Genomic DNA, 57,671 nt, shown 5'->3' with positions numbered 1-57,671 from the left:
GGATTGCGCAAACACTTTGGTTTATCTACGAAAAATATAGATGCGTTAGGTTTTCAAAAAGAGGCGAGAAATGAATGGGATTAATTTTTTGGTAGATACCAATTTTTTAATTCATGTCAATCAAGGAGAGCCTTTTGTAGAATCCTTTTTGGACTATAGTTTTGCGGTATCTTTTATTACTGAAATAGAGTTGTTAGGTGCATTTAGTATTTCTAAAACACAAAGAAATCAGTTTAAAAATTTGTTAGATGATTGTCTTATTTTAGATATGAATCATCAGATTAAAAAAGAATGTATTGCAATTCGCAATAATTACAAAATAAAAATTCCAGATGCTATTATTGCTTCTACAGCGATTATTTATAACATTCCACTTATTACTTCCGATAAAGGTTTTGAAAAAATTAAAGAAATTGATTTGTTGTTTATTCAAAAGTAGATGTCTATTACTTCGTTATTCTCTCCAAATTTCAATCATTTTTTTAACATCATCTTGACTATGAATACGGCCTGCTTTTATATCATCTTCTTATACCGTAATCATTTTGCTGTGTTCTGATTTTGACAAGTGATTTGTAATTAAATTATAAAACGCCTCAGTGAGATTAGTGTCGCTATTGTCAATAATTTGATGTAGTTCTTTTTTTAGTTCTAAAGTACTCATTGAAAGTTATGTTTGTAGGACTAAAATACAAAATAGTAAACTTGAAATTTTAAATCTTCAAAATTAAAAACTCTACTCTTTTGTCTATTAATTTAAAATTACAATCATTGGTTCCTCTGTCATCACAATAGTCATAAATAGGAACATATTATCATTTTAGAAGTGTTTGTTTTTTGAATAAACGCCTCTGTTTTTTTGTTCTAATGGTAAAAGAATGAGTTTTTAAATTCAAAATAAACGTTTTGAATGTGAATTTCTTGTATATAATGTCCAAAAAAAGACAGAAAGGCTATTATTTTGAATATGATTTTCATCAAATTTTCAAAATAGAATTATACTCTTCTGAAGTGTTTAAAATGCTAACTGCTTTCTTGATTTCGGGATTGTTCTTGATATAATATTCGTAAAGTCCTTCTTGGTATTGGTATCGTTTAATGATTTCATCCAATAGTAAACCTTTGATTTCTTTTTGATTTTTGTCCAGCAAAGCATTTTCCGTTTTTTGGAGTGCAGTAAGTAATAGTTGGTATTCAGCTGCTATGCCGTCATCCAGTTTTTCTTTTTTGGCTGCTGCCAAAGTGTTTTTCAAAGCTAACTCAGTTTCTGTGTCAAATGAAAATTTTTGTGTTTTCAAAAACTGTTTGAAGTCCGCATAATCCGCATCGGTTAGGACAGGTATTTTGGTTCCAATATTTGGATTTTTATAATAATATTGAGTGGCATAATTAAAAATACCGTCGTTTTTCAATAAAGCATTAGCTATTGGACTGGTCTTGGTTTCTTCCATTTCAATATCTGGCAATACGCCACCTCCATCATAAACGGTGCGTCCTTTTCTGGTTTTGAAAGTGTTGTAGTTTTTGGCATCGGTTCTGGTGGCAATACCATTTTTGTCTTTACGCGTATAATCAAGTGCTTGTATACACCTTCCAGAAGGGGTGTAATAACGCGAAATCGTTACTTTGAGTTGCGTACCGTAAACCAAATCTTGAGGTCTTTGCACCAAACCCTTACCAAAACTGCGGCTGCCCAAAACCACTGCACGATCCAAATCTTGTAATGCACCAGAAACAATTTCCGAGGCCGATGCACTTCGTCCGTTAACCAAAATCACTAACTGAATTGCTGTGTCTATTGGCTCTTTTGAGGTTTTGTAGGTGTTATTGTGTTTTTCTATTTTGGATTTAGTCGTTACAATAATTTCGTTTTTTGGCACAAAAAGGTTGCAGATATTTACCGCTTCGTTAAGTAATCCGCCGGGGTTTCCTCTTAGGTCCAACACGATTCTTTCGGCACCTTCTTTTTTTAATTGTTCCAATGCCTCTCTGGTTTCGTTTGAGGCTTTTTTGTTGAAATGCGCCAAGACGATGTAACCTGTTTTGTCATCTATCTTTCCAAAATAGGGAACCGATTTGATTTCGACTTCATCCAATACAATTGCTGTCGAATAAGGTTTTCCTTGACGAATGTATTTTACATCAATTTTTGTGTTTTTGGAGCCTTTGAATAATTGTGAAGCATCATCTTTAAAATCGGCCAGTGGAGTGTCTCCGATCTGAGTAATTTCATCGCCTGCTTTGAGTCCTGCCTTGTCTGCAGGAAAATTTTTGTAGGGTTCTTTTAGAATTAATTTATCGTCTTTTCGAGTGATTAATGCTCCAATTCCGGTATATTCTCCCGTATTGTTGATTTTGTATTTGAGTACTTCCTGTTCGTTAAAATAAACCGTATACGGATCCAGTGAGCTCAACATACCTTTTATAGCATTGTTCATTAACTCAGCTGGAGTAGTTTCGTCTACATAGTTTTTGTTCAATTCTTTGAAAAGCGTCGTGAAAATTTCCAATTGTTTGGCAATCTCAAAATAGTCGTCTTTGAAACTAACCCCCACAAACAAAAAGGCGGAAGCAACAACAGGAATAATGATTTTTTTTTGGAAAAAGGAGGTTTTCATTTTCGTTTGGCTTAAATTGAGTTTACTAAAATAAGAATTAATCTAGGAATATAATCATTGATTTGCAAGAAATGCCACCCCGCCTTTCAGTCGCCCCTCCAGAGGAGGGAAAGTAGTGCGTATTCCCCTTCTTTGGACTATCGTGTGGACAGATCAAAAAATAGAACACAGACCCGATAGCTCAATGTCATTAAGTTAAGCTTTCTTTTTTCTCGCCAAGACGTAAAGGCGCAAAGTTAAGAGTCGATTTCTTGGCGTCTTGGCGTCTTCGCGAGAGTTATATTTTGAAAAAGCGTAGTGAGAAATCCTTAATTTAATGACATTGCCCGATAGATTCTGTGTTGATTTCCAATTAAAAAATAATTTTTATTTCAAAAAAGGACCTCGGGTAATCTTTAAGATTATTGTTTTTATTGTTTCATTTATTCTTATAACCCTATGTCTTTTATTTTGGGTTTATTTCACTTGAATCACTTTTATTGTTTAATTTTGTCCTACAAAGGCGGTCAAGAACCAGCCTGTATAGCGTGTTTATGCCGTTTGTGCATGCACGCTATTTTTTTGTTCCATTCTCTTGGTTTCATGTTCTTTGTCATAAGGACACTTATTTTTGAATATAGTATAAGCCATTTCCAAAAGTTTTCTTTGAACTGCTATCAATGCTTTCATTTTGATTCCTTGCTTCGACACTATCCTCGCATAAAAATCTCGAAAATTATCATCCCATCTCACAGCAGTTAGACCTGGTAAATGCATTGCTTTTCGCAAGTGTCTATTTCCGCTTTTTGATATTCGAGGCTTTCCTTTTACCGATGTCCCAGATTGTTTTTCTTTAACATCAAGTCCTGCATAACTGGTCAATTGTCTCTTACTTCGTATGAGTTCAAAACCATTAGTTTCTGCTAAAATAATCACGGCAGTCAGCTTGCCAATACCCGGTATTGTACAGATGTTTTCTATCTCATTTTTTAAAACTATGTCTTTATTTACCCAGCTTTCAATCTCTTTTTTTATCTCTTTCTCTTGTCCACTTAAGAATTTAATTCGGGTACTAATCCGCAATATACTACTCTCATTAGGCTCAGCTTCTGCTTGTTCTGCATGAAGGTGGTTTTTAACCATTGCCCTCTCAAAAACTATCTGATCTCTTTCACGAGTAAGCTGTTGCAGATTCTTATAAATTCTTTTTGGACGATGCCATAAATCTAATTTTCTTTCTAACCCAAATTGTGCAATTGCTTCTGAACAAGTTTTATCTGTAATTGTTTTATTGTCTAAAGTCCGCATGTAGTTGGATATTTTATTAGGTAAAACAACGCAAACTTCATACTCTTTTTCATCTAAAAAATAAGCGAATTTTTGATGATAAACACCCGTAGCCTCCATGACAAATCGAACTTTCGTACTGTCATCAGTTCTCTTTTCGACCCATTCCAAGAGTGATAAAAAACCTTTTTCATTATTTCTAAAAACTTTATAGCCATACAATTCTATTGATAAATCCACAACCATTCTACCTAGGGTAACTACCAATTCTTTCTGAGCTACATCAATTCCCAATACTTGTTTTAATATTTCCATTCTTAATCTTTCAAGGTTAATTTATAAAGTAAAGAATCTCCCTTCGTCTTTTCTCCTGGTTGGATATTCTGGATATTACGACTAGCATAATTCCTTACATTCTGTTCAGACTCTAAAAGATAAAAAAGAATGAGGTGGTTTCTATCGAACAATATACTTCTTGAGTTATTTAGCCATCGGTGTACTCTCATTCTTCTTACTTTATTTCTACAAATTTAATCATTCCATTTCTGAAATTTTTAACTTTGCAAACATAGGAGCTATCGGGCAATATTATTAAGGTTAAGGGTTTCTCACTACGCTTTTTCAAAATATAACTCTCGCAAAGACGCAAAGACGCCAAGAAATCGAATCTTAACTTTGCGCCTTTGCGTCTTGGCTAGAAAAAACAAAGCTTAACTTAATGACATTGAGCTATTGGGGTTGGTCGCTCTTTCTAGGCAAGTGTTATAATGTCTCCAGAACTCCGGGTTTTTCGCTATAATCGGGGGCAGGGAATGAACGGAGAGATTTGGGATTGAAAATTGTAAAGAGGCTTAATCCCGAAAATGAAATAGTTTCATACCAATCTTCAATTTTCCAGATCAGAGTATACCAATGAAGGTTTTCCATTAACGCAATCTACTCTTTTAGGAGGCAATAGTATGTCACAGGTAGAAATGGCGCCCCATTTTTTATTATAAGCATCTTCTGCTTTGGTGTAATTTTCTACTTTTTTAAGGAATTCAGTAACATTAATTTTTAAAGAATAAGCAATAAAGCCTGTAGAACCTCCGCATGCTTTTGATCCAATAGCCGTAAATGACCACTCTGCCGGATTTGTGCATGGTGTAGTACTGATCATAGAAGATGAAATAATTTCTTCATACATTTTGGCTAGATTTTGAGTTTCCTTTTCCTTAGAAGAAGAATCATCAGTATTGCAACTGAATAATAGTATGCTAAATGCGATAAATAAAAATTTAAGGTTTTTCATAAGTGTTTGTTTAATAACTAGATGGTTGTCTAAATGAAAGGTTGCGTTTGTTTAAAAAAAAGCAACAAGGATTTGTACTTGATATTTATTCGAAAAATAAATATTTAGCAAAGTAAATCAATTAGTTTGAGTCTGATGCTTATTAAATTTTCGTTAATTAAATCAATTCTAAAAATCATTTTTTCATTAAATAACTAAATTTGAGTAAACTAATAAATAGCTATTATGAAAAGAAATGCAACTGCAGTTTGGAATGGTTCTCTAAAAGAAGGAGCTGGCAAATTGACAACACAAAGTAAAACTTTAGACAATACGCAATATTCATTCAAATCCCGATTTGAGGAAGGAGTAGGTACCAATCCCGAAGAGCTTATTGCTGCTGCGCATGCGGGATGTTTTACCATGCAACTTTCTGCTTTTATCGGAGAAACGAGTGCCGTAATTGAAAATATAGAAACGAAATGCGATATCAATTTGGTAGAAGGAACAATAATCGGTTCTCATTTAACGGTCAATGCCAAAATAAGTGGCATATCCAATGAAACATTTCAGGAATTAGCTACAAAAGCAGAAAAGAATTGTCCAATTTCAAAACTATTTACTGCCGAAATTACAACAACAGCTACTTTGGTATAAAACAATCTGAATTTCTTGCTTAAAACACCTTAAGGCTATGTGTTAGCGGAGCGTTTTCCCTCTCGAGAGGGGTTAGGGGTGTGTTTTTGTCATATTTTAAAATGCAACAAGTAAATTTTATTAAACTTGATGCTGGCATTTATCTAAGTTATTCAAAAAAAAACAACAAAATGTTCGGTTTGTCAATAAACCGAACATTTTGTTGTTTTGATAATTCCTTTATTAGATTAGAAGGCTATTCTTTCTTTTTTATCAATTCGTAGTTCACAATGGATAAAGTATAAAAAAAGGAATCAGCAGTAATTTTACCTAAAATAATTCCAAAGAAATAATTTCCTGTCAGGATTGGCATCCAGTACATACAAAAAGGACGAATAAAAAAGAAATCCAATGCCGCAGGATAACCAAATTCCAGAAATAAATTCCGGATTAAGTATAAGATACCCTTTAGAGTCGTTTTTCCATGCTGAAATTGCTGCTTTTTGTATGATCGGTAAATCATAACACCATAAAATGCAAAATATTCGGCAAATGTTATTAGATAAGCTGTCACCAATGCACTAAAAATGCTACTGAATTGTGATGCGATTAAAGCGGCGCTTGTAGCAGCTAATTCTGAATATTTATAGCGGTCGAACCACTCTTTGAAATTGGCTTTATTGAACATAATTTGTTTTTTTTACCAAAGTTGATGTACTTCTGGTTTGATATAGTGCTCATAAATGGCATTCATTGCAGTGATTTTCTCTGGAGTTAGTTCAGGTAAATCATACAACGAGAGATTCGATACAACATGACTTTGTTTTGATGCTCCAGGAATGATACAGCTAATTTCATTAAAATTTAGAATCCATTGCAGTGCGATAGGAGCCAAGTTTGTTGTATCTGGAAATAATGCCTTTAATTCCTCAACGGCTTTTAAACCCAACTCATAATTAATACCAGAGAACGTTTCTCCTTTGTCAAAACCGGCTCCATCTCGATTGAAGTTTCGGTGATCTTGTGCGTCAAAAATAGTATAAGCATCAAATTTACCGGTTAATAATCCGCTGGCCAATGGTACTCTTGCAATAATTCCAATATCTTTTTTTTGCGCTTCTTTGAATAATAATTCGGATGGACGTTGACGAAAAAGATTGAATATGATTTGAATGGTAGTTACATTGGAGTATTCAATAGCTTTTAAAGCTTCTTCTACTTTTTCTACACTAACACCCAAATTCAAAATCTTGCCTTGATCTTTCAATCGGTCAAACATTTCAAAAATTTCGGGACGGTAAAATACTTGGTTGGGCGGACAATGCAACTGAATAAGATCGATGGTTTCCAATCCCATTCTTTTCAAACTGTCTTCGATAAATTTTTGAAGTACTTTGGGCTGATATCCTTCACTTACATGCGGATTGATGTGTCGACCACATTTTGTAGCCACATATATACGTTCAGAACGGGAACGAACCACTCTTCCTACTGCAGTTTCGCTTAGTCCATTTTCGTAAACATCGGCAGTGTCAATAAAATTCACCCCGTTATCAATGGCGGTATTGATCAATTCGTCTGCGTTTTTATCATTAAAGGGTGAACCCCATTTCCCGCCTACTTGCCATGTTCCAAGCGCTATTTCTGAAATGTTGAAATTGGTTTTTCCAAGTTTGCGATAGTTCATTTTTTTGTTTTTTTAAGTTTCTAAGAGGCTAAGTTTCTATGATACTAAGATTTTTTTTCTAAAATATTGGATGGTAATTTCTAATTTTTTCAGACTAATAATCAAAAAAAACTTAGCAACTTGTTCTTAATCAAATAAATCTGAAGACAGATAACGATCGCCACGGTCACATATAATGGCTACTACGACACCAGATTCCAATTGATTGGCAATTTTAACTGCAACCGCAACAGATCCTCCGCTGCTCATGCCAGCAAATACTCCTTCTTCCTTTGCTAATCTTTTGGTCATTTCGCGTGCTTCTTTTTCGCTAACATCGACAGTCATATCTACTTTTGAGGCATCAAAAATTTTAGGCAAATACTCTTGTGGCCATTTTCGAATACCAGGAATTTGTGATCCCTCACTCGGTTGTGCACCAATAATTTGAATATTTGGATTTTTTTCTTTCAAGTATGTTGAGGTTCCTATAATAGTTCCCGTTGTTCCCATAGCAGCCACAAAATGGGTTACCGTTCCATCTGTGTCATTCCAAATTTCGGGACCTGTGGTTTTGTAATGCGCTTTCCAGTTGTCATCATTGGCAAACTGATTCAGCATTATATAGCCACCTTCGGCAACTTTTTTATCGGCATAATCTCTGGATCCTATTATTCCCAAACTAGCTGGAGTTTGAATAACCGTTGCGCCATAGGCTTGCATCGTTTGAGTACGCTCAATGGTTGAATCTTCAGGTAAAACCAATTCGATTTCTATGTTAAATAATTGCGCTATCATGGCCAATGCAATTCCGGTATTGCCACTTGTAGCTTCAATTAATTTATCTCCTTTTTTGATGTCTCCTCTTTCAACAGCAGAGGCAATCATATTGTAAGCGGCACGGTCTTTTACACTTCCGCCAGGATTATTTCCTTCGAGTTTTAATAAAAGTGTTACATTCTTATTTTTAATCAATCGAGTTGTTTCCACCAAAGGTGTATTTCCAATTAATTCTACTAATTTATAGGTTTTCATTTTAGTGCTTCTCTTTAATTTTGACTTCTGTTGTAGTAGTGTTTAGTACTATTGAATCTGCAGGAATAGACTTGGTTACCCAAGAGTTACCACCTACTATACTGTTTTCACCAATAATAGTACTACCTCCTAAAATGGTTGCATTGGCATAAAGACAAACATTTTTCTCCACTGTAGGATGCCTTTTTGAGTTTTTCATTTCTTTGCTCACGCTTAACGCTCCCAAAGTTACTCCTTGATACACTTTTACATTTTTTTCAATAACAGCGGTTTCCCCAATTACAATTCCAGTAGCGTGATCAATAAAAAATGGTGAAGCAATAGTAGCTCCAGCATGGATGTCTGTTCCTGTTATGCGATGTGCGTATTCGCTCATCAACCTAGAAAAAAGCATTAGATCCAACAAGTACAATTCGTGGCTTAATCTATAAATGGCAATAGCATAAAATCCCGGATATGCAAGGTAGATTTCTTCGATACTATTGGATGCGGGGTCATTTTCTAAGATATAAGAAGCATCTTTATTTAGCCTTTCAAGAACAGATGGGAGTTTTTCTAGAAATTTATCCCAAGCAGAATCACAGGAATCGTGTGCTTTTTTGCATGCAATAGCTGCTATTTCTTTAAATTGTTTTTCTAATGAATCAATACTTTCGTCGAGTTGAGCATTAGAATCAAATAAAGTGTAAAATAGTTTTTCGGTAAAGGCTTCTGTTTTGGTCTTTATGCTATAATTGATAGTAAAATGACTTTTTGAAGCGCTAATATTTTGAACAATCAGATCTTTGGTCATGATTATGAATTTGAATGATTATTTTGAAGGTATAAAAGTAAGTTGTTTTTTAGAAAAACAGACAAAGATTGGTCAAAGAATTAGAGGAATTTCATCTGTATAAAGAGATGTAACAATTTGATTTTATTTCGTAAAAAAATACAAGAAAGTTATAAAGTCAGGAGAGCTTTCTCTACTATGGGTGCCATTACAAGATAACCTACTTTATTTGGATGAACTCCATCTGCTGAATAATCTGTTTTTAATCTTTTTCGCGCATCAACCATAGCCGAGTAATAGTCTACATAAGCAATACCATTTGCTTTTGCATAGTTCTGAATTCTATTATTGAGATCTAAAATTTTATCTGCGGGTTCAAGGCCTGGTTTCCATGGGTAATCAAAAGCTGGAAGTACAGAACAAAGAACTACTTTTATTTGGTTGGCTTTGGCCAATTCACACATTGAGCTTATATTTCCTAGAATTGTTTCGAGAGTTGTTGGTCCAGTATTTCCTGCTATATCATTTGTTCCTGCCAAAATCACTACAAGTTTGGGTTTTAATTCAATCACATCGGGTCTAAAACGCAAAAGCATTTGTGAAGTAGTTTGACCACTAATTCCTCTATTAATATATGATTTTGTATTAAAAAATTCTGGATGAGTAGTGCCCCAACCTTCAGTAATAGAATCACCAAAATAGACAATTCTTTTTTCTCCAGGTGCAGGAGAAACTATCAATGAATTTTCATTTTTGTATTTGTTTAAATTAGCCCAATCTTGAGCTTTTACTTTTCCTGCCATAATCAGTATAAAAAGAAGAATTAAGTATTTTGAATTTAAATTTTGCATTTTGGGTTGGATTTTATAAATAGAATTGCCTGAACAGTGCAGTTGTTATTTAACTTTTATTCTTTTGTATCTTTCAGTTATTATTCGATCTACGCCAAGTTTTTCTACTTTTTCAACTCCTTGCTGGGTTAAGGTGTCGTTTTTTATTGAAATTTTAAATTCAAATGTATTGTTTTCCCATTCTCTGTATATAAAATATTGCAAATTCTCGGTATAAGTATCCTTGACCAAAGTATATGTTCCTGCTCCTGCGCTAAATTTCGAATCAGCTTCTTTTCCCATAGATAAGTCATGTTGGAAAAAAGCGAAATGATCGGGATTAATAATCTTTATCATTTTATATTTCGGATTAAAAGTGGAGAAAGTAGAATCTTTCTGTGTAGTTGTAGCTGAAATTAATTCCCATGTTCCAATAATTGGAAGATTGCTGTTTTTTGTATTGTATTGTTTTGTTTTACAAGAAAATAGAAGTAGGATTGCTAAAAGCGAAATGTATTTTGATTTCATTTTTTATTGATTATTTTTTTAAAATAAACGAAATGCTAATATACTATTAATTTTAGTCATTTCCTTTTTTAGTGAAAGTGGTAAAAAAAAATAATCACGTTAATTAGTACCTATTAATGCTATGGTTAATGGATCGACAGTTCCAGTTTTGATAGTCGTCGTTTTAGATGTTTCTAATAATAGAATAATTATGGGAGAATTTGTAAATGGGTTGTTGACTAATATTTTGGGATGTATTTCTTTGTTTATTATGATTTTGGCAGCAGGATTGTTGGTTTGTATTCAATGCGTAAGCTGAAAAAATACTCCAAGTAGTGCCACGAATTCAGATTTATTAAAAACATGAATCCGTGGCATTAATTTTAGAAACTAAATTCGAATGCTTCTTCGGGCTTTTCAACACAATTCTCTATATCGTTGATAAAAAGATCAATTTGTTCTTTGGTCACATTAGGCATACAAATAATATGAGAGATGTCGCCTTCTGTGGCTAATTGCCATTTGGACTTTACCTCTTCAGTCGCTTTAGGGAAAACAACTGTAATGGCATTTGGGTTTCTCCAAGCTGCTATGCCTATGCTTTTTAGTCTTTGTTCACAATATTCGGCCACTTCTAAGCTGTGTAAATAGCGTTTTTTTAAGCCGTCAACGCCAAGTTTTTTTAATGCATACCATAGAAATAATGGACAATGACCATTTCTAGATCCAGTAATCGTAGTGTCTAAAGATCCGATGTATGAAATTCCTTTTGAGATACGATCTCTGTTGGAACGTTTTGTGATTATAACTCCAGTAGGAATAGGTGAACCTATAAATTTATGGCCACTGATTGAAATACTATCTGCTCCATCTTTAAAATCAAAAGGGAACTTTGGTTCCATAAATGCTCCGTAACTACCTGATAAAGCTGCGTCACAATGGATATAGCTGTCTTGTATGGCTAATCCTTTTAGAATATCTCTTATTTTTGAAACATCATCTTTGGCCTCTTTCATTGTCGTACCAAAGGTGGTAAGAACAATTGCTGGTTTATGGCGATTCATTTTTAATGTGTTTTCAAAATCGACATAATCGATTTCCCCATTTTCTTGGGAGCGAATAACAATACTTGGAATATTGAGCAAATGAATGTTTTTACGTACGCTATAGTGAGTCGATTCTGAGTAATACACCATTGCTTTTGGATATAATTCACGTGCTAGATATAATCCGTATAAATTACTTTCCGATCCACCATTGGTTACATAGCCCCAATAATCTTTTGGATTGGCACGGAATAATTTGGCGAAAAAGCCAACGACTTCTCTTTCGAGTTCATGGGTTTGAACTTTGTAGGTGCAGTCCTCAAAAGGGTCTCCCAGATTATTGATAGGGTATTTTAAAAAATGATTGATTTCTGAATAATCAAAATCTTTGGAAACTGGATATCCCAAGAAATTGTCTCTGGCATTTTCTATATATTGATTCAAATCGAATAAACGTTGATTGTCTTTTTCAGATAAAGATTTTGAAATGGGTATCATGGTGTTTTGTTTTTCTGTAAAAGTAATTTTTAAGATTTAATATACTGCATAGTAATAAAAATTCAAATAATAATTCTAGTTTTGATTAGTAAAGCAGTATTTTAGTATTGAAATAGTAAGTAGTCTTTTTTTAAACCATATAATTGTTCTGAACATGGATGTCATCGATAATAAAATTTTGATGCTTTTGCAGCAAGATGCAAAGCTAAATACGAAAGAAATCGCCGAAAAGGTTGGATTATCTGTCTCTCCGACGTTTGAGAGGATAAAAAAATTAGAGCAAAAACAATATATCAAGAAATATGTTGCTTTGTTGGAACCAACAAAAGTAGGCAAATCAATTAGTGTGTATTGTCAGGTGACTTTGGCGGTTCATTCCAGAGAATTGATTGATGATTTCAAACAACACATACTTGTTTTACCAGAAATTATGGGATGTTTCCATGTTTCTGGGAATTATGATTTTTTATTGAAAGTAGCGGTCAATGATATGAATGAATACCAAAAGTTTATTATTGATAAATTATCGGTTATCAAAGGGATTTCAAATGTGCAGAGTTCTTTTGTAATGGAAGAAATTAAAAATGATTTTGCTTATAATTTGTAAAATTGCGAGACTTATAAATAGATGTTGATCAAATTTTTTTAGACTCCTGAATAGTGAAAACTTTATAGATTGGTACGATGTCCTTTGTGTGAAGGATAGTAACGGCATCCTTTTTCGTCTTTCGGAATTGTTTTTTTTGAATATTAAGGTTCTGACGAAAAAGATACAGTGGATAGCCTGACCTTGTTGCTGAACGGTTTGTTTTATTTTTTTACATATAATCTTTAGCAACAAGGACACACCCAAAAAAAAACCGACTTGTTTTCACAAATCGGTTGGTTTTAGTGGACTGTATTTTTATTCAAATAATCCTTCGATGCTTAAATAGCGTTCACCGGTGTCGTAGCAAAAAGTAAGCACTTTGGCATCAGATGGGATTTCTTTTAACTTTTTGGCAACAGCTGCCAAAGAGGCTCCTGAAGAAATGCCCAGAAGAATTCCTTCTTCTTTTGCAGATCTTTGGGTATATTCAAAGGCCTCTTCTTTGCTTACTTGAATTGTTCCATCTAAAATTTCTGTATGTAAATTGGTAGGAATAAATCCAGCTCCAATACCCTGAAGTGGGTGAGGTGACGGTGCTCCTCCACTGATTACTGGTGAGGCCTCTGGTTCTACAGCAAAAACTTTTAGATTAGGAAAATGTTGTTTTAATATTTCAGCGCAACCTGTGATATGACCGCCAGTTCCAACTCCAGTAATCAAGTAATCCAATCCGTTTGGAAAAGCTTTTATGATTTCTTGCGCAGTTGTTGTTTTGTGGATTTCTATATTTGCTGGGTTGTCAAATTGTAATGGGGACCATGCTTGTGGAATTTCTTTGGTTAATTCCTGTGCTTTTTCTATAGCTCCTTTCATTCCTTTCTCGCGTGGTGTGAGTACAAATTCTGCACCATAAATACTCATTAATCGGCGTCTTTCTATAGACATGGATTCTGGCATAACCAATAGTAATCGATATCCTTTTACCGCAGCCACCATAGCTAGTCCAATTCCTGTGTTTCCGGAGGTAGCTTCGATTATGGTACTGCCTTTTGATAATAAGCCTTTTTGTTCTGCATCCTCAATCATTGCAAGAGCAATTCTGTCTTTAATACTGGCTCCAGGGTTTGTTTTTTCTAGTTTTACCCAAACATTTGCTTCTTGACCAAATAATTTATTGATTTTTACGTGTGGCGTATTACCAATTGTCTCTAATATGTTGTTGTGTAGCATTTTTCTATTTTTATTTGATAGTAAATATACTCCACATTTGGGGATTGACAATGTTGAATTGGATTATTGTCTATGGAATTTTGATCTTTTGGATAAAAAAAATCCGTTTTGCAAAAGCAAAACGGATTTTTTAATAAAATCTAAAATCTATAGGTGAATCACTTCTCCATACGCATCAGCAACGGCTTCCATAACTGCTTCACTCATAGTTGGGTGAGGATGAATCGATTTTAAGATTTCATGTCCTGTAGTTTCTAGTTTACGAGCTACAACTGCTTCTGCAATCATATCTGTAACACCAGCACCAATCATGTGACATCCTAACCATTCGCCATATTTGGCATCAAAAATTACTTTTACAAAACCATCTGGAGTTCCAGCAGCTTTTGCTTTTCCTGAAGCAGAGAATGGAAATTTACCAATTTTCAATTCGTATCCTTTTTCTTTCGCTTGTTTTTCGGTCAATCCTACAGAAGCGATTTCTGGAGTTGCGTAGGTACAACCAGGAACGTTTCCATAATCGATAGGGTCTACATGTAATCCTGCAATTTTCTCCACACAATTGATTCCTTCAGCAGAAGCTACGTGAGCCAAAGCTTGACCTGGAGTAACATCTCCAATTGCATAATATCCTGGGATATTGGTTTGGTTGTATGCGTCTACCAAAATTTTATCTCTATCGGTAGCGATACCTACTTCTTCTAATCCTATGTTTTCGATGTTGGTTTTGATACCAACTGCAGACAATAAAATATCAGCTTCAAGAACTTCTTCTCCTTTAGCCGTTTTAACAAATGCTTTTACTCCTGCACCAGTGGTGTCAATACGTTCCACCGAAGAGTTAGTCATAATTTTGATACCTGCTTTTTTCAATGAACGTTCCATTTGTTTTGAAATGTCTTCATCTTCTACAGGAACTACGTTTGGCATAAATTCTACGATGGTAACATCAGTTCCCATTGAATTATAAAAATAGGCGAACTCCACTCCAATAGCTCCAGATCCTACAATAATCATAGATTTTGGTTGTGTTGGCAATGTCATTGCTTGACGATACCCAATTACTTTTACACCATCTTGAGGTAGGTTAGGTAATTCACGAGAACGAGCCCCAGTTGCGATAATTATATGGTCGGCACTGTATTCAGTAACTTTTCCGTCTTTATCGGTAACGTCAAGTTTTTTACCCGCTTTTAGCTTTCCAAAACCATCAATAACATCAATTTTGTTTTTTTTCATCAAGAATTGAACTCCTTTGCTCATTCCGTCAGCAACACTTCTACTTCTGTTTACTACAGCAGGGAAGTCTTTGTCGAATTCTTTTACAGTTAGTCCGTAATCTGAAGCGTGTTTTAAATAATCAAAAACTTGAGCTGATTTCAATAATGCTTTAGTTGGAATACATCCCCAATTCAAACATACTCCACCTAGGTTTTCTTTTTCTACTACGGCAACTTTAAATCCTAATTGAGAAGCTCTAATTGCTGTAACATACCCTCCAGGACCACTTCCTAAAACTATAATATCGTATTTCATTTTGTGCTTGTTTATTTGTTTTTTAATGGTAAAATGCAGTCGCTTACGCTTGTGTCATTTTGTGCTTGTTTATTTGTTATTTGTACAAAATGCAGTCGGCAAGGCCTCGTGTCATTTCAAAGTTTTTTATTTGTTTTTAATTATTAAAATGGGATATAAAAAATACATTTCATTTAATAGTTATTGTAATAATTAATTGAAAGTGCGAAATTAAGGATTTATTTGATTATTGAAAAATTTAGCAGGTACAAAGTTTTTGGCTATTTTGTGATAATCTCATAATCTAAGGTATTAATTTAATAAGCACTAGGGAGTGTTATTTTTAAGAAGTATAGAGTCTTTTTATTCGTTACAAATGAAATTCAATGTTGGTGAAATGATTTTTATTGCGAAGAAAAAAAATTATCAGGTTTAGGGGAGAAAATAGAATATTTAGTTATTAATGCGAATCAAGGGTTCAAATGTGGCGTTAGGTACTAAATATTGGTAGATAAAAAGTAATTCCATCCCTTTTTTGTCCCGTTAGGGACTAAACGAACCATTTTAAATGTCTAATTATACAAGGAAGTTTAGTCCCTACGGGACATAGGACTTGTGGTAAACTTATTTTACTACCAATATTTAGAGCCTAACGGCACAAAGAAAGAGATTTTTAAATCTTGATTAGCATTATTAATAATTAAATCTTCACATGTCCCCAGTTTTCACCGTTGGCAATACGTCTGATTTGCATTTCGCTCACTCCAAATTGTTTGGCAATCATTTTTAGACGTGTTTTTTGATTAGGCCGAGATAAAATGGTTTTGATTAACATGACCTTGGTGGTTGTTAATTTTCTTCCATCAGCTTTTAAGTTTTGTTCGATTAAATTTTTTCTAGCCTGAATTACTTTTGGACTTTTGTTCCAATGTTCAAGCATTTCCGCTTTGGTAGCCCAACGTAAATTATTGACATCATCGTTATTTCGAATGTAATCTAAGTGTAATACATACGTTTGTTCCTCAGACTGTTTCGGAATAAAATAGTGAGCTACTAATTTATAAAGAAATAAACATTTGCTAACGGTTTTGCCGTCTTTTTTAATTCTAAATGCAAAAGTAGGGTAGCCATCACTTATAGATCCTTTTAAAAGACGACAATCTTCTATGTTTTCTGAAAAACTAATTAAGCGTCCTTTGTTTGAAATAGCATAACGAAGTTTCAAAGAATATTCGAGTTCTATTTCTTTAAATTGTTCATTTGGATAAATTCTAATTTGTGGCATTTGAATTTGAATTTAGATTTTTCAAAGATATTCATTTTAATGCTATTAATATGCTAAACGTGTGTCTATTAGGTTTTTTTTTCGGTATTGGTTGCTCTAATTTCTGCTATTGTAATATTTAGCTTAAAAAAAAATTAATTTGTAACCGAAAACTGCGAATCATATAAATTCTTATAATACCCATGTTCTTGGTTGATTAATTCTTGATGTGTTCCTTGTTCTACAATTAGTCCTTTGTCCATAACCACAATTTTATCGGCATTGACTATGGTGGCCAATCGGTGGGCAATGACTATTGATGTTCTTCCTTTGGTAATGGTTTCTGTTGCACGCTGAATTAATTCTTCTGAATAGGTGTCGATAGAAGAGGTTGCTTCATCCAAAATTAAAATGCTCGGATTGCTAACATATGCACGCAAAAACGCAATTAGTTGACGTTGACCCGAAGATAACATAACACCTCTCTCTTTTACATCAAAATCATAATTGTCAGGCAAACTCATTATAAAATCATGAACGCCTATTTTTTGAGCAGCATTCAAAACATGATCTCTCGTAATTTCGGGGTTGTTAAGCGTTATGTTGTTGTAAATGGTGTCTGCAAAAAGAAAAACATCCTGTAGAACCACAGCAATTTGTTTGCGTAATGTGTTCAAGGTGTAGTCTTCAATGTTTTGGTTGTCTATAAATATTGATCCGCTATTGATTTCATAAAAGCGATTCAATAAATTAATTATAGTTGATTTTCCTGCTCCTGTAGAACCAACAATTGCAATAGTTTGTCCTGCTTTTACTTCTAGATTAATACCTTTTATAACTTCTTCATCCGGAATATAGCCAAAACGAACGTTTTCAAAGCGAATTTCGCCATTAAATAATGGAGCTTCAATTGTTCCAGTGTCTTGTATTTGGTCTTTCGTGTCTAGTATGTCAAAAACACGATTGGCAGCAATCATACCCAATTGCATTTCATTGAATTTATCGGCAATTTGGCGCAATGGATTGAATAACATTCCGATGAACATAGTGTAGGAGAATAAATCTCCAAAAGTGGTCGAAGTGTCTCCATTCAAAATGTTAAATCCTCCGTACAAAACTATGAAACCAAGCGTTAATGACGAAATAATATCCGCAATTGGGAAGAAAATAGAGTTGTACAAAATCGTTTTTATCCACGCCCTATTGTGTTTGTCATTGATAGCTCTAAATTTTTCGGCTTCAATGTCTTCGCGATGAAACAGCTGTACAATTTTCATGCCTGTAACTCTTTCTTGAACAAAAGAGTTCATATTGGCAATTTGAGTTCGTACTTCCTCAAAGGCAACTTGCATCTTTTTTTGAAAAATTCTGGTAATAAAAACTAAAATTGGCATCGCAACAATAACAATCCAAGTGAGTTTCCAGTTCATGTAAAACATAAAAATAAGAACCACTAGCATTTTCATTAAGTCACTTATAATCATAAATAATCCTTGACTAAAAATACGGGCAATTGCTTCTATGTCCGATACAGATCGCGTTACGAGTTGGCCTACAGGAACCAGGTCGAAATATTTCATTCTAAAACTTAGAATGTGTTTGAACATTTTTACTCTAATGTCTTTTACAATGTCTTGCCCCAACCAATTGGCCCAATAAACAAAGAAAAATTGGGAAAAAACTTCTAGTAAAAGTACAAATCCCATTAAGGTAATGTACAGTAACAATCCGTTTTGATCTTTGGGTTGAATGTAACTATCTACGGTTTGTTTTAGTAAATAGGGGCGTAGTGCTGCAAAAATAGAAAGTGAGATTGCAAAAACAATCACACCATTAAATCGCCATTGATAGGGTTTTGTGTATTTTAATATTCTTTTGAATAATCGGGTATCAAATGCTTTTGCTTTCAAAATTGAAGTTGTGCGTTAATTGTTTTGCGAAATTAAACTCTATTGTCTTTTCGTCTATTATCTATCATCTATTTTCTCTTCTCTATTTTCTTTAAATCGTATACTATCTTAGTTAAATATAACCCATGTGCTGGAACCGAAAACCCAGCTTTGTCTCTGTTTTTGCTTTCTATAATTTTTTCAAAATCTTCTAAAGTGATTTTGTGCAAACCAATATTAATTAAGGTTCCTACTATGGACCGAACCATATTTCTCAAAAAACGATTGGCCGAAATGGTAAAAATTAATTTTCCGTTTTCTTGTTTAGCCCCGCTCTGTTCTGCTTCGCCTCGAGTCCAATGCGCTTCAAATATACTACAATCAAAAGTGTTTACATCGGTATTAACTTTAGAAAAACACTGAAAATCGGTATAGTTCAGTAATATTCTTGCGGCCTTATTCATTAATTCCAAATCTAGTTTTTGATGAAAGTACCAACTTTGCTCTTGCAAAAAGGCATCTTTAAAAGTGTTTATGTGGTATTCATAAGTTCTTTTAGTTGCATCAAATCGAGTGTGTGCTTCATCATCAACAGGAAAAATGGAGTATACAACAATGTCTTTTGGTAAAAAAGAATTGAGTTTGTGCAGTATCGTTGGAACCTCAAACGGGGTTTCAAAATCAAAATGGGCATACATTTCTCTGGCATGTACGCCAGTATCTGTCCTTCCAGCACCCATAAGATTGATCTCCGAGTTGAGGATAACCGAAAATGCTTTATTCATCGTTTCCTGAACAGAGGATGCGTTCGGCTGATATTGCCAACCGTGATAATTGGTTCCGTTGTAAGCTAGTTTAATAAAATATCTCAAAAGATTTTTGATTGTAGATTAACGAATGATGATTTTTTGATTTTACTAAAGAGTGAAATCATCTCCTGCAAATTTACGAAGTTTTGTGTTGCGATTGTTCTAAATCTGAATTCAAAAATCGTTAATCTACAATCTTAAATCATAACTTTGCCATTTTAAGTCTATTTATCATGAAAAAAATTCTCCTTCTTTCCGATACGCACAGTCATATTGATGATACTATTTTAAAATATGTTAATCAGGCGGACGAAGTGTGGCATGCGGGGGACATTGGGGACTTAATAGTTACTGACACGATTCAAAAGTTGAAACCTTTGCGTTGTGTTTATGGTAATATTGATGATAGTGAAGCACGTTTGGAATTTCCATTACACAACCGTTTTTTTTGTGAAGGCGTGGATGTATGGATTACGCATATTGGGGGTTATCCGGGAAAATACAATCCTGCATTGAAAGCTGAAATGACATTAAATCCACCAAAGTTGTTTATTTGCGGTCATTCGCATATTCTTAAAGTAATTTTTGACAAAAAAAACAATCTATTACATATGAATCCCGGAGCTGCTGGAAAAAGTGGTTTTCATCAAGTAAGAACGATGCTTCGTTTTGAGATTGATGGTGAGGCGATAAAAAACCTTGAAATTGTTGAAATTGAAAAAAAAGGATAGGTTTTTTTAATTTGTAAATGGGATTGCTAAACTTATTGAAGTTCCTTTATTAAGAATGGAATGGATGTTGAATTCGCCTCTTAAGTAGTTTATTCGAGCTCTAATTTGGTTTATTCCAAAACCTTCTAATTGTTCGAATTGATTATTTATAAAGCCATTTCCGTTGTCTTCAACATTTATTTTTAAATGAGATTTTGATTCGTCAAGGTGAATAGTAGCATGAACAGCGTTGCTGTGTTTAATGATGTTATTGATTAATTCGGCAATGATGAAATAAAGTTTCATTTCAAAGTCTTCATTGTATCTTTTTTTAATGTTTATGGTCGTAAAAAAATCAATTTTGAGTTTTGAGTTAGATGTTTTTTCACATAAATCTTCTAAGGCAAAAAGTAGCCCAAATCGAACCAATAGTGTAGGCATCAATTCGTGAGATAAATTCCTAATTTGTTTATGAGTATCATCTAAGATCTTTTTAGTTTTTATGATTTCTTCAGTTTGTGTATTTGTAATTGAAGAAAAAACATGGAGATGCATACCGGCTGACGAAAGCAATGAGCTAATGTTGTCATGCAAAAAAGAGGCTATTTTTTTTCTTTCCAATTCTTGTCCATCAATCGAGGCGTTTATTATATTTTCTTGAATTTTACTTTGAATATATTGGAGTTTGTTTTTTTCTTTTAATCGTAAATTTTGCAAAAAATAATAAAAGAATAGGATGGAACAGATTAAAAGAGAAAGTATAACGGTTACAATTTTTTTGTTTTGAGATTGTTCTTCTATGAGTTTGTGTTGTTTGGTTTTGTAGTTATTTTCAATTTTATCAATATCTCTTTTGTATTGATCGATCTCGAGATTTATACCAACAATATTTGCTTTGTTGAGCTTTTCTTCAATATTTAGTTCGTTTGTTATTTTGTTATATAATAAAAGGCTTTGGTAAGCTTTTTTGTATTCATTTATTTTATTTAAAAATTTGGAGTATTCTAAATAGGAGTAAGACAAATCAGATTTTTCGTTTCCGTTATTGCCTAAATTAATGGCTCTTTGAAAAAATTGATGTGCTTTTTGTGGTTGGTTTTTATAGCTGGCAAACATTCCGTTCAACATATTTGTGGCAACAATTGTTGTTTCATTGCCATCGATAGTTTGGTATTTGTTTATATATTCTAAATGAGGCTGACCTTCAGTATAATTTTCTACATCAAAAAAAGCCCATGCCAAGTTTATCTTGGTGATAAATATCTGTTCTCTATCAAGTATCTTTTGACTTATTGCAATCGATTTTTTATAATAATAGATTCCTTTTTCATATTGTTTTTTGTCAAAGCAATATATGTTTCCTAAATTATTATAAAACTGATTTTTTAATATATTGTTATTTGTTTTATTAGCGTAAAACAATCCTAAATTGTAATAATGTAAAGCTTTGTTGGGTTCTGAGAGTTCGTCAAAATTGGCAGCTATGATTAAATAGGAATTGGCTATTAAATCAATATCTTTATTTTTATTAGCATTTTCTAATGCAACTCTTGATTTTAATAATGATTTTTCATAATCTCCTTTATTCAAATTTGTGTGAGCAACGTTTATTAATTTAACGATTTCTAATTTGGAAAGTGGTTTGTTTAGACCATATGAAAATTGACTAAAAAAAAATAGAATGACTAAGTAGGAGAATAATGAAAATCTATTTTTAGACATATTTAAATGGCAAACTTCAATCGTGAAATATTGAATTAAGGTTTTGTTAATTGTAAACTAAGAAATAATTAAATGATTGTTCATTGCATATTTAACAATGCCAATTGAGTTTTTTGCCTTTAGTTTTTTCATAATGTTTTTACGGTGTGTTTCTACTGTATTTACAGTGATATATAGCTGTTCACTTATTTCTTTTGCACTATACTCTAAAGCTATCAAAATGATAATTTCAATTTCACGTTCTGTCAATAAGGGATTTACATTTGGTTTGTAAGTATTAAGTCTAGGGTTGTTTTTTGTAGCATTGTTGAATATTTTTTCACGAACAGACTCGCAAAAATATTCTTGACCTTTGGAAACAACTTGAACGGCTTCGATAATATTGTCTCCAGCATGTTGTTTTGTTAAGTAGCCACTTACGCCCAAATCCATGATTTCTTTAATTAATTTTAAATCGTCATAACTTGAAAGTATAATTACTTTGCAAGGAAAACCTTTTTCGGCAAATTCCTTTACTACTTCAATTCCATCCTTTTCGGGCATACTAATATCTAAAACAAGAATGTCAGCATTATTGTTTGTTACATCATCAAAAACAGTAGTTCCATTAAGTGAAAATCCTACAACTTCAAAATTAGGTATGGTTTGAAGTAATGTTTGAATGCCATGTAAAATTATTTGGTGGTCATCGGCAAGATGAATTCTTATATTTTTTGTCATATTCTCAATTACAATTTTCAAATTTAAATAAAAAAATCATTCTAAAATGTACTATTTTTTTTATTTAACAATATAATTTTAAAATACAATTTGTAACAAAAAATCCCGAATTGTTACATTCGGGATTCCTTCGCACATTAATAAATTTATTTTATAGGTTTACCTCAATCGATCCACAGATTTTACGAGATCTTCATCCTTCTTGATGGCCTTATTAGCCAAAACCAATAATACAATAGCCAAGATAGGTAGAAACATCCCAATACCTTTCTCAGAAACAACAGGTGTCTCTCCAGATATATTTAGTGAATGATATACAAACAATCCTAATAAAACCAAATTTAATATGATATTCAATCTGTTTAAAACAAATTGAGTTTGTCTTTTTTTGAAAGATATAATACTGTATGCAGTAATTGCTGTACTTAAACCCAATAGTATAACAAAGAATTGGTTTTGCATGAAAAAATATTCTTTTCCATTGTCTAAAATCCATAATGGAAAAATATATGGCAAAACTCCAACTGTTAATAAAGTAAGGAATAAATATATGGTTTGAATTCTTTGGATCATAATTGCTAAAAATGTTTTACAAAAATATATTTTCTTTTTAATAAAAGCTATTGTATGATAAATTTTATTTGTATTATTGCATAACAATACCGTAAGCACTTCATACTGCGGTCTATTAAAAAGAGATACTACCTTAAAATCTTTTGCATTATTTCCAAATTAATTAAACAAATAGAACATTCATGTTTGATATTTCTGTATTAAAAGAAATGAAGCTTTCTGAGCTTCAAGAAATAGCTAAAACAGCTAAAACAATTAAATTTAACGGTGTAAAAAAAGAAACTTTAATTAGTCAAATTTTAGAACATCAAATTGCCACTTCAGATTCAAATGTTGAAAAAATTTTAGAGGATGATAAGCCTAAAAGAGCTCGAATTGCACCTGTGAAAAAAGCAACTGTTTCTAAAGTAGTTGTAGAAACTGCTTCGTTGGAGATGGAAAAATCTGTTGATGAAATTCTAGATGTTGCAATTGCAATTAAACCGAAGAATATTGAGGAAACGCCAGTTTTAGAAGCTGTTAATCCAGTTTCTGTTGAAAAAAAGTTATCTAAAATAGTTAAGTTTAGCAAATCTGCCTATGAGAAAAAAATGGCTTTGCAAAAGGAAAAAGAAGCGCTAAAAGAAGCAATAATTACGGATGATTCTAATTCTGAAACTGAAGCTAAAGATGATTCTTCAGTTGAACTTTTAGACGGAGCTGAGGTAGTTGTTCCTGTTAAAAAGATTAACCCCAATCAATTAAATAAAAAGGTTCCCAATCAAAATGGGAATCCAAATCCGAATCAAAATCCGAACCAAAACCAAAATCCTAATTTTAAAAATAAGAAAAGTAATTTCAAAGATTCCGATTTCGAATTTGATGGAATTATAGAAAGTGAAGGTGTTCTCGAGATGATGCCTGATGGATATGGTTTTTTGCGTTCTTCAGATTATAATTATTTGGCATCTCCAGATGATATCTATTTGTCAACTTCACAAGTAAGATTGTTTGGTCTTAAAACTGGAGATACAGTAAAAGGAGTTGTACGTCCTCCAAAAGAAGGAGAGAAATTTTTCCCTCTTGTTCGAGTTTTAAAAATAAATGGTCACGATCCACAGGTGGTGCGTGATAGAGTTTCTTTTGAGCATTTAACTCCTGTATTTCCTTCCGAAAAATTTAGATTGGCCGAAAAACAAAGTACTATTTCTACCCGTATTATAGATTTGTTTTCTCCAATTGGAAAAGGGCAACGTGGTATGATTGTTGCTCAGCCAAAAACGGGTAAAACAATGTTGTTAAAAGAAATTGCCAATGCAATCGCAGCAAATCACCCTGAAGTTTATCTTATTGTTTTATTGATCGATGAGCGTCCAGAAGAGGTTACAGATATGCAACGCAGTGTACGTGGAGAAGTTATTGCTTCAACATTCGATAGAGAGCCTCAAGAACACGTAAAAATAGCTAATATTGTTCTTGAAAAAGCAAAACGTTTGGTAGAATGTGGTCATGATGTAGTTATTCTATTGGATTCAATTACACGTTTGGCGCGAGCCTATAATACAGTTCAACCGGCTTCTGGAAAAGTCTTAAGTGGAGGGGTTGATGCCAATGCTTTGCAAAAACCAAAACGTTTCTTTGGAGCGGCACGTAATGTAGAAAATGGTGGATCTTTGAGTATAATAGCTACTGCATTGACAGAAACAGGATCGAAAATGGATGAAGTTATTTTTGAAGAATTCAAAGGAACTGGAAATATGGAATTGCAGTTGGATAGAAAAATCGCAAACAAACGTATTTTTCCTGCAATTGATTTAACATCTTCAAGTACGAGACGTGACGATATGTTGTTGGATGCAAAAACACTGCAGAGAATGTGGATTATGCGTAAAATGCTATCGGATATGAATCCTGTAGAGGCAATGACACTAATAAATGATCGTTTCAAACAAACTAGGAATAACGATGAATTCCTGACTTCTATGAATGATTAGGGAGGATGTAGAAAAGAGAATAAAGAATAAAAAATACAGATAAAAGATACTATTTATTATACAAAAAATCCTCGAATTGTTCGAGGATTTTTTTTGTATCTGCTTATTTCTCGAGTCTTTAATCTTTAATCTCTTCTCTTTTTTCTAAGATTACGCTTTCTTTTCTCTCCAAAAGAGCCATATAAAAACCATCAAAACCGGACTCAGATGCCAATATTTTTTGGTCTTTTATAAAGTTAAATTGCTTTCCGATATCTGTATTTAAGAAGCGTTCCACTTGTTCTTGATTTTCCGAAGGCAATACAGAACAAGTTGCATAAACTAATTTACCACCAGGTTTCACAATTTTGGAATAATTTTCTAAAACTTCTGCTTGTACTTTTCGAATATTGTCAATGAATTCAGGTTGTAATTTCCATTTGGCATCTGGATTTCTTTTAAGAACTCCTAGTCCGCTACATGGTGCATCAATCAAAACTCTATCTGCTTTTTCGTGAAGTTTTTTGATCACTTTTGTTGAGTCGATAATGCGATACTCAATATTAAAAGCACCATCTCTTTTTGCTCTTAATTTTAATTGCTTTAACTTACTTTCGTATAAATCCATAGCAATCAGCTGTCCTTTGTTTTCCATCAAAGCTGCAATGTGCAATGTTTTTCCACCAGCTCCAGCACAAGTGTCAACAATTCTCATACCTGGTTTTACATCAAGAAAATGAGCTACCAATTGAGAATTGGCGTCTTGAACTTCAAAAAAACCTTGTTTAAAAGCATCTGTCAAAAAAACATTTGCTCTTTCTTTAAGTACTAAAGCATCAGGTTGGTTTTTTAAGAATTCTGTTTCGATGTTTAAATCCATCAAAATTGCTCTAAGGTTTTCTTTGGTAGTTTTAAGAGTGTTTACTCTTAAAATCACTTTTGCAGGTTGGTTTTGAGCGGCAATTTCTGTAGCCCAAACTTTTTCGCCTAGTTCTTTTACTCCCAATTCGTCCATCCAATCTGGAATAGATTCTTTTAAAGCTCTTGTTTTAGAGAGTTCGTCAAAACGCCCTTTGATTTTTCGTTCTGGAGTACCTTCTAATTGTCTCCAATCTGGAATAGGATATCCTCTTAAAACTGCCCAAACCGAAAACATTCTCCAAAGATTATCTCTGTCAAATGGTTCTTTTACCTCGGCTATTTCGGCGTATAATCTTTTCCAACGCACCACTTCGTATATGGTTTCGGCAACAAATTTTCTGTCTGAACTTCCCCAACGTTTGTCTTTTTTTAAGGATCTTGCTACAACTTTGTCGGCATATTCTCCTTCATTAAATATTGCGTTTAGAGCGTCAATAGTAGTATAAACTAAATTTCTGTGTAATCTCATTTTAAATAATTGAAATGCAAAGGTACTATTTATTGATTAAAACTAATATTTATATTTTGATCAAAAAAAAACACTGTTTTAGAAACAGTGTTTTTAGTATATTTTTAGCTTTTTGAATAAACTCTTGTTAAACCAATATTTTCTGGCGGATGGAGTACCATTGGGAATTTTTCGATTTTAACCGAACTACTGTCCAATCCAAAAGCACTTTCTTCGGATAGACTTAGTTTTTTTATAAAGAAATAAGAATTCATTATTAATTTTTCATGCCATAATAAATCGCTATCATTGGACAAGAATTTTTCGGATAATACAAATTTGAAATCGCCAATAATATTGTTTTTATTCAAAGATTCGTATCTACTGGTAATATCAACTTCACCATTTTTAACCATATCTTTGATTACTTCTCTAAACATTAAATTTATTTTGGTAGGCTCTCTAAATCCTAAATTAAAATCAACTCTGTAAAGATCGTCTTTGATGATTTCTTTTACTTTGTATTCTGTTTTATAAGGTTCAGATAAAATATTTACGTGTACAAACCAATAAATATCAGCTCTTTTTGGTCTTTTTTGTAAAATAGAAAACATTACTTTTTCTTCTATTTCATCGCTTCTATTCGCATTTGTCATATACACTAAATGGGTAGCATATTTTGGAATAGACAAATCGGCGCTTAACTCTTCAAGTACCTTTTTGTAATCGTCAATTTTTACAATTTTGGTATATGTTTTATTAATTTGTTTAGCTCTATACCAAACGGTCATAACACCAACCAAAATTAGAGCTATAAAAAGTGTTACATAGCCTCCTTCGCCAAACTTTGTAATGTTAGCTGCTAAAAAGCTAAGCTCAATTACAAGGTAAATAGTTATTAATGGAACAAAAAAGTACCATTTTACTCTTTTCATTATTAAATAAAAATTAAGTAAAACAGTGGTCATTATCATACACAAAATAATTGCTAAACCATAGGCGTGTTCCATATTACTGGATTCTTCAAAATGAAGTACGATTCCAACACAACCAATAAACAATAGCCAGTTTATTGAAGGAATGTATATTTGGCCTTTTAGTTCGGTTGGGTATTTTATCTTTACTTTAGGCCAAAAATTCAATTTCATCCCTTCGTTAATTAAAGTAAATGATCCTGAAATAAGCGCTTGCGAAGCAATTACTGTAGCAAAGGTTGCTATAACAATACCAAAAGGTTTGAACCATTCAGGCATCATTAAATAAAAAGGGTTTGCAAATTGACCGCCTAAACTAGCCAAAGTCACTCCCTCATGATGTATTAAATAAGCTCCTTGTCCAAAGTAATTAAGTATCAGAGCACTTTTTACAAAAATCCAGCTAATTCTGATGTTTTTTCTCCCGCAATGGCCCATGTCAGAATATAAGGCTTCTGCTCCTGTTGTACATAGAAATACAAAACCCAAAACAAAAAAACCTTCTGGATGAATCGTTAGTAAGTGATAGGCATACATTGGGTTTATTGCTTTGAAAACCTCAGGATGTAATGAGACTTGGTATATTCCTAAAACGGCAAGCATGCCAAACCAGATCAGCATCATTGGTGCGAAAAATTTTCCAACCAACTTTGTTCCGAACTGTTGAATAGTAAATAAAATAAACAAAATTCCAATTACAATTGGCACTGTGTTGATTTGAGGGTAATACATCCTCAATCCTTCTACTGCTGAAGAAACTGATATCGGTGGGGTGATAATTCCATCTGCAAGTAAAGCACTTCCTCCTATTATTGCAGGAACTATGAGCCATTTAATTTTGGTTTTCTTTACTAATGCGTATAGAGCAAAGATTCCGCCTTCGCCATGATTGTCTGCACTCAAAGTAATAAGTACATATTTTATGGTTGTTTGTAATGTTAGTGTCCAAAAGACTGCGGATATTCCGCCTAATACTACATCTGCGTCTATAATGTATTTGCCTAAAATGGCTTTCATTACGTATAATGGAGATGTTCCAATGTCTCCGTAAATTATTCCTAAAGAAATTAATAATCCACCTAATGTTAATTTACTGTGGAGGTCTTTGTGCGTTGCGCTCATTTAAAATTTTTAAAAAACTTGTCAAATTTACTATTTTAAAATAAAATAGTGTGACTTATTTTTTAAAATAACAAAAAAGACTCTGTAAAATGCTACAAAGTCTTTTCTTTTTATTTTAATAAAAATTATACTCTTCTGTTCGAACTTCTTGACGAGGAATTAGTATTGGTTTGTGATTCAGTTCTTTGCGAGTTGTTTCCGCTAGGGGAGCTGGTTCTGTTTTGTGAATAGTCTCTTTGAGGTTCTACTCTTTGAGTGCTTGTTTCTCTAGAATTACTGGCTCTATTTTGTGAATAGTCTCTTTGAGGTTCTACTCTTTGAGTGCTTGTTTCTCTAGAATTACTTGTTCTATTTTGTGAATAGTCTCTTTGAGGTTCTACTCTTTGAGTGCTTGTTTCTCTTGAATTACTTGTTCTATTTTGTGAATAGTCTCTTTGAGGTTCTACTCTTTGAGTGCTTGTTTCTCTAGAATTACTTGTTCTGTTTTGTGAATAGTCTCTTTGAGAAGTAGTATTATATCTTTTGTTATCTTTTGAATAATTTCTATTATATGCTACTTCGTTTCTAGAGTTGTTGCTGTTGCTGTATCTTTTTTTATCCAATTCAAATCGATTTGATACTTGATAATTTCTTCTCGAAAAAGCATACTCTGGATGTTGCCTTTCATAACTGTTACAGCTGTTTGATCTGTAAATTATTGTAGCTCTGTTGCAACTTCTATAGCTTACGTAATTGTAATTGTTGTAATAGTTAATACAACCAAAAACATTTTCTCTGTATCTGTAAACTGGATAAGGGTTCCAAGCATAGTAGTAAGATGGGTAATAATTCCAAGTCCATGAAGAATAGTAAGGTTGATAGTAACTACCCCAAAAAGTAGCATAGATTTGTGGTGTATAACAATATTCTGGTTCATAGATATAATTCTGCCCATATAAATAAGAGTTTCCAACTATTTGAATAGAAATAGTGTTATGTTTCTTTTTTTCTATTTCAATAGTAGCAACATCTTGATAAAGATCACGACCAATTACAGATTGTATAATGATTACGTGTGTTCTTTTTTCAACAGATTCAATTACTCTTAAATAGTCAACTCTATTGTCATTATTTAAGTCTAAATTTGAAATTTGCAATTTGGGATCATTTAAACGTCTTTCAAATTCTTTTAAATTTTCGGATTCACCAAATATTGAGGAAACTGCAGTTAAATCTAAATTATCACTAATTTCAGAGTTCATTGCATTTACATAAGTTCTTTCTTGAGCATTTGCTTTTAAGGCAAAAAAAGTGAAGATAATTACGGCTAATTGTATTTTTGTTTTCATGGCTAATCTGGATTAATTATTGTGTTTTAATATATCTTCAACAATTGTGCCATAGGTGTTGTGAATCCATAATTTTTTTAAATTAAAATTATATATTTCTCTAAAATAATCAAGATATGTTAAATAAAATACTTTTAAGTGTGCTGTTTTTGAGTCGGTTATGTTGCGTTGAAGCTCAAATTCCAAAGGAAAATAAAAACGAAAAAAAATTTTTTAATTCTATTCATGTAGATACCTTATTTCAAGATAAAATAAGTATTAGGGCAATTTTGATTGATGATAGTAAAATTTGGTATGCTGGAGACAAGGGAAGATTTGGTTTTTATGATCTAAAAACAAATAAAAAAACTGAAAAAGTTATTACAAAAGATACTTTGAAAATTGAATTTAGAAGTATAGCCAAAACATCAAAATACATATATGCTTTGAATGTTGCAAATCCAGGTTTGATGTATCAAATTACAAAAGACGGATCTAGAATCAAGTTGGTGTATCAAGAAATAAACCCAAAAGTATTCTATGATAGTATGCAATTTTGGAATGATAAAGAGGGAATTGCAGTTGGAGATCCTATTGAAGATTACCTTGCCTTAATTGTGACAAAGGATGGAGGTAACAGTTGGAATAAAATACCAAACGATAAATTACCAAAAGTTTATGAAGGAGAAGCTCATTTTGCGGCTAGCAATACCAATATAGTTGTGAAAGGAAATGAAACTTGGATTGTTTCTGGCGGAATTAAATCTAGAGTTTTTTATTCTCCAGACAAAGGGAATACTTGGAAAATTTATGAAACTCCTATTGTGCAAGGGAAACAAATGACAGGAATTTTTACAGCCGATTTTTATGATAAAAAAAATGGTTTCGTTGCAGGAGGTAATTATGAAGTCTTAACTCAAAATTTCGAAAATAAAGCAATTACAAATGATGGGGGAAAAACTTGGAAAGGCATTGCAGACAACCAAGGATTTGGATATGCTTCTTGTGTGCAATATGTGCCCGATTCCAATGCAAAAGGGATTGTTGTTGTTGGAGCGTCGGGTTTGTATTATTCTTCAGACGGTGGTTTAAACTGGAAACAGTTTTCTCAAGACCCAAGTTTATATACCATTCGGTTTCTAAATAAAAATACGGCTATAGCAACGGGCCGCAACAAAATGATTCGAATAATCTTTAAATAAAAGAATCCCATTTTATAATTTCTTATAAAATGGGATTCTTTTGGAATTAATAAAACATTATCTTTTAGGACCTTTGTCTCTGTATTGCTGTAATAATTTTCTATTAAAATCTTCTTCGGCTTTTCTTAGTTTAATTATTTTAACAGATGGGAGTACTCCTCTTAAATTGCTTACGAACTTTTTTCTTAAATTGAATAATTCCTCTTCATTGTTTTCAATCTGTGTTAAAAGTACATTCGCTTCTTTCTCTGATAATTGATCAAGTTCAGTATCATCCATTTTTCTAAACGAGCCTTTCATTTTTTGATGTCTTAACTCAAATTGTTTGTCATCAAATGAATTGTAAATTGGCCAAAATTTTTCTGCTTCGTTTGAGGTAAGTTTTAATTCGGTTGTCAAAAAAGCTACTTTCATTGCTTTGATTTGTTCTTTTTTTTCTCTCATTCTTTCGCCTTGAGCATAAAATGAAATTGAAATAAATAAAAATAACAGGGAGTATAATTTTCTAAAGTCCATTTTTTTAATTTTTGTTTGTTGTATTGCTCTTAATTTTCAATTACCATATTTTCTATGTTTGGGTTTGTCACCAAAATGTCTTCTATAGTTTCGTTTTCCAGTTCATTCGTTTTGGGTACTGTAGGCTTGGACTCTATTTCAATTTCTCCAATCAATTCGTACTGGTTTAAATTTGATTCCTCGGCCAAGTAATTTTCTATGGTTGCCTCATCTAAGTCTTTATTTTTTGAATCATTGGTGTATACTATTGGAATCATTAGTGCTAGCAATAATACTGCTGCAATTGCCAAAAGCATTGTTTTTCTTTTTTGGAAAATAGAAATCACTTTTGGTTGTTCAACAATAGACTCTTCAGTTAATTTTTGAATCAAATTTGCCGAAAAATTCTCAAAGTAATTGTCAGGAGTTGTAAATCCTGATGCTATTTTTGGTTCGTTATCTAAATTAAATGTGTTCATAATACTTCTTTGACTTAATTGGAAACAAAAGGTTTAATTGGTGGTTACAAATGCTTCTATTTTTTTTACTGCATGATGATAAGAAGCTTTTAATCCGCCAACGGATGTTCCCAGTATTTCTGATATTTCTTCGTATTTTAAATCTTCAAAATATTTCATTTTGAAAACCAATTGTTGTTTTTCTGGTAATAATGCAATTGCTTTTTGTAATTTAATTTGAATTTCATTTCCATCAAAATAATCGTCAGCTTTCAGGTTGTCAATAGCTTTGTTTTGTAATTCTACAGATGATACGCCAATTTTTCTAGCCTTTTGATTCAAAAAAGTAAGTGCTTCGTTGGTGGCTATTCGATACATCCAAGAAAATAATTTGCTTTCACCTTTAAAATTCTTTAAATTCTGAAATACTTTTACAAATGTGTTTTGCAAAACATCATCGGTGTCATCATGATTTAAAACAATATTCCTAATATGATTGTACAACGGTTTTTGATATTCGCGTAGGAGTTTTTGAAACGCTTCATTTTGCGTTTTAGGGTTCAATAAGTTTATAATGAATTCCTTTTCTTCCTGCAATTTCTATATTTTTATAATTAGACAGCAATTAATTAAAAAGGTTTAATTCAAATTTTAAAAAGATTTAAAATTCAGATTCTTCACTTTTATTTGGTGGAGGAATTGTTAAAGTACTGTCTTTTACAACTCGTTTGTAGGGTACTGGAATTGCTTTTGGTTTTATAGGATAATAAATTTCGGTTACCCATTTGGATGGACTTTTGATTTCATTTTTTCCAATAGTATAAATAGCTAAATGCGAAAATTTAGGATCTGCAATAAGACTATTAGTTTTGAAAAAGGCTGTTGATTTGTCTTGTGCTTCTTTTATAAAGTTATAATTTCCATTTAAAGTTGTTTTAACAGCATTAAATGCAACCAATTTGCCTGATAAAATTTCACTTCCTTGACTGGTAAATATTTGTTCTTTTATTGGAATACAGAAAGATACTTTTGCTACGCTTTTTATTGTATCGTATGTATGGTAAATCACAAACGGTTTGCCATTCATTACAATACTGTTTTGTTTGCAAAAAGTGATAATTTTTGGCAAAATAACATTCGCATTCCTAGTAATATCCGCTATTTTACTCGTAAAAGATTGTCTTAAATAAAACGTTTCCAATTTGGTTACAATGCCGTTTACTTTAATGTTATAAACGTTTGTTTCTAAATTTAATGCTCTGTCTAAATTAGCCAAGCATTTATTGTAAATTTTTGATTGCGAATTTTGTGTTCCTCCAGTAAAAAAAGAATTTACTTTCATCATAAAACCCATTTTTCCTTTGGATTTCCAAGTTACTTTTGTCCCGCCAATTGTGTCTTTGAAACTTAAAAAAACATCGGAAGCAGTTCCGTTGAAATCCATTTTTTGAACAATACTATCATTAGTTTTTGTGTATAATGTTTCAATAGTTCCGTTTTTAGTAGTTCCTTCCCAATTAAAGGTACTGCCTTTTCCAGAAGAAATCGGAGAATAAGATAGCTTATTACTATTGTCTTCAATAATCCAAGAACAGAATTTTTGCCAGTTTTTGTAATCATTTACATAATTAAAAACAGTGGCTTTTGGAGAATTGATTATTTTACTACTTTCTACAGTATAAATTCCTTTTTGAGTTGCAATAAAAATAGTCAGTGCTACAAGGCTTAATAAAAATAGAAGAAAAAGATATTTAATAATTCTCATGATAGATTTGGTTGTTTTTAGTTGTAAAGTTAGAAATTTTATTAATATTCTATAGTAACTTTCTTTAAATTATAAAACTTAAGATTTTAAGTAACTAAGATTTAAAACAACTTTGTTTCTCTCAAAAATTAATGCTTGAGATAAATTTTTATCACAAAAAGTATTCCGATAAATACTACAAAAGCAATTAATATTTTGTAATTCCCTTTGTAGAAAATTTTATGTAGGTTGGCGTCTTTTCGATAGGCAAATACCATTGCAATTATAAAAGCAATAAAAAAACAGAGCGCAAATACTAATTGACCTTGACTAAACATGTTTGAATATTTTTTTTACAAATTTAGACAATAGTTTAGAAATAGTTGCTAAATTTCGATTTCAAATCAATAAAAATAAACGATGCAAAAACAAATCAACGCTGTAAAGGAATTTCATACAGCATTTAGAATTGGACATAGCGAAACTCCAATTGCCAATTTGGGAGAAAATAAAAATATACTTCGTTACAATTTGATGAAAGAAGAAAACGAAGAATATCTTGAAGCAGTTCAAAATAATGATTTAATTGAAATTGCAGATGCTCTTGGTGATATGATGTATATTCTTTGCGGTACCATTATTGAGCATGGATTGCAACACAAAATTGAAGATATTTTTGATGAAATTCAACGTTCTAATATGAGTAAATTGGGCGAAGATGGAAATCCAATTTATAGAGAAGATGGTAAAGTTATGAAAGGACCTAATTATTTTAAACCCGATTTCTCAAAGCTTATTTAGAAATGGGTTATGAGTTAAGGGTTAAGGGTTATGAGTTAAGGGTTATGAATTTACAAATATGGTTGAATTTTTTTATATGAAAAAAAACACTTATTGTTAGTAAAATTTTATCCAATAAAAAAGCGATTTTCAGTATGAAAATCACTTTTTTATTGGATAAAATCTAAAATCTAAAATCTAAAATCTAAAATCTACACCTTAACAGTCCAACCAAAAGTGTCTTCGGCTAATTTATGCTGGATATTTGTAAGTTTCTCTTTTAATTGAATAGCAAATGAGTTTTCTATTTTAGGCAATTCATAATATACATCTTGGTATGAATAACCAATAATTGGATTTACAACTGCTGCAGTTCCAGCACCAAATATCTCTTTCAAAGAACCATTTTTAGAAGCTTCAACAAGTTCCGATACCAAAACAGGTCGAACTTCTACTTCGATTCCTTCTTTTTTTGCCATATCAATAAGGCTCTTTCTGGTGATACCGTCAAGAATACGTTCGCTTACTGGCGCTGTTAACAAAGTGTCGTTTATTCTAAAAAACACATTCATAGTACCTGCTTCTTCCAACTTAGTATGAGTTGCATCATCTGTCCAGATTACTTGTTGAAATCCTTGTTTGTTCGCTAATGTTGTTGGGTAAAATTGTGCTGCATAATTACCTGCAGCTTTTGCCGCACCAATTCCTCCATTGGCAGCTCTACTGAAATGTTCAGCAATTAAAACTTTAACTTCTCCAGCATAATACGCTTTTGCTGGCGAAAGTATAATCATAAATTTATAATCATCAGACGGGTTTGCTATAACACCATCTCCAGTTGCAATCATAAATGGTCTGATATACATTGTATTTCCAAGTCCTTTTTTTATCCAAGCTTCATCCAATTGCAATAATTGATTCAACCCATCCATAAAAATTTGTTCTGGAACTTCTGGCATTGCCATTCTTACTGCAGAGGTGTTGAAACGTTTGTAGTTTTCATCAGGTCTAAAAAGCCAAATGTCATTATTATCATCTTTGTAAGCTTTCATACCTTCAAAAATAGCTTGCCCATAATGAAAAACTTTTGCTGATGGATCTAGTAAAAAAGGAGTATAAGGCTTAATGACTGGTTTTTGCCATTCTCCATTAGAAAAATCACATTCAAATAAATGATCTGTAAATACGGATCCAAAGCTTAAATTATCAAAATCAACTTCATTAATTTTAGAAGTTGCAGCTTTTATAGTTTCTATTTTGTTGGCTTGAGTGGTACTCATAATAAAGGTATTGTTTAAAAAAATATTTATTTTATAATAAAATTTGATGTTTTTAAAATGATTTCCTAATAGTGGTCATATTGATTGCAAAATTAAATAAAAATCAGAGAAATACTTGCTAAAACAACATTAATTATAGCATTTAACTGTGATTTGTTTATATTTTAAATTTATATGTAAATAGTTGTTGAATTCTATGAATTATTTAAAAAAATATCCGTTTTACATCGCTATACTTTATTGTTTTAAGTAATTTTGAAATCTAATTGGATTACAAGTAGTATATATAAATTCAAATAAATATTTTGGAAAGAGAAATTATTCAAACCCTTGATGGTTCAACAACAATTCATATTAAAGAATGGAATGAAAATTACCATTCCAAACATGGAGCAATTCAAGAAGCAAAGCATGTGTTCATTAAAAATGGTTTAGCATTATTTCCAAATAAAGAACTGTCAATTTTGGAAATTGGATTTGGAACTGGTTTGAATTCTTTTATAACCTATATTGAATCTATTAAATTGGGTCAATGTATAAATTATGTTGGAGTAGAAGCATATCCAATTTCTGCAGATGAGTTGGTAGCTATGAATTATGTTGATGAACTGCAGGCTTTCGATCATAAAGTTGTTTTTGAAGAGATGCATCTTTCAAAATGGGAAATTAAAAGCGACTTATCTTCCTCTTTTTCTTTAACTAAAAGGAAACAGTTGTTTGAAGAAATAGATGATAAAAACACCTTTGATTTAATTTATTTTGATGCTTTTGGCTATCGAGTTCAGCCCGAATTATGGAGTACAGCTATATTTCGAAAAATGTATGAAGCACTCAAGCCAGAGGGAATTTTAGTGACTTATGCCGCAAGAGGAGTCGTGAAAAGGAGTATGATTGAAGTTGGTTTTACTGTCGAAAAATTGGCTGGACCTCCTGGAAAAAGAGAAATGTTTAGGGCTAGAAAGTAACTATTTTTTTAAACTATTGTCTTGTATGGGTTTGTTACGAAAACGATATAAATTTGATATTTCTTTGTTAAAATTTGAATTTGTATTTAAAAAATAATGTACTTTTACAACACGTTAAATTTAAGATCTAACCCCAAAAATCTTTATTTATTATGTCTAAAATAATGTTTGATTACACAAAATCAGTGTTGGAAAGAGTTAGTTTTGATCCAATATTATTTTGCAAAGAATTAGAAAAAGCAATTAGAACACTATTACCATTCGAAATGGAAGAATTGCGAGAGTGGCTATTTAATTTTACTATCGAGAAGCCTGAATTAAAACAATGTTTATTAATTGTAAATCCATAAATAAAAAGAAACCAATATAGTTGGTTTCTTTTTTTTTACGCAAAATTTGAAAACTCAACATTAACTTATTTTGTAGTAAAAATACTTATCAAATTAAAATAAAGATGTATTATGTCGATTATTTACGTATTTAATAGATTATTTTGCATTTCGGATTAAAATATTTTATTATATTTACACTATAAATTAATTGATTATTAAAACCTTTTTGTTATGTCCAGAATGATTTATGATTACACAAAAATGGTACTCGAAAGAGTAAGTTTTGACCCCGAACTTTTTGCTAAAGAATTAAGAAAAGCAGTAAAAATTTTGTTGCCTTATGAGATGGAACATTTAAAAAAATGGTTGTTTTACTTTACTGTCGAAAAACCAGAATTAAAAAAATATTTAATTTATTTATAATATATCTCATATTGAATACAAAAAAAGGAACTAATTTAAGTTCCTTTTTTTGTGAGATATTATTTTTTATTGATAGGACTTACAATTTGTACATTCTGAAAAACAATTGCTCCTTTTACCACTCCTGCAATTGTGCTTCTTAAGGCGTCAATAATTTGAATTTTAAGCTCGCTTTTTGGATAAATTAAACTGACTTCTCTAGCTGGTTTTGGTTCTTTAAAATGTCTTAGTTTTGCTTTGTCTTTTTCTTTTAAGTCTAATGTATGTAGATACGGTAGTAATGTTGTCCCTAATCCTTCGTCTGCCAGTTTTATTAGAGTTTCAAAACTTCCACTTTCTATTTGAAAAGACTTAAATCCAGATTCATTTCTGTTTTTGCACAAATTTAAAATCCCATCTCTAAAACAATGTCCATCTTGGAGCAGCAGAATCTCATTTATATTAAGGTCTTCAACTTCTATTTCTTCTTTTTGAAAAATCGAATTATTCTCAGGGATATAAGCAACAAAAGGTTCAAAATAAAGAACGATTTCTTTTATTTTGTCATCTTCTAAAGGAGTTGCGGCTATTGCTGCGTCTAAGTTTCCATTCTTTAGTTTAATGATAATTTCATCCGTATTTAGTTCCTCTATAATAAGTTTGACCTTTGGGTATTTTTTAATGAAATTATTTAAAAACATAGGAAGTAAAGTTGGCATAATAGTCGGTATTATACCCAATCGAAATTCTCCTCCAATAAATCCTTTTTGTTGTTCTACAATATCTTGAATTCGATCCGCTTCAATAACTATATTTTTTGCTTGATTTACAATTTTTTGACCAATTTCTGTTAATTGTATGGGTTTTTTCGTTCTGTCAAAAATTTGAATACTTAGTTCTTCTTCGATTTTTTGAATTTGCATGCTCAATGTAGGTTGAGTTACAAAGCATTTTTCGGCAGCTAGTGTAAAATTTTTATGTTCTGCTACTGCCAAAACGTATTTAAGTTGAGTAATTGTCATTTGATAGTAAATTTTTATACAAATATAAAAACAATCAATTTAATTTATAGATTTTTTTTTCATTTATTCTCTAATTTTGAAAAAAATATAGATGATATGAAACTAAATTCAATAGGATTACCAGTAGAAAATACAGAAATTATAATTGTTGAATTGAATGTGCTTTTGTCCAATTTCCAAGTATATTACCAGAGTTTAAGAGGTTTGCATTGGAATATAAGAGGAAAGCGTTTTTTTGATTTGCATCTCAAATTTGAAGAGTTGTATAATGATTCTCAATTAAAAATTGATTTAATAGCTGAAAGGGTTTTAACCCTTGGCGGAAGACCATTACATACTTTTGACGATTACTTGAAATTTAATAAACTGACTGTTGGTAAAAACATTTCAAATGATGAAATGGGTATTCAATTAATAGTAAGTTCTATTTATCAATTATTACAAATTGAAAGAGAAATTTTAAAAAAAGCATCCCAAATTAATGACGAAGGAACTAGTTCTTTGATAAGCGATTTTATCGTTGAACAGGAAAAAACCATTTGGATGATGAATGCATGGTTAGAATAGGGATTTAATTTTAATGAATTTTTATGTCAAGCCTAAATGATTTTGTTTCATTTAGGCTTTTTTTATAGATGTTAAAAATAGATTAATTTTTCGGGATTAATTTTTTTAATTCAATTTGTATCCTTTATTTTTGTGGCTATGAAAATCTTTACAAGTATTGTATTGTTGTTTTTTGTTTTATTTCTAGTAGCGCCAACCGTTGTGGCTTACTTGGAAAAAGACAAAGACATTGTTGATTTATGCGAAGATTGTAATTCACCTACCTCTTCTATTGAAGATGTAAAACATGTAATAAAATATTATACCTTCAATTCTTTTTTGGAAGTCTCTTTTTTTGATTCTGAAAAGGATTCTGGGATTATAATTTTTGAAAACTTATCCAAGCATGATTTAATTTGTGCCACTATATTTATCCCTCCACCAAACGTTATTTAGTTTTTTTTTATTTCATTATTGAGAATTATTATTTTGTAGTCAAATTTTTATTTCTATATAAAATATTTTCGTTTTGTATTTTCGAGGAAGCTTTAGTTTGTACTAATTTTAGTCACTAGAAGAAGCAACTGGAAATTATTTACCAAAAGGATTTTAAAATGATAATTCAATTAACTTTTTCAGAATATCAGTGTGTAATGGCATTGAAAACAGACCATTGCAATATTAAATTATTGATGGAAATTTACTTTTAAATTTTTACAAAAAATATTATGTCTAAAAAAACAAATCTTTTTACTTATTTTAAATCTGATTTTGCATCAGGTTTAGTCGTTTTTTTGGTTGCGTTGCCACTTTGTTTAGGAATTGCAATGGCTTCTGGTGCTCCTTTATTTTCAGGTATCATCTCAGGTGTGATTGGGGGTATAGTTGTTGGGTATTTAAGCCAATCGCACATAAGTGTTTCTGGACCAGCAGCAGGTTTAACAGCTATTATTTTAACAGCTATTACAGATCTTGGAGCTTTTGATGTTTTTCTAACAGCTGTTTTTATTGCTGGACTAATTCAATTGGCATTAGGTTTTTTAAAAGCGGGTAGTATTTCTAACTATTTCCCAACCAATGTTATCGAGGGTATGTTAGCAGGAATCGGTGTCATTATTATTATGAAACAATTGCCTCATGCTTTTGGTTATGATGCCGATTTTGAAGGAGATGAAGCGTTCTTGCAAGGTGCTGATGATAATACTTTTTCGGCTTTATTTAATGTTTTTAATCACCTGCAATTGGGTGCGATTGTGATCACCTTAATTTCAATAGCAATTTTGATTATTTGGAGTAAAGTTCCAGCTTTAATTAAATTAAAATTGGTTCCTGGAGCTTTAGTTGCCGTTGTAGTAGGAGTTTTATTGAATGAGTTTTTCCTTTCTTCTGGAAGTTCTTTGGCTATTCAAAAAGAGCATTTAGTTTCATTGCCAATTCCAAGCACTTTGGAAGAATTTAAAGCGATTATTGTTACTCCAAATTTTGCAGGAATTATGAATCCGAAAGTTTGGGTTGTTGGAGCGACAATTGCCATTGTAGCTTCTATTGAAACTTTACTTTGTATCGAAGCAACCGATAGAATGGATGTTCACAAGAGATTTACAAATACCAATATTGAATTAAAAGCGCAGGGAGTAGGAAATATAATAAGTTCTCTTTTGGGTGGATTGCCTATGACCTCTGTTGTTGTGAGATCTTCTGCCAATAATGCTGCAGGTGCCAAATCAAAATTATCGTCAATAATTCATGGCTTTTTGTTATTAGTATCGGTTATTACTATTCCTTTTTTATTAAATAAAATTCCTTTAGCAACTCTTGCTGCAGTATTGATTTTGGTTGGTTATAAATTGGCAAAACCAGCAACTTTTAAGCATTTTTGGCACTATGGCAAATATCAATTTTTGCCTTTTATTGCTACTTTTTTAGGAGTTGTATTTACGGATTTGTTAAAAGGTGTTGCTTTGGGAATTGCAATTAGTATTATATTTATATTAAGAGGAAATCTTAAAAGAGCATATAGTTTTAGAAAAGAAGAGTTTGTTGATGGAGATATTATTCATATTGATTTGGCTCAAGAAGTTTCTTTCCTGAATAAAGCTGCAATTAAAATGACATTGGCAAATATTCCTGAGAATAGTAAAGTTATTATCAATGCTCATGACACGGTTTATATTGCGCACGATATTTTGGATTTAATTCATGAATTTAAAAGTACTAGAGCAAAAGACGATAATATCAAGGTTAAGCTTAAGGGATTTAAAAAAGAATATGCTCTAGAGAATAGTGATGAAACTCAAAACCATGTGACTATAGAGCATCATTACGATTTTGTAAAAAGAGAAATGGTTGAAAAGACAGTCGTAATAGAAGATTTTAAAGAATAATTTCTGATTTCAAAGTATTAAATCTTATATACTCTTATCTTGCATTATATTTAACTTAAAAAAATACACCAATAAAAAATAACGAAAATGAGTGATTTTTATAAAAAAATAATAGACAATAATAAAAAGTGGGTAGAAGATCAATTGAATATTGATCCAGACTATTTTAAAGACTTAGCCAAAGGACAAACTCCACCATTATTATGGATTGGTTGTTCAGATAGTCGTGTGCCTGCTAATGAAATTATCGGGGCTAAACCTGGTGAGGTTTTTGTACATAGAAACATTGCGAACATGGTTATTCATTCGGACATGAATATGTTAAGTGTGCTAGATTATGCTGTAAATGTATTAAAAGTAAAACACGTTATTGTATGTGGCCATTTTGGCTGTGGAGGAGTAAAAGCTGCAATGGGTAATCAATCTGTTGGAATTATTGACAACTGGATACGTCACATAAAAGATATTTATCGCTTGCACCATGTTTACCTTGATTCGATAATTGATGAAAATGAGCGATTTAATAAATTTGTTGAAATCAATGTAAAAGAGCAAGTATATGATCTTGCTAAAACATCAATCGTTCAATCTGCTTGGAAATCGGGTCAAGAATTGTCATTACATGGTTGGGTTTATGGACTTAATTCTGGTTTTGTTACCGATTTGGGAGTGAATTTTAGTTCGGATAAAGACTTAGATGGAGTATATCAACTCAAATTTTAATAATTAAATGGGTTAAATCTAAAAGCTACTTTCGGGTAGCTTTTTTTATGACTAATCATCATTGTTCAAGTTCTCATTAAAAGCTGAAGGTAAAAGGGTTGGGATAAATTTAATTAAAATAGGCAATAGTAGACTACCTCCTGGAAGTAAAAATATGGTTAAGGAAGGGACCGTTTTGCAAATGTCTAATAATTGTTTTTTTACTTTTTTCTTTTCTTTTTCATCTAGATCTCTTCTTGTAGAATGTGCGAGCAAAAGCATTAATTCTTTGCTTTGAACAATCTCTTTCACTATTCGGGTTTTGTTTCTTGATACTAATGTAACAACGCTTTGTGTCGTTTGATCGTAAAAATGTTTAACTGGATTTGAATAGTTAAAATACGGAATGTCTTTTTTGTGGATTGCTATAAAAGAGTCTGTTGCCGTTATACTTTGCGTTACAAAATCTTCTTCTATAGATAGTGTTTGAGACAATGTATGCAAAAAATAGGATTCATTATTTTCAATTACTCCATCACTCCATAAAGCCATTCCTGCCATGTCTATTAAATATTTTTTTTCTAATTCGGCTGTGAAATATTCAAGTTCAATCGATTCTAGAGTGATGGAATTAGTTTTGGAAAACTTACTGTAGCGTATTGAAGCTTCAAATAACTTAATTAATAAGTCATCATATTGCGTTTTGTTAGTTTTAATTTTTAAAGCAAGTGTGACTATATTGACAACAGTTTCTTCAATTTTTTTGAAGTATTTTTCTGGAATTTCTCCATATAATAAATATTGGCGAAAAGCCAAAATATCAATAAACAAAAGGGCATTGGTTACTAAATGAGAGAAATTTTTATTGATTATGTTCTCGTTTGTTTGAACACGTTCGTTAATTATTTTTTCAAGTGTTGATGCATTTGAATTTTTCGAAGCTATTTTTTTAAAAATGCTAAAGCCTTCAGGATGCATTTGTTTGTAAAACGCATTGGCTTTTTCAATGAATAATTCCGAATTTTTTTGATCTGTTTTTATGCAAAAAATGCCATATAAAGCATTTAATAAGGCTACTTTGGATATTTCTTCTTTAAACCAACCTTTGGTTGCTATGGCAAAAGGAATGTCAAAAGATATGATGTGACCATAAATGAATCCTGTGTTTCTTAATTTTTTATAATACACAGCTTCTGTCTCAGAAAAAGTATCTTCTGATGACTGAAGTTTTGTAAAGTATTTATCGATCCAACCAGATGCCGAAGGGTTAATCATAGCTTTGTTTTGATTTTACAAAGCTATGTTTTTTTATGAATCAATTACTATTTTGGTTATTTATAAAATGTATTATCAAAGTTAATTTTGTGAAAATTCAATTTAATTTTGAATAATTAAAAATTGACAACTAATTTTTTTTAGCAAGAATTTGTTATTAAAATAAAATACATTTAATTTCAATAGTAATGAATTTTAATATGATAGAAGTATGATTAATAGATCTTATAATTTAAAAAAAAATTATTCTCTTGATTTTTTATTAAGTGCACAAAATTCAATAATTATTGTAATTCGATTGTTCCTGGTTTCGGATCTTTTGGCCTGATTGAGCCAATACAAATAACTTTTTCGATAAGAGGGACTGAAGTTCTGATAATTTTTATAAGCAATTTCATTTTTTTTAAAAGCCAGATCTAAATCTTCGGGTATTATTAAATCTTCAACAGCATCCAATGAAGTCCATGAACCATTTAGTTTAGCTCTTTCAATTTTTGACAATCCACTTTCATGCATCAAATTGTCTGCAATAAGTTTTTCGATATACGTTTTGTTGAGTTTGCTCCAAACACTTTTTTCTTTTCTAGGGGTAAACATTTGTTTTCGACTGTGTTCATCAACATTTCGAACAGTAGAATCAATCCAACCATAACAAATGGCCACTTGAACGGCTTCTTCCCAACGCATGCTTTCGAATGGACTGTTTACTTTGTAGAAAATTAAATACACACCAGTTGACGAATTATGATTGATGTGCAACCAGTCTCGCCAAGCTGAAGCGTTTTTAAAATAGTGATGTTCCTTTTCGTTCTTCTCCAAAAGTATTTAAAATTTGATTGTCAAGAACCGCTTTTTTTAGAAAGAAAATTTCTTTATTTCGGTTTCAAGATAACTCTAACGTTTTTTATTTTATAATAGCAGAACAGGCTACTCTAGCACCAGCATTTCCAGCTGGTTGTGTTGTAAAGTCATCTGCGCCTTGGTGAACAATTAATCCTTTACCTAGGATGTCTTTAGTTGGATCTTCTCCACCTATAGACCATTCGTTTGTAGAGAAAGTTATAGTACCATTGCCTTTTTCATCCGCAATAAAATTGCCAATATCTCCTTTGTGGTATTCTCCTTCGCCCCATTTTCCATGTTTTTTAAAAGTTGGATTCCAGTGTCCTCCTGCAGAACTTCCGTCTGCTGCAGAGCAATCCGATTTTTCGTGTATGTGTATAGCATGAATTCCGGGTTGTAATCCAGCAATTTTGGCAACAAAAGTTACTTTGCCATTTTTTGCTACAAATGTGGCAGTTCCAGTAACTTTGCTATTGCTTTTGGATTCGAACACTAAATTTAATTTTTTGGAATCACTAGATTTAACGCTGGTTTTACAGCCTATAATAACTGCGAAAACAATAACGACAGTGAGGATCAATTTTTTCATTTTTTTATGATTTTAAATAGATTATAAATTTACGTATAAAAAAGCGTAGTAAAATTAATTTTGTGACTCTATATGAATATATGCTAAGCTTCTTAGAATCTAAGAATCTAAGATTTTAAAAATGATGATACAAAATTAATTGATGAAAAGATAAAATGATTATCCAGAAATTTAAGAATTAACAAACCTATGATTAGCAAAAAGAATAATAAACTTTTTATTGATATTAAAATGGCGCTGTTTATTTTTACACCAGTTACATATATATGTTACTTCAACAAGCTTATATTTTGCATAAGCTTATACATTAATTAGTATCAGAAATTCTCGCATATATTTTAAATTAAAACTCTCGCAAAGACGCAAAGTGATTCGTCCGACCTTTGCGCCTTTGCGCCTTTGCGAGAAAAAAGTTTAACCCTTTTGCCCTTGAGAGAAAAACTTCAAACTAGAAAAGTATTTGGGTTTATTTATATTTGTGTTTGGTATTAATTCTAAATCTTAATATCTTAGATTCCTAATTAGAGTACTGCTAATATAATTTCTATTTTGACTTTTCTCCAACAAAATGATTAGTTGGCGATTTGAACAATACATTAAAAGAAGTCAAACTACCATATATTCGAGTTAAATATTGCTGCAGTTCTATTTTTTCTATTTCTTCGATTTTACTACTGTTTATTTTTTGTTCCATAACGCGTAAACGATCCCGAACCATTATAATTTTATGAAAAAAGGTATCAATTGGTATTTCTTTTGAAGCCAATCCCACTTGTCCGGGTTCCAAAATTAATTTACCTCCTTTCCACTTGTCTCCAATAGGAACAATTTCGGATACATCTGACCATTTTTTTAAAAGATCTCTTAAACTCTGTTCCACTTCAGAAAAGCTAACGGTGTCTACTTCATCAACTGTAGCTTCAATTACTTTGAAATCTTCATTTAAAGAGATAGTTTCTAACCCGTTTTCTATAAATGTCACCCAATATTCTTTGGACGAAACATTGGTTATTACCCCTTTTCCGTATTCAGGATGTTCAATTCGAGATCCTATTCCTAGTAGTGTCATAATTGTTTTTCTTTTTACGAAAATAATCATACTCTTTTAATAATGCAAATTTGATTGTCGTCTCCTTTTTTTCTTATTAATATTTCTTATTTTTACAAGACGAAATTTAAATTTTTAAATAAAGTATTATGAAGAAAATCAATTTGTTAGTAGTTTTAATTTGCATGAGTTTTTCATCTTGCACATCTTCAAAACCAGTTATGAAAAGCGCTTCACTAGAAGGAACATGGGAACTCAATTATATTACAGGGCCCAGAATTGCTTTTGATGGTTTGTATCCTAATAAAAAACCAACAATAGTATTTGATTTAAAAGAGAATAAAATTGCAGGGAACAATAGTTGCAATCAGTATTTTGGTACTTTAATGGTTAATAATGACAAAATTAATTTTAAAGATGCCAAAATGGGTATGACCATGATGGCTTGCGAAGGAAATGGTGATTCCCTTTATATGGATACTTTAACAAAAATTGAATCATATACAATAACTGATGAAGGTAAATCCTTGAATTTTTTAACTGGGAATGTTTTAATGATGCGGTTTACCCATCAAAAAAAGTAATTCTATAATTTTAAATTTTAATTAATTTATAAATTTTCCCAGATAACAGTTGTTGTTGATGTTTGTCAAAATCGTACATTTCTTCTCGAAAGCTATCTGGATTTATTAAAAAGCAAATATTATTTATTTATGAAAACTTTATTCTTGACTGTATTTATGTCTTTTTCGATGTTTTTTTGTTTTGCTCAAGAGAAAACGAAACAGCAATTAAAAGAAGAAAAAAAAATTGCAAAGCAAAAACAAGTTCAATCCCTTATTGATTCAAAAGAGTATGAATTTGTTGCTGTAACTGCTTATCCACAGGGAACTAGAAGTATTGATATGGTTTCAAATCCTAATTATTTACGCATTAAAAATGATTCCGTTTTTAGTGAAATGCCTTATTTTGGACGTGCCTTTGCTGGAGTTGGATATGGAGGCAGTGGAGGTTTGGATTTTAAAGGTCCTGTTCAAGATTTTTCTATCACAAAAAACAAAAAAGATTATACTATAAAAGCAAAAGTGAAAGACAATTCAGATTCTTATACTATCATTTTAACTGTTTTTTTTGAAGGGAATGCATCCTTAACAATAAATTCTGTTCATCGTAATTCTATAAATTACCGTGGAAGTATTGATAAAATCATAATAAAATAGTTTTATTATTAATGCATTTCGCTTTAAATAACTCCATTTTTATAACTGTATAGTTAAATCTAGTTTCCGCAATAGAAATCTACTTCAATTTAATTCTTCTTTAATATAAGAACGAACCTGTTTGTTTTTATATTAAATAAATCAATTTGGATTTATATTTTAATAACAATTTTAAACGTGTATCTTTATAATATAAGAATCTATTTAATAAGCGTATTCTAAAAGTAAAAGTTGTTATGTTTAAATTTTTAATTCCTTACATTTTTTTCTTTTTCGGAATGCAATTTACAATAAGTGCTCAAGAAAATTCAAGTATGGATGTTTCTTGTCCGTCAAAGACCGTATTTGAATTGTTCAAAAAAAAGGATTCTGTGTTGATTGTTAAATCTATAAAAAATAGCTTTTTGCTTGTTATTCCTGTCATTGGAGTGCAACCAGCTACAGGTTTTAGCTATGGAGTAACCGCTCAATTTACTTTTAAGGGACAAGATGTTTTAGACAAATATTCTTCTGCAAATCTTGGAGTTGTTTTTACCACAAAAGAACAGTTACTTGTTAATGTAAAAAATAATATTCTTTTGAAGGATAATAAATTGTACTTGAGTGGTGATTATAGACTATATGTTTTTACTCAATCCAATTATGGCTTAGGAACCAATATACTACCCAGAAAAAGTAAACAACCGGATTTTGATATTGAATCGATTGAAGAACCAATGGATTATAATTATTTTAAATTTCATCAGACCGCTTCTTGGGAGGTGAAAAATCATTTTTATATAGGTGGCGGAATGGAATTGGATTGGTATTCTGCTATAATTGATAAAAACTTGGATGTTGACAACGGAAAATATACAAATCATTATAATTACAGTCAGCAATATGGTTACAATGAAAAAGAATATTTTGTAAATGGTTTAAGCCTAAATTTAATTTATGATTCTAGAGACAATCAGATTAACACAAGAAAAGGTTGGTTTGCAAATATAAACTATAGATTTAATTGGGGTTTGTTTAATGAACAGAATTCTAGTAATGTGCTTTATACAGAGTTTAGATATTTTCTTCCATTGGATTCCAAAAAAGAACAATTTGTTTTGGGTTTTTGGGTATACGGTCAATTTGTGACCAAAGGAACTGTTCCGTATTTAAATTTACCTGCAATTGGATGGGATCAACGCAGTCGAAGTGGTGAAGGGTATACTCAAGGACTGTTTAGAGGAAATAGTTTAGCTTATTTTCAAACCGAATTACGATTTCCTTTAACTTGTAATCAGCTTTTGAGTGGAACTGTTTTTGCAAACTTTACAACAGCAAGTAATGAAAATAAGGATATCAAACTAGTACAGCACATACAGCCTGCAATTGGTTTTGGATTGCGACTTTTAATTGATAAAGCAACTCGTACCAATCTGGTTTTGGATTATGCGGTTGGGAATCATTCAAAAGGTTTTTATTTAAATGCGGGAGAGACTTTTTAATGAATTTAATGCAATTGTTTTAAAAGAGAAATCATATATTTGATATAATTAACAAACAAAACAAATACAAATATGAAAAAAGTATTTTTAGTATTGGCAGTAGCATTCTCGGCTACAATATTTGGACAATCTACTTTAAAAGAAGATGTTGAGATTGTACAATCAGTTTATGGAAAATCAAAGTCAGATTTAGTGACTCAGTACATGGCATTAAGCGGAACTCAAGCGACAGATTTTACAAAAGTGTACGATGCTTATGAGGTAGAAAGAAAAAAATTGGGTCAAGAAAAAGTTCAATTAATCAATCAATACGCAACGGATTATACAACTTTGACGGCTGTTAAGGCAGATGGACTTGTTAAAGGCACATTAAAAAATAACCAAGCATACGATAAGCTTTATGCAACTTATTATGAAAAAGCAAAAAAAGCTGTTGGTGCTTTGAATGCAGCAAAATTCATTCAACTCGAAATTTATTTACAAACCGAAATTAGAAGCAGTATACAAAACGCTATTCCTTTTATTGGAGAATTGGATATGACTAAAGTGCAATAAATTCTGGATTTATATTAATTTTAAGAGAGTGTAATCATTGGGTTACACTCTTTTTTAATTTTATATTAGTCTTTTATTTAAAGTAGTATTGTTAATTGGTACTGTTTTAATTCAATTTTATAATAGAAATTAATTTAAATTTCTATTCACAGAATAAAAACGTTAAATTTGTTAAAATTATATCCTAAACTTTATATAATTAAAAAACATGAAAATCTCCAAAAATCAACTTAGAAAGACTCCTTTTTTTATAGCATTTTTCTTTATTTATTCTTCTGTTTTTTCACAAGGAGCTTCAAATGAATTTAAAAACTCTGTTAAGTTTAATGTCTCCAATATGTTGCTTTATGATAATTCGTATCAGTTTTCGTATGAAAGAATTATAAAGGAAAATCAAAGTATAAATGTGTTTGTTGGTTATCAGGAGTTTCCAATAGTAAAAGTAGATCTTGGTTTAGATGCTGATTTTGGTAAAAAAAATGATAGAACTGGATATTCGATAGGTGCAGAGTATCGTTTTTACTTGGGAAGTGTAAATAAATATAGCGCTCCTAGAGGTGTTTATTTGGCTCCATTTGTAAGTTATTTTAATTTCGGAACAGATAGAGATATTAGTCATACCGACCCAGATACTGGGGTTGTTAGTACTGCTACTCTTGCTTCAAAATTCAACTTATCTAATGTTGGTGGTGAATTGGGGTATCAGTTTGTGTTATGGGATAGATTTGTTGTGGATTGTGTATTGTTTGGTCCTTCGTTAACACGATATAAATTTAATTTAAAACTAGACGGAAGCTTACCTGGTCTTGATGATAATGAAATTTATCAAAAGGTCATTGAGGGTATAAAAAATAAATTCCCAGGAATTGATGGAATTACAGGAGATGAAGGTGTTGAGAGAAAAGGAGTTCAATCTATAACTGCTGTAGGCTTTAGATACAACATCAGTATTGGTTATAGATTTTAAAAATGAAAAGAAAATTGCTACTAAAACCTCAAAATTTTTTTGAGGTTTTTTTAGGTTTTATTCTAATCTGTTTTGTTGGTATTCTTCTTTTTTTATGAAGAACTTCTTGAAACATGCGATCCTGCGTAAGGGATAGAGCAAGGCGCCAAAGCGCTCGTGATAGCCCGACCCCATTGAGTAAAGGGGGCAAATAAGCGGTGTCTAAAGTAGCCCCCTTTTGCTCAATGGGGTTACGCCCAAATCATTTTGTTTTTTATTTATATTAAAAATACGAATTATGTTTTTTATTTATTTATCGTGTGTTAGAAAAGGATTGTTTTTTGGTATTGGTCTTTTTTGGTTTGGTGCAGTTGCATTGGCGCAGGATCTTGAACCAAGAGTATATGCCAATATGCCCAAAGGAGCTAATGTTATTGTGGGAAGTTATGGCTTTTTGAAGGGGGATGTTGTTTCGGAACCTAATTTACCTATTAAAGATTTCATTATTTCAAGCAATAATTTTGGTGTGGGGTATTTGCATACCTTTGGTTTTATGGATAAACTGGCTAGAGTGCAAGTTGTACTTCCGTATGTAATTATGGATGGAAAAGCTACTATAAGCGGAGAGAAAGTTACCGGAAATCGAACGGGTTTTGGAGATATGCGCATCCGACTTGGAATTAATCTTTTGGGTTCACCAGCACTTGCTAGAAAGGATTTTGCGCAATTTCAACAAAAAACTATATTTGGTCTAAGTCTAGTTACTTCGGTTCCTACGGGACTTTATTATGCTGATAAAAGGGTGAATATCGGTGCCAATCGTTGGGGTTTTAAGCCTGAAGTTGGGGTGTCCAAACGATTTAAACATATTTATGCCGAATTCTACTCTGGTGTTTGGTTTTATACCCAAAATAATGAATTTCTCGGCGATAAAGATTTACAGCAAGATCCTGTTCTCTCGTTTCAAGGACATTCTAGTTATTTTTTTAAAAATCAAATGTGGGTTGGGGTAAATATTAACTGGTTTAGTGGAGGTAAAACGGTTGTTGATGATTTGCCTGCTGGAAGTCCAATAAATAACTCTAGAATTGGTGTTACATGGTCTGTTCCTTTGTCAAGGAGTCAATCGGTTAAATTACAAATGAATACGGGGACTTTTAAAGAGATTGGGTTAAACTACGATTCTGTTAGTCTTTCTTATCAATATGTTTTCTTTTAATTGGATATGTAATTAAAAACTCTAAATTCACTTTTTTAAAGTACATTTTTTTTGCGAAACATAATATTAAGTAATAACTATTCATGGAAAATTCAAACCAAAACAAAAGCAAACAGCTTTTTGAAACCATTCTGCAACTAGGGCTTGTTTTCCTTATTTTAGGATTTTGTTTTACCCTTTTAATGCCTTTTATGATGCCAATTCTTTGGGCAATAATATTGGCAATAGTCTTATATCCCGCATTCAACTTTCTTCAAAAAAAATTAAAAGGTTGCAAAAGCCTGGCCTCTTTCATTATTACAGTAGCCTTGTTGGCGTTTATCATTATACCAACAGTAATCTTTGTAGATTCAGTATCGTCAACGGTTATGGATTTAAAAACAGGAGTAGAGAATGGAACAATAAAAGTGGCAACACCAGGACAAAATATCAAAAAATGGCCATTAATTGGGAATAAAGCATACGATTTTCTATATTCATTATCCACCGATTTAAAAACAGGACTACTTCAATACAAAGAGCAAATTATTGAAGTATCCAAGAAACTACTCGGCACCGTTCTCAGTTCCACTGTTGCATTGCTACAAGTAATTCTTTCGGTTATCATTGCAGGAATATTAATGGTTTCTACCAGCGCTCAAAATTTGGCGACCAATTTCATCAAGAGGATCGCAGGTGACTCTGGCGAAGAATTTCTGAACATTTCGGTATCCACTGTCTATCAGGTTGTCAAAGGAATATTGGGTGTTGCTATTATTCAAACGCTAATTCAAGCGGTTGGACTCTTTGGTTGTGGCGTTCCTTTTGCGGGTTTGCTGACCGTTTTGTGTTTGATGCTGTCGATAATTCAAGTCGGCCCCATCATCATCAACCTTGGGGTAATCGCCTATCTTTTCTCCTTAGACAATACCACAGCAGCCATTCTTTGAACTATATTTTTCATCCTAAGCGGACTATCTGACAACGTTTTAAAACCATTATTGCTAGGAAAAGGGGCTTTAGTACCGATGTTAGTCATCTTCCTAGGGGTAATTGGCGGATTCATGATGTCGGGATTCATTGGTTTGTTCGTAGGACCAATTGTGTTCTCCATCGGCTACAAATTGTTCGTCGCTTGGATGGATGATAAACCCGAAAGCACCGTAGCATAAATCTAAATCAGAAGTGCAATTTACTTCGTCAGTTTGCTAAAGCTCGTGTGGGCATGTCACCATAAAGAAAAGGGGCCAACTTACAGTACTTGTTAGTCGGCCCCTTTCCTTTATGCTGTCGGGCTGTTGCTGCTACTTCGGTAGCTTAGCCCATCCCTCATGCAATTCCAAGATCTTTAAGGAAAACGAGAAGGTTTATTTTAATAAAGAACAAAGTATAAATGCAATATTTCTTTTTTCCTGTTTTTATTTAGGAATAGTTACATCTTAGATTTCAAAAGCAGAAATTAGCTTGATTACTATTTAAACCTCTGCTGTTTATTAAGTAAATAATTCAAAAAATATAAATACAGAACAGAATTTGTATATTTGTAAAACACATATAATTGGTCTTATTATGGATTTAGCAACAAGAAAATATAATTTTATTCAAAGATTATTTGAGGTAGATGAGTCTTTATTTGACCAATTGGAGCAATTTTTAGACTCTAAAAAAAGCACTAAACCAATATCTTTGGAACAATATGACACCGAATTAAATCAAGCCAATTCGAGAATTGAAAGCGGAGAGTTTTATTCAAGTGAAGAAGTAGATAAAATCACTAATGAATGGTAGGTATTAGAGTTTTGGTATGGGATAAAATCGCTTTAGACCATTTAAAGGATATATATGACTCTTTAAAAACAGTTGATAATCTAGATTTTGCAAAAGAAGTTAAAAGTGCCATTTTAAAAACGTCCATGGAATTAGTTGCGAATCCTTATATTTATGAACAAGATAGGTTTAAGTTTGATAATGATGGGAGTTTTAGAGCTTTTGTTAAATTCAAATATAGAGTAGGGTATAAAATTACCGACACACAAATTAGAATTCTGCGAGTTAGACATACCAGCAGAGAACCAATCGAATTTTAAACCGTCTGAAGATGACTGTTTTTTTATGGCAAAGAATTTTTTTTCAATCAATTTTTTTATAATAATCAAAAATGACAGCTCCAGATAAAAATATAAAATTTCCAATTCAAAATTATAACCGACTTTGTTTCCTTAAAAATATTATCAAAAATCCCAATATCAGTATTGGTGATTACACCTATTATGACGATTTTGAAAATGTAGAGAACTTTGAGAAAAATGTAAAATACCATTTTGACTTTGTTGGTGACAAATTGATAATTGGTAAATTTTGTATGATAGCCTCCGATGTTAAGTTTATTATGAACGGAGCGAATCACTTGACAAATGCTGTAACAACGTATCCGTTTGCGATTTTCGGTCATGGCTGGGAAGATGCAATGGAAGGGAAACAATATCCTCAGAAAGGAGATATACATATAGGTAACGATGTTTGGATAGGATACAATGCAACTATTATGGCAGGAGTAACCATTGGCGACGGAGCCATTATTGCCACAAACGCAACCGTAATCAAAGACGTAGCACCTTACTCTATAGTTGGAGGTAATCCCGCAACTGAAATAAAAAAACGTTTCTCTGTCGATGTTATCGAAAGACTTTTGAAAATAAAATGGTGGAATTGGGACATCGAAAAAATCACAAGAAATGTTCAAAATCTGACCGATTTAGATATTGAGAAATTAGAAAGTGAGGAGTAACAATTTTAGTTGAAATTATTCTATAAACTAAATCATATCCCATAAAAAAGCCGCTATGTCATTCAGGGACAATAGCGGCTTTTTAAACAAATAAAAAACTAAAAAAGAGTTTATATTAGAAACAGTATGCGTTTTCTGCAACTAATTTTGTGGTGATTGTTTCTCTTAATCCAACAACATTTGGCATGTTAGTGTATTTAGTGAAACGACGTAATCCCATTAACATCATGCGTTGTTCGTCACCTTCAGCAAAAGAAATAATGCTTTCTTTTCCTTTTTGAGTGATAATATCAACCGCTTGGTATAAGTATAATTTTGCCATTGCAATTTGTTCTTTCACTTTGTCCTCACCAGTTGCTTTAGCTAATTTTTCGGTTCTCAAGATCGTACTTTCAGCCATGTAGATTTCGATTAAGATATCAGAAGCAGCCATCAATAATTGTTGGTGTGCGTCTAAGTCTGGACCGTATTTTTGAACTGCTCCACCTGCAACCATTAGGAACGCTTTTTTCAATTTGGTAATCATTTCTTTTTCTTCAGCAAACAATTCAGAATAATCAGGAGTTTCAAAAGATGGAATTCCCATTAATTCTTCTTGTACTTTAGAAGCAGGTCCTAGTAAATCAACATGCCCTTTCATTGCTTTTTTGATCAACATTCCAACAGAAAGCATTCTGTTGATTTCGTTTGTTCCTTCGTAGATACGAGCAATACGAGCATCTCTCCAAGCACTTTCCATTGGTGTGTCTTCTGAGAATCCCATTCCTCCAAAGATTTGAATTCCTTCATCCGCACAGTTTTGAACGTCTTCAGAAACAGCTACTTTCAAGATAGAACATTCGATAGCATATTCTTCAACCCCTTTCAATTCGGCTTCTTGATGAGTAGATCCGGCAGCTTCACGCTCAGTAATACGATCTTCAATGTCTTTTGCAGCACGGTATGAAGCACTTTCTCCTGCGTAGCAAGAAGTCGCCATTTCAGCCAATTTAGAACGGATTGCTCCAAACTGAGAAATAGCAGTATTAAATTGTATTCTCTCGTTAGAATAGTTTACTGCTCCGGTGATTACTCTACGTTGAGCGTCCAAACAAGCAGCAGCTAATTTGATACGACCAACGTTCAAAGCATTCATGGCAATTTTGAAACCATTTCCTCTTTCAGACAACATGTTTTCTACAGGAACTTTAGTATCATTAAAGAATACCTGACGAGTTGAAGAAGCACGAATACCTAATTTATGCTCTTCTTCGTTCATAGAAATTCCATTATCAGCAGTGTTTTCTACGATAAATCCAGTAATGTTTTTGTCATCACCGATTCTTGCGAATACGATGAATACAGAACAGAATCCAGCATTCGAAATCCACATTTTTTGTCCAGTGATGGAATACGTTTTTCCGTCTTCAGATAAAACAGCTTTAGTTTTTCCAGAATTCGCATCAGATCCAGCACCTGGCTCAGTCAAGCAATAAGCGCCAAACCATTCTCCAGAAGCCAATTTTGGCACGTATTTTTGTTTTTGCTCTTCAGTTCCGTATAATGTAATTGGCATTGTTCCAATTCCGGTGTGCGCTCCAAAAGCAGTAGAGAATGAACCCGTTGCTCCCGAAATATAATCACATACCAAAACGGTATTCACAAATCCCATTCCCATTCCACCATAAGCTTCTGGTACAGCTACGCTTAAGAAACCTAGATCACCTGCTTTTTTCATACACTCTTGTGTATATGCATAATCTTTTTTCTCAAAACGATCTTTGTGTGCCCACAATTCTTTGTCAACGAACTCTTTTACAGAGTCACGCATCATTAACTGCTCTTCATTGAAATCTTCTGGCGTGAAGATATCATTACATTTTGTTTCTTTTACGATGAATTGACCACCTCTTGTTTTATCGCTCATTTTTTTTATTTTTTTAAGTAATAGACTTTTTTAATTACAATAACTCATAAATCCCTGCACTTCCTTGTCCAGTTCCAACACACATACTCACAATTCCGTATTTGCTTCCTCTGCGTTTCATTTCGTCAAACAATTGAACAGAAAGTTTAGCACCTGTACAACCTAGAGGATGACCTAAGGCAATTGCTCCACCATTTACATTGATGATATCAGGATTCAAGTTCAATTCGCGAGTAACTGCTAATGCTTGTGAAGCAAATGCCTCGTTCAATTCAATTAAATCGATATCATTTATAGTTAATCCCGCTTGTTTCAACGCTTTTGGAATTGCTTTTACAGGCCCAATTCCCATGATTCTTGGCTCAACACCTGCAGAGGCGAAGTTTACCAATCGAGCTATCGGTTCAAGATTTAATTCTTTTACCATTTCTTCGCTCATAACTAATACGAAAGCAGCACCATCACTCATTTGAGATGAGTTACCAGCCGTTACACTTCCGTCCGCAGCAAAAACAGCTCTAAGACCTGCTAATCCTTCCAAAGAAGTTCCAAATCTTGGGCCTTCATCTTTGTTTACCACATACGATTTGGTTTCTTTTTTACCATTTTCATTGATAAAAGTTTGCTCTACTGTAATAGGCACAATTTGTTTGTCGAATTTACCTTCCGCTTGCGCTTTCAATGCTTTGTTGTGTGATTGAAAAGCAAATTCATCTTGGTCTGCACGAGAGATGTTGAATTGTTTCGCCACCGCTTCGGATGTCAATCCCATTCCCCAGTAGTAATCCTCGTGTCCCGCTTTTGCAACAGCATAATCCGGAGTAGGTTTGTACCCTCCCATTGGAATAAAACTCATGCTTTCGGCTCCACCAGCAATGATACAATGTGCCATTCCAGATTGAATTTTTGCAGTTGCCATTCCGATTGTTTCCAATCCCGAAGCGCAATATCTGTTTACAGTTACACCCGGTACATCATCTACTTTTAATCCCATCAAAGAGATCAAACGACCTACGTTCAAACCTTGTTCTGCTTCCGGCATGGCGTTTCCTACCATAACGTCGTCAATACGTGTTTTGTCAAAATCAGGCAACTCATTCATCATGTATTGAATGGTTTCTGCAGCCAATTCATCAGGTCTTTTAAATCTAAAAACTCCTTTTGGTGCTTTACCTACCGCAGTACGGTAAGCCTTAACTATATATGCTGTTTTCATATTTTTTATTTTTAAGAGTAGAGAATATAGAGAATAGAAAATAGACTTTAAACATTTTCTTAAATCTATATTCTATTCTCTTTGTTCTATTTTCTAATTACGAAGTGGTTTTCCCTTGGTTAACATGAACTGAATTCTTTCTAACGTTTTTCTTTCGGTACAAAGAGACAAGAAAGCTTCTCTTTCAATATCCAATAAATACTGTTCAGATACCAAAGTAGCTTCAGATAAATCTCCACCAGCCATAACATAAGCTAGTTTGTTTGCAATTTTCAGATCGTGTTCTGAGATGTATTTACCGGCAACCATTTGGTTAGTTCCAACTAAGAACATTCCTAAAGCTTGTTTTCCTAAAACTTTTACATCTGTTCTGCGAATTGGTTGTGTATAACCCGCTTCCGCCAT

The 57,671-nt window shown here is 32.1% G+C and carries 59 protein-coding genes and 1 pseudogene (2 of these 60 cut by a window edge); 25 read left to right on the top strand and 35 right to left on the bottom strand.

The genetic code is table 11. The features are described from left to right. On the top strand, positions 1–84 hold the end of the coding sequence (locus AC8GF4_RS00505; RefSeq protein WP_506591706.1) for a hypothetical protein. Its footprint begins 84 nt before the window's first position; only the last 84 of its 168 coding nucleotides appear in the window; its start codon lies beyond the left edge, outside the window; the stop codon is at positions 82–84. Next, positions 71–439, top strand: coding sequence for a type II toxin-antitoxin system VapC family toxin (locus AC8GF4_RS00500; protein WP_506591704.1), 369 nt, complete (start codon positions 71–73; stop codon positions 437–439). The genes AC8GF4_RS00505 and AC8GF4_RS00500 overlap by 14 nt, the downstream gene beginning before the upstream one ends. Positions 440–529: 90 nt before the next feature. On the opposite strand, the gene AC8GF4_RS00495 is transcribed toward AC8GF4_RS00500, so the two are convergent. The 4 genes from AC8GF4_RS00495 to AC8GF4_RS00480 all read right to left on the bottom strand — a co-directional run bounded on the left by AC8GF4_RS00495 (position 530) and on the right by AC8GF4_RS00480 (position 5,175). Next, on the bottom strand, positions 530–664 hold the full coding sequence (locus tag AC8GF4_RS00495; RefSeq protein WP_506591702.1) for a hypothetical protein: 135 nt from the start codon (positions 662–664) through the stop codon (positions 530–532). Positions 665–977: 313 nt separating this feature from the next. Then, the gene (locus tag AC8GF4_RS00490; protein ID WP_506591700.1) at positions 978–2,618 is read right to left on the bottom strand and encodes a S41 family peptidase; all 1,641 of its coding nucleotides are present in this window, start codon (positions 2,616–2,618) and stop codon (positions 978–980) included. Between the two features lie 531 nt (positions 2,619–3,149). Beyond that, the gene (locus AC8GF4_RS00485) at positions 3,150–4,199 is read right to left on the bottom strand and encodes an IS110 family RNA-guided transposase (RefSeq protein WP_506591698.1); all 1,050 of its coding nucleotides are present in this window, start codon (positions 4,197–4,199) and stop codon (positions 3,150–3,152) included. A gap of 571 nt (positions 4,200–4,770) precedes the next feature. After that, on the bottom strand, positions 4,771–5,175 hold the full coding sequence (locus tag AC8GF4_RS00480) for a hypothetical protein (RefSeq protein WP_506591696.1): 405 nt from the start codon (positions 5,173–5,175) through the stop codon (positions 4,771–4,773). A gap of 225 nt (positions 5,176–5,400) precedes the next feature. On the opposite strand from AC8GF4_RS00480, the gene AC8GF4_RS00475 reads away from it, so the two are divergent. Continuing rightward, a complete protein-coding gene (locus tag AC8GF4_RS00475) occupies positions 5,401–5,811 on the top strand; it encodes an OsmC family peroxiredoxin (protein ID WP_506591694.1) in 411 nt (136 codons plus the stop codon). A 235-nt stretch (positions 5,812–6,046) separates the two neighbouring features. Here the strand turns inward: AC8GF4_RS00475 and AC8GF4_RS00470 are convergent, their stop codons facing one another. The 7 genes from AC8GF4_RS00470 to AC8GF4_RS00440 form a co-directional block, all read right to left on the bottom strand. Then, on the bottom strand, positions 6,047–6,478 hold the full coding sequence (locus AC8GF4_RS00470; RefSeq protein WP_506591692.1) for a hypothetical protein: 432 nt from the start codon (positions 6,476–6,478) through the stop codon (positions 6,047–6,049). A 12-nt stretch (positions 6,479–6,490) separates the two neighbouring features. Next, complete coding sequence (locus AC8GF4_RS00465) at positions 6,491–7,477, bottom strand: aldo/keto reductase (protein WP_506591690.1); 987 nt, start codon at positions 7,475–7,477, stop codon at positions 6,491–6,493. A 126-nt stretch (positions 7,478–7,603) separates the two neighbouring features. Next, positions 7,604–8,491 (bottom strand): cysteine synthase CysM, encoded by an 888-nt coding sequence (gene cysM / locus AC8GF4_RS00460; RefSeq protein WP_506591688.1) that lies wholly within the window; start codon positions 8,489–8,491, stop codon positions 7,604–7,606. 1 nt (position 8,492) lies between these two features. After that, positions 8,493–9,284 carry a serine O-acetyltransferase EpsC gene (epsC, locus tag AC8GF4_RS00455; RefSeq protein WP_506591686.1) on the bottom strand — a complete coding sequence of 264 codons (792 nt, stop codon included), beginning with the start codon at positions 9,282–9,284 and terminating at the stop codon, positions 8,493–8,495. Between the two features lie 149 nt (positions 9,285–9,433). After that, entirely contained in the window at positions 9,434–10,114 is a 681-nt protein-coding gene (locus tag AC8GF4_RS00450; protein ID WP_506591684.1) for an SGNH/GDSL hydrolase family protein, read from the bottom strand. Positions 10,115–10,159: 45 nt separating this feature from the next. Beyond that, positions 10,160–10,621 carry a hypothetical protein gene (locus AC8GF4_RS00445; protein ID WP_506591682.1) on the bottom strand — a complete coding sequence of 154 codons (462 nt, stop codon included), beginning with the start codon at positions 10,619–10,621 and terminating at the stop codon, positions 10,160–10,162. A gap of 362 nt (positions 10,622–10,983) precedes the next feature. Further along, on the bottom strand, positions 10,984–12,144 hold the full coding sequence (locus tag AC8GF4_RS00440) for a histidine decarboxylase (protein WP_506591680.1): 1,161 nt from the start codon (positions 12,142–12,144) through the stop codon (positions 10,984–10,986). Positions 12,145–12,298: 154 nt separating this feature from the next. Here AC8GF4_RS00440 and AC8GF4_RS00435 point away from each other — a divergent pair, with 154 nt between their 5' ends. Next, a complete protein-coding gene (locus AC8GF4_RS00435; RefSeq protein ID WP_506591678.1) occupies positions 12,299–12,751 on the top strand; it encodes an Lrp/AsnC family transcriptional regulator in 453 nt (150 codons plus the stop codon). A gap of 297 nt (positions 12,752–13,048) precedes the next feature. Here the strand turns inward: AC8GF4_RS00435 and cysK are convergent, their stop codons facing one another. From cysK to truA, 5 genes are all read right to left on the bottom strand, one after another. Then, positions 13,049–13,963, bottom strand: a complete 915-nt coding sequence (gene cysK / locus AC8GF4_RS00430) for a cysteine synthase A (RefSeq protein WP_506591676.1) — start codon at positions 13,961–13,963, stop codon at positions 13,049–13,051. A 147-nt stretch (positions 13,964–14,110) separates the two neighbouring features. After that, complete coding sequence (gene lpdA / locus AC8GF4_RS00425) at positions 14,111–15,499, bottom strand: dihydrolipoyl dehydrogenase (protein ID WP_506591674.1); 1,389 nt, start codon at positions 15,497–15,499, stop codon at positions 14,111–14,113. Between the two features lie 679 nt (positions 15,500–16,178). Next, the gene (locus AC8GF4_RS00420; RefSeq protein ID WP_506591672.1) at positions 16,179–16,763 is read right to left on the bottom strand and encodes an NUMOD4 domain-containing protein; all 585 of its coding nucleotides are present in this window, start codon (positions 16,761–16,763) and stop codon (positions 16,179–16,181) included. Positions 16,764–16,897: 134 nt separating this feature from the next. Beyond that, positions 16,898–18,652 carry an ABC transporter ATP-binding protein gene (locus AC8GF4_RS00415; protein ID WP_506591670.1) on the bottom strand — a complete coding sequence of 585 codons (1,755 nt, stop codon included), beginning with the start codon at positions 18,650–18,652 and terminating at the stop codon, positions 16,898–16,900. Positions 18,653–18,720: 68 nt separating this feature from the next. After that, the gene (truA, locus tag AC8GF4_RS00410; protein WP_506591668.1) at positions 18,721–19,503 is read right to left on the bottom strand and encodes a tRNA pseudouridine(38-40) synthase TruA; all 783 of its coding nucleotides are present in this window, start codon (positions 19,501–19,503) and stop codon (positions 18,721–18,723) included. 170 nt (positions 19,504–19,673) lie between these two features. Here truA and AC8GF4_RS00405 point away from each other — a divergent pair, with 170 nt between their 5' ends. Next, positions 19,674–20,171: a metallophosphoesterase family protein gene (locus AC8GF4_RS00405; protein ID WP_506591666.1), complete on the top strand. Its 498-nt coding sequence runs from the start codon at positions 19,674–19,676 to the stop codon at positions 20,169–20,171. Between the two features lie 6 nt (positions 20,172–20,177). Here AC8GF4_RS00405 and AC8GF4_RS00400 read toward each other — a convergent pair whose 3' ends face one another. From AC8GF4_RS00400 to AC8GF4_RS00390, 3 genes are all read right to left on the bottom strand, one after another. Further along, on the bottom strand, positions 20,178–21,872 hold the full coding sequence (locus AC8GF4_RS00400; RefSeq protein WP_506591664.1) for a tetratricopeptide repeat-containing sensor histidine kinase: 1,695 nt from the start codon (positions 21,870–21,872) through the stop codon (positions 20,178–20,180). A 57-nt stretch (positions 21,873–21,929) separates the two neighbouring features. Beyond that, on the bottom strand, positions 21,930–22,592 hold the full coding sequence (locus AC8GF4_RS00395; protein ID WP_506591662.1) for a response regulator transcription factor: 663 nt from the start codon (positions 22,590–22,592) through the stop codon (positions 21,930–21,932). 159 nt (positions 22,593–22,751) lie between these two features. After that, positions 22,752–23,165, bottom strand: a complete 414-nt coding sequence (locus tag AC8GF4_RS00390) for a DUF4293 domain-containing protein (RefSeq protein ID WP_506591660.1) — start codon at positions 23,163–23,165, stop codon at positions 22,752–22,754. A 182-nt stretch (positions 23,166–23,347) separates the two neighbouring features. Here AC8GF4_RS00390 and rho point away from each other — a divergent pair, with 182 nt between their 5' ends. Beyond that, entirely contained in the window at positions 23,348–25,138 is a 1,791-nt protein-coding gene (gene rho / locus AC8GF4_RS00385; RefSeq protein WP_506591658.1) for a transcription termination factor Rho, read from the top strand. Positions 25,139–25,256: 118 nt separating this feature from the next. Here rho and AC8GF4_RS00380 read toward each other — a convergent pair whose 3' ends face one another. From AC8GF4_RS00380 to AC8GF4_RS00370, 3 genes are all read right to left on the bottom strand, one after another. Then, positions 25,257–26,507, bottom strand: coding sequence for an RsmB/NOP family class I SAM-dependent RNA methyltransferase (locus AC8GF4_RS00380; RefSeq protein ID WP_506591656.1), 1,251 nt, complete (start codon positions 26,505–26,507; stop codon positions 25,257–25,259). Between the two features lie 104 nt (positions 26,508–26,611). After that, entirely contained in the window at positions 26,612–28,582 is a 1,971-nt protein-coding gene (locus tag AC8GF4_RS00375; RefSeq protein ID WP_506591654.1) for a KUP/HAK/KT family potassium transporter, read from the bottom strand. Between the two features lie 125 nt (positions 28,583–28,707). After that, on the bottom strand, positions 28,708–29,910 hold the full coding sequence (locus AC8GF4_RS00370; protein WP_506591652.1) for a hypothetical protein: 1,203 nt from the start codon (positions 29,908–29,910) through the stop codon (positions 28,708–28,710). A gap of 116 nt (positions 29,911–30,026) precedes the next feature. Here AC8GF4_RS00370 and AC8GF4_RS00365 point away from each other — a divergent pair, with 116 nt between their 5' ends. Continuing rightward, positions 30,027–31,091, top strand: coding sequence for a WD40/YVTN/BNR-like repeat-containing protein (locus AC8GF4_RS00365; protein ID WP_506591650.1), 1,065 nt, complete (start codon positions 30,027–30,029; stop codon positions 31,089–31,091). Positions 31,092–31,148: 57 nt separating this feature from the next. Here AC8GF4_RS00365 and AC8GF4_RS00360 read toward each other — a convergent pair whose 3' ends face one another. The 4 genes from AC8GF4_RS00360 to AC8GF4_RS00345 form a co-directional block, all read right to left on the bottom strand. Next, positions 31,149–31,607 (bottom strand): sensor of ECF-type sigma factor, encoded by a 459-nt coding sequence (locus AC8GF4_RS00360; RefSeq protein WP_506591648.1) that lies wholly within the window; start codon positions 31,605–31,607, stop codon positions 31,149–31,151. A 29-nt stretch (positions 31,608–31,636) separates the two neighbouring features. Then, positions 31,637–32,065 carry a hypothetical protein gene (locus tag AC8GF4_RS00355; RefSeq protein WP_506591646.1) on the bottom strand — a complete coding sequence of 143 codons (429 nt, stop codon included), beginning with the start codon at positions 32,063–32,065 and terminating at the stop codon, positions 31,637–31,639. Between the two features lie 33 nt (positions 32,066–32,098). Next, positions 32,099–32,641, bottom strand: a complete 543-nt coding sequence (locus AC8GF4_RS00350) for an RNA polymerase sigma factor (RefSeq protein ID WP_506591644.1) — start codon at positions 32,639–32,641, stop codon at positions 32,099–32,101. A gap of 64 nt (positions 32,642–32,705) precedes the next feature. Further along, the gene (locus tag AC8GF4_RS00345) at positions 32,706–33,809 is read right to left on the bottom strand and encodes an SRPBCC family protein (RefSeq protein WP_506591642.1); all 1,104 of its coding nucleotides are present in this window, start codon (positions 33,807–33,809) and stop codon (positions 32,706–32,708) included. A gap of 399 nt (positions 33,810–34,208) precedes the next feature. Between AC8GF4_RS00345 and AC8GF4_RS00340 the strand changes: the two genes are divergently transcribed. Then, positions 34,209–34,589: a pyrophosphohydrolase domain-containing protein gene (locus tag AC8GF4_RS00340; RefSeq protein ID WP_506591640.1), complete on the top strand. Its 381-nt coding sequence runs from the start codon at positions 34,209–34,211 to the stop codon at positions 34,587–34,589. 191 nt (positions 34,590–34,780) lie between these two features. On the opposite strand, the gene AC8GF4_RS00335 is transcribed toward AC8GF4_RS00340, so the two are convergent. Next, positions 34,781–35,848 (bottom strand): branched-chain amino acid aminotransferase, encoded by a 1,068-nt coding sequence (locus tag AC8GF4_RS00335; protein ID WP_506591638.1) that lies wholly within the window; start codon positions 35,846–35,848, stop codon positions 34,781–34,783. Positions 35,849–36,153: 305 nt separating this feature from the next. Between AC8GF4_RS00335 and mnmC2 the strand changes: the two genes are divergently transcribed. The 3 genes from mnmC2 to AC8GF4_RS00320 all read left to right on the top strand — a co-directional run bounded on the left by mnmC2 (position 36,154) and on the right by AC8GF4_RS00320 (position 37,568). After that, positions 36,154–36,813, top strand: a complete 660-nt coding sequence (gene mnmC2, locus AC8GF4_RS00330; protein ID WP_506591636.1) for a tRNA (5-methylaminomethyl-2-thiouridine)(34)-methyltransferase MnmC2 — start codon at positions 36,154–36,156, stop codon at positions 36,811–36,813. Positions 36,814–36,965: 152 nt separating this feature from the next. After that, the gene (locus AC8GF4_RS00325; RefSeq protein ID WP_506591634.1) at positions 36,966–37,163 is read left to right on the top strand and encodes a hypothetical protein; all 198 of its coding nucleotides are present in this window, start codon (positions 36,966–36,968) and stop codon (positions 37,161–37,163) included. A gap of 213 nt (positions 37,164–37,376) precedes the next feature. Then, positions 37,377–37,568, top strand: coding sequence for a hypothetical protein (locus tag AC8GF4_RS00320; protein WP_506591632.1), 192 nt, complete (start codon positions 37,377–37,379; stop codon positions 37,566–37,568). A gap of 59 nt (positions 37,569–37,627) precedes the next feature. Here AC8GF4_RS00320 and AC8GF4_RS00315 read toward each other — a convergent pair whose 3' ends face one another. After that, the gene (locus AC8GF4_RS00315; protein WP_506591630.1) at positions 37,628–38,569 is read right to left on the bottom strand and encodes a LysR substrate-binding domain-containing protein; all 942 of its coding nucleotides are present in this window, start codon (positions 38,567–38,569) and stop codon (positions 37,628–37,630) included. A gap of 96 nt (positions 38,570–38,665) precedes the next feature. Between AC8GF4_RS00315 and AC8GF4_RS00310 the strand changes: the two genes are divergently transcribed. The 4 genes from AC8GF4_RS00310 to can all read left to right on the top strand — a co-directional run bounded on the left by AC8GF4_RS00310 (position 38,666) and on the right by can (position 42,222). Then, positions 38,666–39,136, top strand: a complete 471-nt coding sequence (locus tag AC8GF4_RS00310; protein WP_506591628.1) for a Dps family protein — start codon at positions 38,666–38,668, stop codon at positions 39,134–39,136. Positions 39,137–39,274: 138 nt separating this feature from the next. Then, a complete protein-coding gene (locus tag AC8GF4_RS00305; RefSeq protein ID WP_506591626.1) occupies positions 39,275–39,571 on the top strand; it encodes a hypothetical protein in 297 nt (98 codons plus the stop codon). Between the two features lie 272 nt (positions 39,572–39,843). After that, positions 39,844–41,499 carry a SulP family inorganic anion transporter gene (locus AC8GF4_RS00300; protein ID WP_506591624.1) on the top strand — a complete coding sequence of 552 codons (1,656 nt, stop codon included), beginning with the start codon at positions 39,844–39,846 and terminating at the stop codon, positions 41,497–41,499. Between the two features lie 87 nt (positions 41,500–41,586). After that, entirely contained in the window at positions 41,587–42,222 is a 636-nt protein-coding gene (can, locus tag AC8GF4_RS00295; protein WP_506591622.1) for a carbonate dehydratase, read from the top strand. A 51-nt stretch (positions 42,223–42,273) separates the two neighbouring features. Here the strand turns inward: can and AC8GF4_RS00290 are convergent, their stop codons facing one another. The 4 genes from AC8GF4_RS00290 to AC8GF4_RS00275 form a co-directional block, all read right to left on the bottom strand. Further along, positions 42,274–43,476 carry an LETM1-related biofilm-associated protein gene (locus AC8GF4_RS00290; RefSeq protein ID WP_506591620.1) on the bottom strand — a complete coding sequence of 401 codons (1,203 nt, stop codon included), beginning with the start codon at positions 43,474–43,476 and terminating at the stop codon, positions 42,274–42,276. A gap of 243 nt (positions 43,477–43,719) precedes the next feature. Continuing rightward, on the bottom strand, positions 43,720–44,295 hold the full coding sequence (locus AC8GF4_RS00285; protein WP_506591618.1) for a YdeI/OmpD-associated family protein: 576 nt from the start codon (positions 44,293–44,295) through the stop codon (positions 43,720–43,722). An 85-nt stretch (positions 44,296–44,380) separates the two neighbouring features. After that, complete coding sequence (locus AC8GF4_RS00280; protein ID WP_506591616.1) at positions 44,381–44,908, bottom strand: superoxide dismutase family protein; 528 nt, start codon at positions 44,906–44,908, stop codon at positions 44,381–44,383. A gap of 544 nt (positions 44,909–45,452) precedes the next feature. Next, complete coding sequence (locus AC8GF4_RS00275; RefSeq protein WP_506591614.1) at positions 45,453–45,977, bottom strand: DUF8685 domain-containing protein; 525 nt, start codon at positions 45,975–45,977, stop codon at positions 45,453–45,455. A gap of 128 nt (positions 45,978–46,105) precedes the next feature. On the opposite strand from AC8GF4_RS00275, the gene AC8GF4_RS00270 reads away from it, so the two are divergent. The 10 genes and pseudogenes from AC8GF4_RS00270 (at position 46,106) to AC8GF4_RS00225 (ending at position 54,144) form a co-directional block, all read left to right on the top strand. Continuing rightward, the gene (locus tag AC8GF4_RS00270) at positions 46,106–46,540 is read left to right on the top strand and encodes an META domain-containing protein (protein WP_506591612.1); all 435 of its coding nucleotides are present in this window, start codon (positions 46,106–46,108) and stop codon (positions 46,538–46,540) included. 129 nt (positions 46,541–46,669) lie between these two features. Then, positions 46,670–47,176, top strand: a complete 507-nt coding sequence (locus tag AC8GF4_RS00265) for a DUF4251 domain-containing protein (protein ID WP_506591610.1) — start codon at positions 46,670–46,672, stop codon at positions 47,174–47,176. A 236-nt stretch (positions 47,177–47,412) separates the two neighbouring features. After that, complete coding sequence (locus AC8GF4_RS00260; protein WP_506591607.1) at positions 47,413–48,657, top strand: BamA/TamA family outer membrane protein; 1,245 nt, start codon at positions 47,413–47,415, stop codon at positions 48,655–48,657. A gap of 72 nt (positions 48,658–48,729) precedes the next feature. After that, entirely contained in the window at positions 48,730–49,212 is a 483-nt protein-coding gene (locus AC8GF4_RS00255) for a hypothetical protein (protein WP_506591605.1), read from the top strand. Positions 49,213–49,420: 208 nt separating this feature from the next. Next, a complete protein-coding gene (locus tag AC8GF4_RS00250; protein ID WP_506591603.1) occupies positions 49,421–50,179 on the top strand; it encodes a hypothetical protein in 759 nt (252 codons plus the stop codon). A 277-nt stretch (positions 50,180–50,456) separates the two neighbouring features. Further along, complete coding sequence (locus AC8GF4_RS00245; RefSeq protein ID WP_506591601.1) at positions 50,457–51,377, top strand: transporter; 921 nt, start codon at positions 50,457–50,459, stop codon at positions 51,375–51,377. 83 nt (positions 51,378–51,460) lie between these two features. Beyond that, positions 51,461–52,528 (top strand): annotated as a pseudogene (locus AC8GF4_RS00240) (AI-2E family transporter). Between the two features lie 397 nt (positions 52,529–52,925). Continuing rightward, the gene (locus AC8GF4_RS00235; RefSeq protein WP_506591599.1) at positions 52,926–53,144 is read left to right on the top strand and encodes a hypothetical protein; all 219 of its coding nucleotides are present in this window, start codon (positions 52,926–52,928) and stop codon (positions 53,142–53,144) included. Further along, positions 53,138–53,443, top strand: coding sequence for a type II toxin-antitoxin system RelE/ParE family toxin (locus AC8GF4_RS00230; RefSeq protein ID WP_506591597.1), 306 nt, complete (start codon positions 53,138–53,140; stop codon positions 53,441–53,443). Before AC8GF4_RS00235 ends, AC8GF4_RS00230 begins: the two co-directional genes overlap by 7 nt. A 71-nt stretch (positions 53,444–53,514) precedes the next feature. Further along, positions 53,515–54,144, top strand: coding sequence for a CatB-related O-acetyltransferase (locus tag AC8GF4_RS00225; RefSeq protein WP_506591595.1), 630 nt, complete (start codon positions 53,515–53,517; stop codon positions 54,142–54,144). Between the two features lie 115 nt (positions 54,145–54,259). Here the strand turns inward: AC8GF4_RS00225 and AC8GF4_RS00220 are convergent, their stop codons facing one another. From AC8GF4_RS00220 to AC8GF4_RS00210, 3 genes are all read right to left on the bottom strand, one after another. Next, positions 54,260–56,050 carry an acyl-CoA dehydrogenase FadE gene (locus AC8GF4_RS00220; protein WP_506591593.1) on the bottom strand — a complete coding sequence of 597 codons (1,791 nt, stop codon included), beginning with the start codon at positions 56,048–56,050 and terminating at the stop codon, positions 54,260–54,262. 34 nt (positions 56,051–56,084) lie between these two features. Beyond that, complete coding sequence (locus tag AC8GF4_RS00215; RefSeq protein ID WP_506591591.1) at positions 56,085–57,266, bottom strand: acetyl-CoA C-acyltransferase; 1,182 nt, start codon at positions 57,264–57,266, stop codon at positions 56,085–56,087. Between the two features lie 93 nt (positions 57,267–57,359). Continuing rightward, positions 57,360–57,671: the end of a 3-hydroxyacyl-CoA dehydrogenase/enoyl-CoA hydratase family protein gene (locus AC8GF4_RS00210; protein ID WP_506591589.1), read on the bottom strand. The gene runs 2,079 nt beyond the window's last position; 312 of the gene's 2,391 nt are visible here — the last part of the coding sequence; its start codon lies beyond the right edge, outside the window; its stop codon occupies positions 57,360–57,362.

The sequence above is a fragment of the Flavobacterium rarum (SeqCode) genome (assembly GCF_965234445.1).
In the GTDB taxonomy this organism is placed as follows: Bacteria; Bacteroidota; Bacteroidia; order Flavobacteriales; family Flavobacteriaceae; genus Flavobacterium; species Flavobacterium rarum.
This window is presented reverse-complemented; position numbering and strand designations above follow the sequence as displayed.

Bases quoted from the DNA above. Each gene is read 5' to 3' on its own strand.
- AC8GF4_RS00500 (WP_506591704.1), top strand. From the start codon at position 71: ATGAATGGGATTAATTTTTTGGTAGATACCAATTTTTTAATTCATGTC.
- AC8GF4_RS00495 (WP_506591702.1), bottom strand. From the start codon at position 664: ATGAGTACTTTAGAACTAAAAAAAGAACTACATCAAATTATTGACAAT.
- AC8GF4_RS00490 (WP_506591700.1), bottom strand. From the start codon at position 2,618: ATGAAAACCTCCTTTTTCCAAAAAAAAATCATTATTCCTGTTGTTGCT.
- AC8GF4_RS00485 (WP_506591698.1), bottom strand. From the start codon at position 4,199: ATGGAAATATTAAAACAAGTATTGGGAATTGATGTAGCTCAGAAAGAA.
- AC8GF4_RS00480 (WP_506591696.1), bottom strand. From the start codon at position 5,175: ATGAAAAACCTTAAATTTTTATTTATCGCATTTAGCATACTATTATTC.
- AC8GF4_RS00475 (WP_506591694.1), top strand. From the start codon at position 5,401: ATGAAAAGAAATGCAACTGCAGTTTGGAATGGTTCTCTAAAAGAAGGA.
- AC8GF4_RS00470 (WP_506591692.1), bottom strand. From the start codon at position 6,478: ATGTTCAATAAAGCCAATTTCAAAGAGTGGTTCGACCGCTATAAATAT.
- AC8GF4_RS00465 (WP_506591690.1), bottom strand. From the start codon at position 7,477: ATGAACTATCGCAAACTTGGAAAAACCAATTTCAACATTTCAGAAATA.
- cysM (WP_506591688.1), bottom strand. From the start codon at position 8,491: ATGAAAACCTATAAATTAGTAGAATTAATTGGAAATACACCTTTGGTG.
- epsC (WP_506591686.1), bottom strand. From the start codon at position 9,284: ATGACCAAAGATCTGATTGTTCAAAATATTAGCGCTTCAAAAAGTCAT.
- AC8GF4_RS00450 (WP_506591684.1), bottom strand. From the start codon at position 10,114: ATGCAAAATTTAAATTCAAAATACTTAATTCTTCTTTTTATACTGATT.
- AC8GF4_RS00445 (WP_506591682.1), bottom strand. From the start codon at position 10,621: ATGAAATCAAAATACATTTCGCTTTTAGCAATCCTACTTCTATTTTCT.
- AC8GF4_RS00440 (WP_506591680.1), bottom strand. From the start codon at position 12,144: ATGATACCCATTTCAAAATCTTTATCTGAAAAAGACAATCAACGTTTA.
- AC8GF4_RS00435 (WP_506591678.1), top strand. From the start codon at position 12,299: ATGGATGTCATCGATAATAAAATTTTGATGCTTTTGCAGCAAGATGCA.
- cysK (WP_506591676.1), bottom strand. From the start codon at position 13,963: ATGCTACACAACAACATATTAGAGACAATTGGTAATACGCCACACGTA.
- lpdA (WP_506591674.1), bottom strand. From the start codon at position 15,499: ATGAAATACGATATTATAGTTTTAGGAAGTGGTCCTGGAGGGTATGTT.
- AC8GF4_RS00420 (WP_506591672.1), bottom strand. From the start codon at position 16,763: ATGCCACAAATTAGAATTTATCCAAATGAACAATTTAAAGAAATAGAA.
- AC8GF4_RS00405 (WP_506591666.1), top strand. From the start codon at position 19,674: ATGAAAAAAATTCTCCTTCTTTCCGATACGCACAGTCATATTGATGAT.
- AC8GF4_RS00400 (WP_506591664.1), bottom strand. From the start codon at position 21,872: ATGTCTAAAAATAGATTTTCATTATTCTCCTACTTAGTCATTCTATTT.
- AC8GF4_RS00395 (WP_506591662.1), bottom strand. From the start codon at position 22,592: ATGACAAAAAATATAAGAATTCATCTTGCCGATGACCACCAAATAATT.
- AC8GF4_RS00390 (WP_506591660.1), bottom strand. From the start codon at position 23,165: ATGATCCAAAGAATTCAAACCATATATTTATTCCTTACTTTATTAACA.
- rho (WP_506591658.1), top strand. From the start codon at position 23,348: ATGTTTGATATTTCTGTATTAAAAGAAATGAAGCTTTCTGAGCTTCAA.
- AC8GF4_RS00380 (WP_506591656.1), bottom strand. From the start codon at position 26,507: ATGAGATTACACAGAAATTTAGTTTATACTACTATTGACGCTCTAAAC.
- AC8GF4_RS00375 (WP_506591654.1), bottom strand. From the start codon at position 28,582: ATGAGCGCAACGCACAAAGACCTCCACAGTAAATTAACATTAGGTGGA.
- AC8GF4_RS00370 (WP_506591652.1), bottom strand. From the start codon at position 29,910: ATGAAAACAAAAATACAATTAGCCGTAATTATCTTCACTTTTTTTGCC.
- AC8GF4_RS00365 (WP_506591650.1), top strand. From the start codon at position 30,027: ATGTTAAATAAAATACTTTTAAGTGTGCTGTTTTTGAGTCGGTTATGT.
- AC8GF4_RS00360 (WP_506591648.1), bottom strand. From the start codon at position 31,607: ATGGACTTTAGAAAATTATACTCCCTGTTATTTTTATTTATTTCAATT.
- AC8GF4_RS00355 (WP_506591646.1), bottom strand. From the start codon at position 32,065: ATGAACACATTTAATTTAGATAACGAACCAAAAATAGCATCAGGATTT.
- AC8GF4_RS00345 (WP_506591642.1), bottom strand. From the start codon at position 33,809: ATGAGAATTATTAAATATCTTTTTCTTCTATTTTTATTAAGCCTTGTA.
- AC8GF4_RS00340 (WP_506591640.1), top strand. From the start codon at position 34,209: ATGCAAAAACAAATCAACGCTGTAAAGGAATTTCATACAGCATTTAGA.
- AC8GF4_RS00335 (WP_506591638.1), bottom strand. From the start codon at position 35,848: ATGAGTACCACTCAAGCCAACAAAATAGAAACTATAAAAGCTGCAACT.
- AC8GF4_RS00325 (WP_506591634.1), top strand. From the start codon at position 36,966: ATGTCTAAAATAATGTTTGATTACACAAAATCAGTGTTGGAAAGAGTT.
- AC8GF4_RS00320 (WP_506591632.1), top strand. From the start codon at position 37,377: ATGTCCAGAATGATTTATGATTACACAAAAATGGTACTCGAAAGAGTA.
- AC8GF4_RS00315 (WP_506591630.1), bottom strand. From the start codon at position 38,569: ATGACAATTACTCAACTTAAATACGTTTTGGCAGTAGCAGAACATAAA.
- AC8GF4_RS00310 (WP_506591628.1), top strand. From the start codon at position 38,666: ATGAAACTAAATTCAATAGGATTACCAGTAGAAAATACAGAAATTATA.
- AC8GF4_RS00305 (WP_506591626.1), top strand. From the start codon at position 39,275: ATGAAAATCTTTACAAGTATTGTATTGTTGTTTTTTGTTTTATTTCTA.
- AC8GF4_RS00300 (WP_506591624.1), top strand. From the start codon at position 39,844: ATGTCTAAAAAAACAAATCTTTTTACTTATTTTAAATCTGATTTTGCA.
- can (WP_506591622.1), top strand. From the start codon at position 41,587: ATGAGTGATTTTTATAAAAAAATAATAGACAATAATAAAAAGTGGGTA.
- AC8GF4_RS00290 (WP_506591620.1), bottom strand. From the start codon at position 43,476: ATGATTAACCCTTCGGCATCTGGTTGGATCGATAAATACTTTACAAAA.
- AC8GF4_RS00280 (WP_506591616.1), bottom strand. From the start codon at position 44,908: ATGAAAAAATTGATCCTCACTGTCGTTATTGTTTTCGCAGTTATTATA.
- AC8GF4_RS00275 (WP_506591614.1), bottom strand. From the start codon at position 45,977: ATGACACTACTAGGAATAGGATCTCGAATTGAACATCCTGAATACGGA.
- AC8GF4_RS00270 (WP_506591612.1), top strand. From the start codon at position 46,106: ATGAAGAAAATCAATTTGTTAGTAGTTTTAATTTGCATGAGTTTTTCA.
- AC8GF4_RS00265 (WP_506591610.1), top strand. From the start codon at position 46,670: ATGAAAACTTTATTCTTGACTGTATTTATGTCTTTTTCGATGTTTTTT.
- AC8GF4_RS00260 (WP_506591607.1), top strand. From the start codon at position 47,413: ATGTTTAAATTTTTAATTCCTTACATTTTTTTCTTTTTCGGAATGCAA.
- AC8GF4_RS00255 (WP_506591605.1), top strand. From the start codon at position 48,730: ATGAAAAAAGTATTTTTAGTATTGGCAGTAGCATTCTCGGCTACAATA.
- AC8GF4_RS00250 (WP_506591603.1), top strand. From the start codon at position 49,421: ATGAAAATCTCCAAAAATCAACTTAGAAAGACTCCTTTTTTTATAGCA.
- AC8GF4_RS00245 (WP_506591601.1), top strand. From the start codon at position 50,457: ATGTTTTTTATTTATTTATCGTGTGTTAGAAAAGGATTGTTTTTTGGT.
- AC8GF4_RS00235 (WP_506591599.1), top strand. From the start codon at position 52,926: ATGGATTTAGCAACAAGAAAATATAATTTTATTCAAAGATTATTTGAG.
- AC8GF4_RS00230 (WP_506591597.1), top strand. From the start codon at position 53,138: ATGGTAGGTATTAGAGTTTTGGTATGGGATAAAATCGCTTTAGACCAT.
- AC8GF4_RS00225 (WP_506591595.1), top strand. From the start codon at position 53,515: ATGACAGCTCCAGATAAAAATATAAAATTTCCAATTCAAAATTATAAC.
- AC8GF4_RS00220 (WP_506591593.1), bottom strand. From the start codon at position 56,050: ATGAGCGATAAAACAAGAGGTGGTCAATTCATCGTAAAAGAAACAAAA.
- AC8GF4_RS00215 (WP_506591591.1), bottom strand. From the start codon at position 57,266: ATGAAAACAGCATATATAGTTAAGGCTTACCGTACTGCGGTAGGTAAA.